Here is a 56,279-nt window from a genome sequence, read left to right on the forward strand (position 1 = left end):
TCGGATATCCCGGTCCAGTTCGGCTTCGGTCTCTGCCTCGTCCCGCTCGTAATGGGCCTTGAGATGATGGCGAACCAGCCGGCGCAGTTTGGTGCGTTTCTCTTCCAGTTCCTTAAAGGTGCCGGACCATTCTTTGGCAGCATTCGACGACATCTTGCACCCGTCGATGGCGAAGAGTTCGTTGCCCAGCAGGCCCTGTTCGTGGCAGACCAACAATACCTGCTCGAATAGTTCTTCGATCTCATCCGAGTGGCTGCTGACGAATTTAGCCAGGGTGGTGAAGTGTGGAACCGTGTCGCAGGACAGAGCTTTGAAGATGATGTTAGTCTCGCAGCACCACTGCATCTCGCGGCTGGAGGTGATGCCTTTGGAGTAGGCGAACAGGATGATCTTCAGGAGGATCGCCGGATCGTAGGCCAGCCGGCCAGTGTCTTCGTTGCGGTACTTGGGATGAAACACCGCCAGGTTCAGTTTGTGCTCGATCAGGTAGTGCACCGCGTGTTCAAAGGTGCCGGGCTGGAGCTGTTCCTGGTAGTTGATGGCGACCATGGTGTCCTGGTCGTAGTTGTAGTGCTTGAAGCGGGGCGTCTGACCACTCCTTGTCCGTTTGCCTGATCCTATCAAAACACAGGGTGATTTCGGGGTTTTTCTACAGCCTCAACGCCAATATTCAGCGGCGGCCTTTACGTAGCGAAGCGAAGAAAAGGCCGTCCGGTGGAGGCCCATCAGGGCCGGAACGAACTGGAATGACTGGTTAGTCGTTCTCTTCGGAACTGTCCTCAAGATTCAACAAGAGGTCTTCAGGTTTTCCGTCCCATTTGTCACAGAGTACGTCAGCGACGGTTTGTATCTCTGTACCCATTTCGAACCTTTCCTCCTGCCAGCGTGCGAATAAGCTCCCTGTGCCAGAATTCTCACTTCGATTTAGGTAGAAAGAATAAGTATCGAGAAATAACTGCTCGAGATATTTGGCTATCCGATTTTCGCATTCATAAAAGGAAATGTAGATCTGATGATGATCTGGAAATCTCTCTTTTGTATGGCATAGAAGCCGATTAAAGGCATGGCCTTTTCCAACATAGACGCATAAAAGTGAATATATGTTGTGGTCTTGGCAGCTTCCTACGTCAATCCATAGATGGTACACACCGACCTTACCTTTCAGCCCAATCAGATAATCATTCACAGTGAGACGATCATCGGATTCTTCGATGAAATCTAGCGAGATTGAAGTACAGAATTCACTATGGTTTATGATTTCATCAACACTTGGTGCCGAAACTAGCTCTTTTTCGGCGATATCATCGAACTTGTGATATTCCGTGTCCAAACAGGGAACTTCTTGAACCTCACACTGAAACATGCATCTTGCTCCCACTGAGCCAGTACGACTAACGCCTTGGGTAAGCCGCCGGGACGGTCGAGTAGGCCCTGGGAACCACCCCCAAAGCCTCTCACAGAACCGTACGTGAACCTCTCGATTCATACGGCTCTTGTTATCCAACCACTGCCCTTGATCCTGCCCAGTGCGCAAATAGATCCGGCCGTCGCCGACGCAGTCCATTCACTCTCCGGGCAGCCTGTAACAGACCTCTGAGTTTCCGATACTTCCCTAATGCCCACCGGCTCAACCTCAGATCGAAATGAAACAGCACATTCCGAATGTAACTGCGGCCAAACAGGCTATAGTACTGCATCCAGCCTCGGAGGCGGGACTGACAGAATCGAGCGAACTGCCCGAGTTCTTTCTGTCGCCACCATTTCCAGGGCCACTCGTTGATCTGCTTGCGGATCTCTTTCGCTGCACTCTGGCTGATGGCCGCCGTGAAGTAGACTTTCTTTTGTCCCAACCGGTTGCGGATCAGCCGCGGTCGGAAGGTGTAACCCAGAAAATCAAACGCGATCTCCGGGTAGTCCCGCCGGTTGTACTCGCTCTTACAATACACAATCTTTGTCTTGCGGGGATGGAGCGTCAAGCCACACGCTGTGAATCGTGCCTCAAGGACCGATTTCAGTGCTTGAGCTTCCCGTTCACTGGAACAATGGCATACGATATCGTCCGCATAGCGTTCGAACTGGATGCCACCCCAGCGCTTCTCCACCCAGCGATCAAAGACGTAGTGCAGGAACAGGTTTGCCAGTAAGGGACTGATCACACCGCCTTGCGGCGTGCCCCGATCGCGTTCCTCCACGGAACCATCCGCCAACTGAACCGGCGCGCTTAGCCAGCGCCGGATGTACAGCTTCTGCCAGTCCTCGGTCACATGACGATCCACGGCCTTCATTAATAGGTTGTGGTCGATGTTGTCGAAGAAGCCTTGAATGTCCATATCCAGCACCGGGCCTGAGTCTGTTTCAGCGCATGGTGCGCTGACTTTCCCGGGCGGTAGCCGTAAGAGTCGGGGTGGAAGTGTTGTTCCAGTTCCAGTTCCGGTTCAATCAGCAGCTTGACCACCATCTGCGCAATGCGGTCGGCAACCGTTGGGATGCCGAGACGACGGGTTGCCCCATCCGCCTTTTCGATCTCCACGCGCAAAACCGGTGGTGGATGATAGCTTCCTGAGGACAAACGGTTCCAAAGCTTGTAAAGGTTATTGCTGAGGTCACCATCAAAGTCTTCCAGACTCTGATGATCTACCCCGGCGCTACCTTTGTTGGCTCGAACCCGCTTGTAGGCCTGATAGACCAAGGCCTTCGGGATGGTAAATGGTTTTGCCTGACCCTGACGGCTCCTCCCGGAATTCGGTTGGCCATCTAGATCCGACGGGATAACTTGCCCCCTTCGCTCCACACCCATTACAGGTGTTTCCACACTACTACGGGCCAATCCGTCCCTGTGTCCTGCATCGGGACTCTCGCCTCGTGGGATCTCCACTTGTGCTTCTCCCTTAACATCAGGACGACAGGTTCTCATGTTCCATACTCAAGCCTGTACCCAGGTCATGCCGCCTCAAGACCGGCTGCCGCTGTGTCCGTTGTGCCAGCTCACGTCACAGCTCATCCCGGGGAGACGCTCGGTCCCCGGTTCTGACAACATCTGTCTACATTTCGACCCCTCATCGGCGGTTCACTTTCGTTCATCTCCTTGGGTACGTACCTGACCGCTCTTGACGGCCTTTTCCCATGTCGCTCACGACCCGCACTCTTAATGCAAGCCGCACAGGGCGGTTTGATCCCGGTGTCTGGTCACCGAGACCGAGGGGCCTTCCCTCATCTTGAGTACAGCAAGAAAGACTGAAGTCTTTCGTCATGACACACGAGCGCAGCGTAGTACCGGTCAGCTTCACCCACTGGTTAACTGGCCTTACCACCATAGTAAGACCTTAGCACCTGATGACGGTGCTTGAAGATGAACCGGTAAACCGGTGCCAAAACGTATGCCAATACGGGTAACCTGCTTTGGAACTCGACGGTATCGGTGACCCGGCATGATCTTTCGTTGCTGACGATTTCCCGGTGATGTTGCCACACCTTATTGGTGAACGAACTCGATGCTTCGTTAAAGCCACGTAGGCGATCAATTTCCCGAAAAAAGAACTTGTGACGATCGATGGGAAAGAGACCGAAAAGAAGTATCCAGCTTGAAAATAGCTCTTTACCCGTAGGCCATTCAAAAATTGGTTTGCTTGACCAATCTGCGGGAGCTGTCATGCGGATAATAGGGCTAAGTTCTCTATTCACTCCCCTCATGGTGAGCAGCTCGGAAACATCTTCCGGACTGATTTTAAGATTGCTCGATACTTCAAATTTCACTCGAATCTTCCATGACAGTTAACGCTGAGGTAACCGGCGCCGGAGCGCAGCGGAGGGAACCAAAAGCGGTACGCTTTTGGCGTCCGGTTGACCGCCTGGTTAATGGCCGTTCACCACCGTGGTTGAGCCTGGAAACCCAGACCGCATGCCCTCTCCCGGACAGCTTGCACCAACTCGACGGATGGTGAAAGGAACCAGAACGCAAAGGCTACCGGCCCGATTACCGTTTAAGACGGACGGCCCCACGACTGGGGCACGCCATGAATACCAACGCTACTGGCCATTGTGGCAACCAAACCAGACAGCGAAGATTCCGGGCTTGGCGATCACCAGAGTGAGCGGGCTTTACAACCAACGTCGGTGCCAAGACCTTTGCACCGCCCCAGCAAAAACTCATGAATGCCGGGCCAATAACGCCTCAATAACCGGCGCGCGGTAGCGCGTCCGGCGCCGAAGGCGCGAAGTTAATTGACTTGTTATGTGGCGAGTATCTCATACCCATACCTATTTTCTATTGGGGCTGCCACATGCTCCTTACCCGTTACATCTACTGCTAGAGCATTGCAGATTAGATACAACTCTTTACTGCTCAATTCGGGAGCCAAAAAAGTGAATGTAAGTGCTGGAACATAACTAGCTTCCACTCCCTGCGAGGCCAGCATTGAGTCAAAATGTTCATTTAACCCGAGAAGTGATTTTTTAAGAACAGCCTCATGCTTTAGCCCGGCCGGTTCAATTGTAGCGCTTCGAATATTGATGTTTATGCAGCTAACACCAGACTCCAAAGCTGCACGGTACAGCCATGTACTTTTGTAATCTCCCTCGATCCAGCCAAGCGTGCTCATATATGAGTCTGCAAGGTTATGGACAAAAGACTTTATGAGTTTGATTCGAGGCACAATATTCCTTTAGCCACATAACGCCCGCCATCACCGGTGGCAAAACCGGAGCGAAGCGGAGGTTTTGGCATCCGGTGCATGGCATGGTTAGCTTTTGTTGATTTCAAAGGAGCCTCCCGATACCGCTCTTACCAGCTCCGGCGGACCTCCGTTCGAATCCACCTTGAAAACCCAGACTTCTTGGAAATCTGGAGTCCGAATAAACCTCGCATGTAAGGACAGCAGAGTTTCAGCTTTTTTAATAATGCCCGGCAAATCATTGGCGAGATTTTGGATTTGCTTGTTTGGGCTCCAGGGATTGTGGGCGTGTAAATACTTACCCAAACGGTCGTAGACGTTCTCGAAGTTTTTCTTTGTTAGGTATCCATCCTGCCTTCTTCCGAAGTGCCATGAACCATCGGGTTGACGCTCAGCGGGCACAAGAGCGAGCGGATAGAAGTCCCTGTTGATTCGTGAAAGAGCGCTAAAAATCTTGCCGGCATGATAGTCCCTCGTAAAATCTGGCTGCTTCTTGGCCCCGGCCCGAAACGCTTTATACTGCTTCTTATCTGGTGCAATTGCCGAGTAGGCAATTAGCTCTAAAGCCTTCCTAACCTGCAAAATTGCTGCTTCAAGATCTGGTGCCGAATTACTTTTGGAAAAGCCATCATGAAACCTCTTTGCGGCAATAAGCCGAAAAGTCGCCTCGTGCAGTAGTTCTCTGTATAAGTTCTGACCTGACTCTTGGCTATCACTCATAAAGCTAACGACAAGCTTTGGGGCGGCTGGAGCGAAGCGTCAGCCGTCCCAGCCGCGATAGTGGCGACAACAGCGCCTTGTTATGCATTTTCGACCTCGATGAACCACTTGGGCTGCATGGCATCAAAATCCTGACGGATATTGGATGGCAGGTAACTAGCCGAATCCAGCACGAAAGATTGGCCTCCCGCGCGCTTGAACACAACCCAGTGCCAGAAGTCTTTGCCTTCTTCCTGATGATGCTTGATAGACAGCAATGCCAGATCGGGCAATGCCTCCCAGGATTCAAACGGGGTTTCGTCAGCGGAAGCCTTGACACCTGCGCTCGACAACATACGCCGAACATACTGCGTATCTGACCACAGCGATTTATCCGAAGCATGGATACCCATAGCATTGGCTGCGGCCTTCATCTCTGAGTATGTCTTACCCAGAATGTTGGCAACCGACGCGATTCCGCATCCGGTGGTTTCTTCCTGTACTACTGGTTCGAGCACTGATTTTTCCTTAATGCATAACGCCCGGCTCACGCGCCGGTTTGGAGCTGCGAAGCAGCGGAAAACCGGTCGCCGTGCAGCCGATTGTTAAAGCATTTTCGCAGCGTGGTAAGGAGCATGGCCTCTTTCTCCGGAGTGCCAACTCCTGCATCAGTTGGATACTGTGACCACTCTTCGGTCCTCGAGTATCCCCGGCGCAGGTAAAAATCCACGAGTTCTGTACGGGCGGCAATAACCACCAATACTCCAACCTGCGCATTAAATTTCTGAATCGCTAGTTCTTCCGCATGTGCCAGCAACAGCTTACCGATACCCGACGTTTGGAGCGAAGGATCAACCGCAAGCATTCCAATATGGGCTACCCGGTCCGTTACCTCAACCTGCACGCAGCCGACCAGGCCTCGCTCATTGCTACCTACTAAGACGGTGCCGGACTGGATAGCCGTGGTTACCTTCCCTTGGTCTATTCGATCTCCGCTGACCAAGGCTGATTCATGTGTCCAACCTTCAGACCCAGCTTCTGGACGATAAGCCCGATTTACCAGCTTCGTCACCGCTTCTGCATCGGTTAACTCAGCCTTCCTGATGTGAACTTGAGACATGCTCATCCTTTAGCTTTAACGCTTTGCTCACCGGAAAATTAGGAGCGCAGCGAGTAATTTTTCCGCGTGCAGCAACTTGTTAGGCCTGATCATTATTTCTCTGATCTGCCATCAATTTTAGGTTTTTTCTTATTAGAGCCATCGCATCTTTTGGGCTCTTGCCTGCATTATTCATATGATCTGGATCCGCACCATGATGGATCAAAAGTGAAGGAACCGAGTCATCACCTCTAGATTTTATTGTTGCTGTCCATAGCGGCCCATTACCATGTGCGTCCGTAAGGTTCGGGTTCGCGCCTGATCTTAGCAACACCTCCAAGACCTTAACATGGCCATTTTGAGATGCCGCATGGAGCGCACAAAATCCATTTCTGTCTTGTACATCAAGTTGCGCACCTTGATGGATCAACCACTGAAGGATTTCCAGGTTTCCTGAAAACGATGCGTAAATTAGAGGGGTTCTTCCTTCTCCATCGAGAATATCTACAGACACATCGGTGAGAAGCGAAATAGCCTCTTTATTTTTCATAGCTTCTATGGCGAATGATATGTCATCTGCTAGCGGATCATGTTTTCTGGGTCTTCCACCTTTAGCCATACCTCGATCCTCATTCTGCCTAACGCCAACGTTTAGCGGCGCCCATGTAGCGCAGCGAAATGGGCGTCCGGTGTAGGGCCGGCAGGCCCGGAACGTACTACAACGACTTGTTAACCATACTTGATGGCTAGCAAAATTGCCGACACTGCTGCCGCAGCTAAAAACGGGGCCATGAGTATGAGCAAAGAGACTCGATACTCCTTTAGTGACTGATAAGTCCAATAGGCAGCAACAAAAAAGGAAGCCACCCCTACCCCGTGGGCCCACTTACCCGAAAACTCAGCGAGTCCCGTGCGCCCAGGTAGCGTCACATTGTCGAAATAGAATGCCACCGTACCGGCAACCAGGAACACGAAACTGAACAAACCATTAATGAATGACCAGCGCCGACGATAATAGCTAGCATCCCTGATGACTGGATCAAACTTCCACAATGCACGGCTCTCCAGATTGCCAGTGTGGTTAACGCCCTTGTTTAGCGGCGCCCATGTAGCGCAGCGAAATGGGCGTCCGGTGTAGGGCCGCCAGGCCCGAAACGTACTACAACTATTTGTTAAAGGCTTTTCCGTCAGCTATCGCTTGTCACGGCAACGCCAAAGATATCGTCTGTAAGACGCTCACAACTGTCAGGAGCCCGCCAATGACGATCAATCTTCTGTGAGAGAGATCGATACCTTGAATCAGGATAAAGCTCCCAACCGCGCCGCTGAAAAAACCTCCGCTGAACTGGGAACCACCAATTGCGAATACAAACACCAAGTAAACCACTGCCAGAAAATACAGCAATACTCGTAACGGCTTGACCTCAAAACGCTTGTAGTAAGCCTGGTCTTCTGGGGAAAGATCTTCCTTGCTCACCGGAAACTCCCTTGAGCCTTTAACGCTGAGCTTAGCGGCGCCCTTGTAATGGAGGCGAAGCCGCAATGAAAAGGGCGTCCGGCGGCCATCGGCCGCGTACTAAAGCGACTGGTTATATGGCATTTGGCAACGGTCGCCGCGCATGCTTGAAGAAATAGTATGGCAGACCCACCCAAGTGAGAAATACGATACCAATAAACCAACCGGCTTTGCCCGAAATATCTCGCCGCTTGAGGTCACGAAGAAGCAGGACAACGCAGGCGAGCGTCGTGCCCACCGTAAACCAACCTAGATAGGCTATCGCGGCTTCGCCGACATACGGCTCGTTGCCGCTGAACTGGGGGATAAAGAAGAACTGATAAACCACCAGATAGCCCAACATGATGGCCATACCCAGCCAGATAATTCTTTGTTCGATGGTAGTCATGACATATAACGCCTGCATAAACGGCGCCCGACTAGGGCGTCCGGTGGAGGCCCATCGGGCCGGAACGAATTTAATGCACTGGTTATGTGATGGTTCACGTTGGCAGACCCTCGAACTTCGGTACCTCCGCCAACTGCTCATCCCAAACGGCTTTGCTGGATGAGAATATGTGCGCCGTTGGCAACATCGTTAATTGAGAATCCAAACACCCTGCGGGGACAACGACTAAACCCGCGACTGTTGAATTCGGCAATGCTGAACCACACAACTTACAAAAGCTCCGGCTATGACGGGTACCTGGAAGCGTAAAGGAAGCCACGGCATCTGCACCCGATTGCCAAACCAATTCAGCAGAATGCGAGAATAAATTTGCCGCATGGGCCGAACCCGTATCTTTTTGGCAATGCCGACAATGGCAGAGGTAGAAGCTATCGAATTCACCTTTGACCTGAAAGCTCACCGTGCCGCACAGACAAGAACCGAAATGATCAGTCATGAGAACCTCTTCCGTGCCCTAGAGGTGAAATGCACATAACGCCGCTCAGCACGCGCGGCTACGGAATAGAGGCGAAGCCGCAATGCAGTAGACGTCGCCGTGGCTGGCCTTGTTAGGGCCTTTGAATCGGGATAGCATAGCTGTATCGCCACTCGCGGAGGCACCATGACTACCGAAACATTAGACCACCTACGCTCCCAGATTTCGACTCTCTCCGAGTCGGAGCGTGCAGCGCTGGCTCGGGAGCTAATAATGAGCCTGGACGGCCCCCGTGACGACACAGTCGAGCAGGCTTGGAACGATGAAATTGTTCGCCGTGTGTCCAAGGTCAAAAGCGGAAAAGCCACACTGCTCAGCCGTGAAGAATTTCGATCAAAGATGAGAGCGAGGTTAGGCCAGTAACAGTGCGAACGGTAAGGATACTGGAAGATGCCTCGCAGGAAGCGATAGAGGCAGCAGCATGGTATGAATATGAGCAGCCTGGACTCGGGGCCGAGTTTTTTTGCTGCTGTTGATGCTGCCATCGACGTTATTGAAGAAAACTTCATCCCCTTATCACCTCTCCCCGAAGAAGCCGGCGATACCGGTGCAAGACGCCTGATTCTGGAACGCTTCCCATACGATATAGTCGCCATTGAACTGCCAGAAGAAGCTGTAGTCATTGCCGTTGCTCACCACTCCCGAAAACCTGGCTATTGGCGGAAACGCAGTAAGCCCTAACGCTGAAATAAGCGGCGGCCCGACAGGGGCGTCCGGTGGAGGCCGCAGGCCGGAACGAACTTAATTGACTGGTTATGTGAGCCCGAAGCTAAGCACATGCGCTACTCCCCGACGTGGTCTACCGTTGCAAAGGCTGCGGCTTTGCCGTTTGCAAATGCCAACATGTACGACTCTGACCAAGAGGTGACTGATACGCCAGATGTATCCACCAGATTCCAGGTTACAGAGGCAACCACGCATTCAGAACCAAGTCGATTTACAGCAAGGTTTGAGTAGCAACATTCGCGGCAGCCTTGTGAGTGATACTCATCCAGGTAGGACTGAAAATACTCTGCCAACTGGGGCCGTGAATCGAAAACATTGCAAACATCGCCCGGACCTTTAGCCATATAAGGAAGGCTAAACTTGGTGGCCACACGATCGCCATCAAAGCTCAAAAAGGCCGTGACAAAATCCTCAAAAAACTCCTTTACGGCGGCTTCCTGCTCTTCATCCATGTAGACCTATCTCCTTGGTATGCCTGAAATTCACCACATAACGCAGAGCGCACCGGTGACCTTGACGCAGCGAAGCGGAGACAAGGGCATCCGTGTGACGCGTATTGTTAAATCCTTTACTGAAGCCGCGCCTCATTGAGGCTCACCGACAACGCGTACTCGAACAACTGGATGCCCTGAACTCCGGAGCAGGCCAGCAACAGATCTTCTGATATATGTCGAGCAACGATAATGCCTCGGACCGACTGTCCGGGCTCAGTCTGGTTCTTCCGTATCCAGGCCATATAGCGGAGAAGCTGACCGACGACCCTGTCATAGCCTTTGGATACTTTAAGCTCTATGACGACGTAATTGCCATCCGAGTCTGTGGCCAGAATATCAATAAATCTTCCACCTACGGGAAACTCAAGGCCGTTGATCCCTTCGTCCTCGAACAGGGTAAGCCCCGATTCTATGAGATGAAGGTTTCTTGAAAGATAATTCTGCAAGTCCTTTTCATACGCAAATTCTGGGCTTCCTTCCTCTGCCAGCTCATGTACTTCTTCCTTTACCGTCTGCTCGACATCATCCCCAGGATAAATCGGCGCCGGATCGTTGCGGGACTGGTATAAACGAAAATGCTTTGGGTCAACCTGAAAAAACAGGTCGTCTTCTCCGGGCTTAGCTCCGTAATGTACTCGGCTCTTGGAGTTGACCGACATTCTGAGCAGGTGTGCAGCTATTGTCCCATCCTTGATCTTTGGATATCTCTCCTTGAACCAGGAGCGAACTTGCTCTCGGGAAATTATCGTATCCGGCTTTAGCGCAACATCACGTACCATGTCATGCATCAGAGTGCGGACGGGCTTGTCATAAAGCGTTGCCATACTACCTCTCAGAATTTAACGCCAGCCAGCATGCGCGGCTACGAAATGGAGGCGAAGCCGCAATGTAGTAGACGTCGCCGTGCCTGGCCTTGTTATAAATCAGTGACTTTGGTGCTCATGAGAGCACTGTTTTCAGAGAACCCAAACTGCTCGTATAGCCCTTGTGCATCTCGAGTTTGCAACACCAACTGGGTTCCTTTTATGGCCGGATGCTCTAGCAAACATTCCATAATCCACTTACCCAGACCGGCGCCGCGAAATTCGGGTTCAACCACAATATCCGCCACCCAGGTGAACGTAGTGCTATCGGTGACGGCTCGTCCAAACCCAATCTGTTTAGAGCCATGGTAAAGACTGAAACAGATTGAACCAGCAACCATACGATCAACTATTTCTCTGGTACGGCGATCACCCCAATAGGTTGCGGCGAGCAATCGGTGAACAACCTCCAGTTGTACCTTGGATCTGTCGTCAGTGACTAGGTACTCGTTCTTGCGCCATTCCATCAATGGCTACTCCCTGATTTATAACGCCGCGCTCTGCGGCAAATTTGGAGTGCAGCGGAAAATTTGTCCGACAGCAGCGCCTTGTTAAGTGTTGCGATACCACGCATCAGTATTGAACTCTTCTGGTATTCTTTGTTCGGACGGATCGTCGAACCCCAATGCCTCCAACTTGTCGAACCAAGCATCCCGCTTCGAGTCGGGCAGCCTCAATCCACACCAAGGACAGAAACTTATTTGCAGAGATGAACTACCGCCATCATGAATGATTAGCCCGTACTCATCGAACTTAGGGATATAGCTAACCAGCACATCGGGGCACTCGTATACATCCTTGTGCCGATCGCAGTTCAATACGATCGCACGTTCCATTTCTTGGCAACAATGAACAGTCATAGTGGACACTTAACGCGAAGGTAACCGGCGCCGGAGCGCAGCGGAGGGAACCAAAAGCTGTAAGCTTTTGGCGTCCGGTTGACCGCCTGGTTAGTGGCCGGTCACCACCAAGGTGTCCCTTGGCACCCAGCGCTGCATGCCCTCTCCCGAACAGCTTGCACCAACCAGACGGATGGCGAAAGGAGCCAGAACGCAAACCGCACCAACCCGATTACTGTTTGAACTGGACGGCCCCGCGACTGGGGCACGCCATGAATAACCATGCTGCGGGTGACTTTGGCAACCAACCCCGACAGCAACCTGTCCGGCCTTGGCCATCACCAACACAGGCGGCTTTGCAGCCAAGTCCGATGCCAAGGCCCTTGCACTGAGCCCGCCAAAAATGAAGACGGCCTGGGCCATTAACGCCAGCCAGCATGCGCGGCTGCGGAATGGAGGCGAAGCCGCAATGCAGTAGACGTCGCGTGCCTGGCCTTGTTAATTGCCAATGGTCACCCCCGCATCCAGAACCCAGCAGCGATCATTGTGCGTGTAGCCAAGCTGACCATAGTACGAATTGGCTGCCGGTGCTGCGATGAGTATCAATTTGCAGAGCGGCCCCAGTTGCTTCTGGGTCAGTGACTGTAATCGTTTGCCTATTCCTGATCTTTGATAGTTCTGATGAACTGCCAAATCTGACAGGTAGCAGGCATAGTGAAAATCCGTGACGCTGCGAGCGATGCCGACCAACAAGTCATCATCCCACGCGCTTACGACGAGATTGGAGTTGGAAATCATCCCTTCCATACAGTCTCGATCGTGAATTGGCCGACGCTCCCCAAGGGTAGAGCTCTCCAACAAACCGATGAACTGGTCCGTGGTGATAGGGTGATTCACCTGAAAGCTGATAGCCATACCTCTCCTTGGCAATTAACGCAGAGCTTTGCGGCAATTTTGGAGCCGCGAAGCGGTGGAAGAATTGTCCGGCAACAGCGTATTGTTATGCATAGGCCCTCAACGGAAATAGACAAACCCAGAAGACCAAAAATACTCCCTGACAATGAACGATCAAATGAGATCTTGAATCCAATCCGTAATCTGGCAGGAAAAAGCTGTCAGATAATGAAACCGCCCCTTTCTCCTCTTGTTTATAAAAATACTCTGAGATCTCTCTGATCTTTCGTATCGGGCCTAATGCATGGAATGTAAGAATGCTCGTAAGGATATTGCCCATCAGCCCTAAAATTCCGATATAGATTAGGCTCCTCTCCCAAAGTGCACCAAGGGCGGCCAGAAGCAGCGCTTGAACGACAAAGAACAATTTAATCCTTTCGTCCGCTCTCTCAATATGCTTGAAAGCAATACTCGATAAACGATCTAGCTCGCTGACATGATTCATAATTTTTTCAATGCATAACGCCTGCGGTAACCGGCGCCGGAGCGCAGCGGAGGGAACCAAAAGCGGTACGCTTTTGGCGTCCGGTTGACCGCCTGGTTAATGGCCGTTCACCACCGTGGTTGAGCCTGGAAACCCAGACCGCATGCCCTCTCCCGGACAGCTTGCACCAACTCGACGAATGACGAAAGAAACCAGAACGCAAAGGCTACCGGCCCGATTACCGTTTAAGACGGACGGCCCCACGACTGGGGCACACCATGAATACCAACACCGCTGACCATTGTGGCAACCAAACCAGACAGCGAATTTTCCGGCCTTGGCGATCACCAGAGTGAGCGGGCTTGCAACCAATCCCGGTGCCAAGGCCTTTGCACCCCACCTGCTAAAAACTCACGAATGCCGGGCCAATAACGCCAATATTCAGCGGCGACCTTTTTGCAGCGCAGCGGAGAAAAGGGCGTCCGGTGGAGGCCCTTCAGGGCCGGAACGAACTGGAATGACTGGTTAGAAACTTTTTGCACGGTCTCTACCTTTCCGATTTGTACACGATCCAGTTCCGATAGGACTCTGGCTTGATTTCCTCAGTTTCCACTGGCTTAACGGGAACCCGGGATAACCACTGCTCTGAGTCAATTTGCTCGAACGTTTCGGACCTAACCTTGTACACATATCCCACCTGATCCCAATCCACCTCGGTATCCTTTAGCACGATACGAGGTGGACGCTCCGAGGTTTCAACAGAGAAAACTGCCCCGTCACCGAGAGGGCGATATGAAATTGCAAAAGGGATTGCCAACTCGCGCTCTGAAACAGCATAAACGCCGTGCTCATTATCCGCCATGCCATATCCAACGCCCTGCGTCGGATTGAGCAGATCTAGCTTTTTTCGAGTACCGTGATACAGATATTCGGGCTTACTCATCGCTCGACTCGTTTCTAACGCGAAGATAAGCGGCGGCCCGACAGGGACGTCCGGTGGAGGCCAACGGCCGGAACGAACTTAATCGACTTGTTAAAACCTGCCATCAGGAACCACCGGGCTTAGCCAGCCGCACCGCAACGTTGCTGTGTTGCGATCCAGTTTGGGTCTCATGCTGTGAGCCGAAAAGATTGACCCACTGACCCTGAACCAACAGCAACTCGCCGTTGCCAGCACTGTTCCCATTACTCGTAGTGTGATTGCCCGCATAGTTGAATTGAAATTGGTCGGGCGAGCCTGCAACTGGCTTGAGTTCGTAACCTATGGCCAACTCGCTTGAAGAAGCAAAGCCATTATCCTTGCTCGACACACTAACCTTTAAGAGACTGGACTCCCTGAGAAAACTTGGCAGCAGGTTGGAGGGTGCGCCATCGGTTTTGGTGGCCAAGCACTCACAGTACCGAACCTCCAATACCAGCGGTTTTTTAGCGAGATAGTCGTCAGGAGCCGAGTTCTCGGCAAGGGCAATACTGGGGATCAAAGATAGAAAAAGCAGAGTAATTTGCGATGCGATCCGTTGCATGTGACCTCCTGTGTTTTCGTTTTAACGCCGCTAAGCACGCGCGGTTACGGAATGGAGGCGCAGCCGCAATGCAGTAACCGTCGCCGTGACTTGCCTGGTTATGTGCTACCCGAAGAAACAGCCATTCTCGTCGGCATTTACGATAGCAAAAAATTCCTCGATGGAGCGTGACTCAGGTTCTGGAGTGTACGAATGCCACTTTAAATCGCTACGCATCCAGTAGATTTTCCAGCGTTGAGATTGTTTGACGTAGGTAGCTTTGGCCACCGGCGACTCAATGATCGTGGCCGGCTCGCGGAAATGGGGGCGAATCTCGACAATCTGCACGCTTTGGCCAGAAACTCGAACGTCTATATCTAACTTGGGTCGGATCTCGACTGGCGGCCTCCGGTCTTCCAGAAATTCAGAAGCGGCCCGCTCAATTTTCTTTGCTTCGAACTCACTGAATGCCATATGGATTCTCTGTGGGAGCGCCCACATAACGCAGAGCGCACCGGCGACCTTGACGCAGCGAAGCGGAGACAAGGGCGTCCGAGTGCCGCGTTTGGTTAAATTGCTATCGTTCGCCCTCAAGGCCATGCCACACCCGAAGAATAATGATGGCACTGGCATGAACTGAATATCGAACGACGTATTTTCCGAAAACCATATCTCGAACAGATTCAGGCACCGGTGCCATTTCAACTGGTGTGCCCATTTTGGGAAAGTCTGGAAGCAATTCGATTTTGCTAACCAGTTCGGTGGCAATCCTGGCTGCCGCCGACGGGTTGTGCACCGCAATGAACTCCCTGAGGCGTTTCAAATCATCAATGGCTTCGTCCGTGTAAACCAGCTTCACTTACCCGACCTCGGCGCATCCTGCTCGTTTTCGGTTCCCCAGCTATTAAGCCAACTGTGAACCTCGCTGGCATCAACAACCTTGCCTTGGGCAGCAGACTCCATTGCCTCTAACGTTTGTTTCCACCGCTCTTGCTCAAGCTGCTGCTTTTCTATGTATTCCGACAATGCCTGGTTGATCACCCAGCCTTTGCTACGGTGCAGCCTGCTGGCGATTGCTTCCAGATGCTGTTCAACTTCTGCTTGGAGGCGAACTGTGGTGACGCTCATGACTATGACCCTCGAACTTGGTGACTACAACGTATTACAGCATAGTCTATGAGGGTGCAGCAAAAATTTAACGCTGAAATAAGCGGCGGCCCGACAGGGGCGTCCGGTGGAGGCCGCAGGCCGGAACGAACTTAATTGACTTGTTAAATGTCGTCACGCCATTCTCTGTGCTTGCGCACACCTTCGTACTCAAGCCATGGTGCGTCATGTGAAACCCAAATATGAGCCTCTGGCCTCAATTCAGGGTCAACGTCCAAAGTGGCTACCCGAACGATTACATGTGCCTGCGCCCGCCTCTCTGCCACCAAATGAGATCCACAGCATTTGCAAAAATGACGCAACTTCCCTGGCGAGGACTCGAACGTTGAAATGGAACTTGCACCCTTGAGCCAGCGGAAATTCTCGCGCTTTACGCCAGCCGTAGAGGCAAAAGGAGCAGCGTGGGATTTACGACAAGTTTGGCAGTGGCAATGCACAATGGGCATATCCACAGAGTCTATTTCGTAACTTATCTCACCACACAAACAGCTTCCCTTCAGCCCCATGAGGGGATCTCCTTCTGTACATTTAACGCTGAGGTAACCGGCGCCGGTCGAGTAGGCCCTGGGAACCACCCCCAAAGCCTCTCACAGAACCGTACGTGAACCTCTCGATTCATACGGCTCTTGTTATCCAACCACTGCCCTTGATCCTGCCCAGTGCGCAAATAGATCCGGCCGTCGCCGACGCAGTCCATTCACTCTCCGGGCAGCCTGTAACAGACCTCTGAGTTTCCGATACTTCCCTAATGCCCACCGGCTCAACCTCAGATCGAAATGAAACAGCACATTCCGAATGTAACTGCGGCCAAACAGGCTATAGTACTGCATCCAGCCTCGGAGGCGGGACTGACAGAATCGAGCGAACTGCCCGAGTTCTTTCTGTCGCCACCATTTCCAGGGCCACTCGTTGATCTGCTTGCGGATCTCTTTCGCTGCACTCTGGCTGATGGCCGCCGTGAAGTAGACTTTCTTTTGTCCCAACCGGTTGCGGATCAGCCGCGGTCGGAAGGTGTAACCCAGAAAATCAAACGCGATCTCCGGGTAGTCCCGCCGGTTGTACTCGCTCTTACAATACACAATCTTTGTCTTGCGGGGATGGAGCGTCAAGCCACACGCTGTGAATCGTGCCTCAAGGACCGATTTCAGTGCTTGAGCTTCCCGTTCACTGGAACAATGGCATACGATATCGTCCGCATAGCGTTCGAACTGGATGCCACCCCAGCGCTTCTCCACCCAGCGATCAAAGACGTAGTGCAGGAACAGGTTTGCCAGTAAGGGACTGATCACACCGCCTTGCGGCGTGCCCCGATCGCGTTCCTCCACGGAACCATCCGCCAACTGAACCGGCGCGCTTAGCCAGCGCCGGATGTACAGCTTCTGCCAGTCCTCGGTCACATGACGATCCACGGCCTTCATTAATAGGTTGTGGTCGATGTTGTCGAAGAAGCCTTGAATGTCCATATCCAGCACCCAGGCTTTCTTCCAGCACCGGGCCTGAGTCTGTTTCAGCGCATCGTGCGCTGACTTTCCCGGGCGGTAGCCGTAAGAGTCCGGGTGGAAGTGTTGTTCCAGTTCCAGTTCCGGTTCAATCAGCAGCTTGACCACCATCTGCGCAATGCGGTCGGCAACCGTTGGGATGCCGAGACGACGGGTTGCCCCATCCGCCTTTTCGATCTCCACGCGCAAAACCGGTGGTGGATGATAGCTTCCTGAGGACAAACGGTTCCAAAGCTTGTAAAGGTTATTGCTGAGGTCACCATCAAAGTCTTCCAGACTCTGATGATCTACCCCGGCGCTACCTTTGTTGGCTCGAACCCGCTTGTAGGCCTGATAGACCAAGGCCTTCGGGATGGTAAATGGTTTTGCCTGACCCTGACGGCTCCTCCCGGAATTCGGTTGGCCATCTAGATCCGACGGGATAACTTGCCCCCTTCGCTCCACACCCATTACAGGTGTTTCCACACTACTACGGGCCAATCCGTCCCTGTGTCCTGCATCGGGACTCTCGCCTCGTGGGATCTCCACTTGTGCTTCTCCCTTAACATCAGGACGACAGGTTCTCATGTTCCATACTCAAGCCTGTACCCAGGTCATGCCGCCTCAAGACCGGCTGCCGCTGTGTCCGTTGTGCCAGCTCACGTCACAGCTCATCCCGGGGAGACGCTCGGTCCCCGGTTCTGACAACATCTGTCTACATTTCGACCCCTCATCGGCGGTTCACTTTCGTTCATCTCCTTGGGTACGTACCTGACCGCTCTTGACGGCCTTTTCCCATGTCGCTCACGACCCGCACTCTTAATGCAAGCCGCACAGGGCGGTTTGATCCCGGTGTCTGGTCACCGAGACCGAGGGGCCTTCCCTCATCTTGAGTACAGCAAGAAAGACTGAAGTCTTTCGTCATGACACACGAGCGCAGCGAAGGGAACCAAAAGCGGTACGCTTTTGGCGTCCGGTTGACCGCCTGGTTAATGGCCGTTCACCGCCGTGGTTGAGCCTGACACCCAGGCCGCATGCCCTCCCCCGGAAAACTTGCACCAACTCGACGGATGGCGAAAGGAACCAGAACGCAAAGGCTACCGGCCCGATTACCGTTTAAGACGGACGGCCCCACGACTGGGGCACACCATGAATACCAAACACCGCTGGCCATTGTGGCAACCAAACCAGACAGCGAACTTTCCGGCCTTGGCGATCACCAGAGTGAGCGGGCTTGCAACCAATCCCGGTGCCAAGGCCTTTGCACCCCACCTGCTAAAAACTCACGAATGCCGGGCCAATAACGCCAGCAATAAACGGCGCCCTGACAAGGGCGTCCGGTGGAGGCCGTAGGCCGGAACGAATTTAATTGCCTTGTTAAATGCTCATGGATGCTCATTGGCCTACCTGATACTTCTTTCTCAGGCTTTGCCATTGTGACCTATCCAGTTTCTCGAAATCCTGACTCATGCTCCGCACAAAACCGCCTTGACTATCAAAAATACAAACGTATTTGACGAACAGTCCGAATGAAGAGAACTCTGAACTGATGTACCAAACATCGATTCCCTTTTTGTCCGGTTGGTCCCGAAATTCGAAAACCTTGGTATAAGCAGCCAGCTCCAAGTCACCATTTCCGACAGCTTGAATATTAGCCTGCAAATTCCGATCGCAAGTACGAGCATATTCAATGACTTCTCGACTAGCGAATTCATCAGCGTTCGAGCAGGCTGCGAAAAATATTACGAGTACAAGTGTGCAGCTCTTGGTGAAAATATTTGATGGTCGCACGAGATCAATCCTTAATTTAACGCGAAGCTTAGCGGCGCCCTTGTAATGGAGGCGAAGCCGCAATGTAAAGGGCGTCCGGCGGCCATCGGCCGCGTACTACAGCGACTGGTTAGTGGCAGGTAATGACACTGCCGGCTCCCTGGCACTGACCTTGACGGCCTACTCCGTAACCCGGCACCGACATGAGCCGATGCACTCTGTTTGAAACACCGCCAATGATGCGGTGAATGAACCTGAACTCAAAGGTAGCAGATCCAGACCCAATTTTCGGCGGACGACCCCACACGGTGAACACCGAATTTCCCGCCAAAACTCTTGCTTACTGATGCAACCAAACCGAACGCGGATTCGGACGGCCTTGGTGCTCACCAGAATATGCGGGTTTGGCAACCAAGCACGGCACCAAGGCCACTGGCACACCGCAGCCAAAAAGGACCGAAGCCACAGCCACTAACGCTGAAATAAGCGGCGGCCCGACAGGGACGTCCGGTGGAGGCCGCAGGCCGGAACGAACTTAATTGACTGGTTAACTGGCGCTGCCACCGTAGAAAGACCTTAGCACCTGATGACGGTGCTTGAAGATGAACCGGTAAACAGGCCCCAGAACGTATGCCAGCAGGGGCAACCTACACTGGAACTCGACCGTATCGGTGACTCGGCATGATGCCTCGCTTCTATCGATCTCCCGCCGATGGTGCCACAGCTTATTGGTTAAAGAGCTCGACGCCTCCGCAAAACCCCGTTGGCGATCAATGGATTGAAAGAAGAACGTGTGCCGATCGATGGGAAGGATACCGAAAAGGAGTATCGAGCTAGAAAAGAGCACCTTACCCGTAGGCCATTCAAAGATTGGCTTGCTTGACCACTCTGAGGGAGCCGTCATACGGATGATGGGACTCAGCTCCCTATTCACGCCCTTCATGGTGAGGAGCCCATCGACATCTTCGGGACTGATTTTGAGATTGCTCGATACTTCAAATTTCACTGAGGTCTTCCGTGACAGTTAACGCCGAAGCACAGCGGCGGCCTTGGAGTGGCTACGAAGGAGCCACGTAAAGGGCGTCCGGCGGCCACCGGCCGCGTACTGCTGCGACTTGTTAACTGGATTTACCGGGGCGAAACACCGCCGCCGGAGACAATTTTGGTTTTTTCTAGCTGCCGACCTGACTTTCTACGCTCAGCCTCAGCGGCCTTTTGCTTGCTGATTGTTGCTTTGACATGTTCTGGTAGCGAATCCCAGTCCGTTTTGCTGTGGGATGCCTTCTTTTGATCTGCGCTTACCCTATAGGTCTGTCGTGTTTTTGCTATGGCCTTGGCCTCGCGAAGAGCTGCTTTCGGATGAGTACCCGGGCGCATTGCAAGAATCTCTTCAGCAATTTTCAGAATCCGTTCTTTGTACGTCAGATTAGCCATGGGCAAGACCTATACAGTTAACGCCAATGTTCAGCGGCCGGTTTGGAGGCGCAAGCGCGCCGGAAAACCGGTCCGGTGGAGGCCCGCCAGGGCCGGAACGAACTGCAACTACTGGTTATGTGACTCAGACAAACTCAGATGATATATCTTCAAGCGCAACATTGTCGGGCCACTCTTTACCTTCGTAGAAGCATCTGAACAGTTTGCTGGCAGTGAGGAACCCGAAGCAGTGCTTTTCCTTTCTCACAATTCCATCATTTGTCATTGGGATGAAGACCTCTTTATCTGACCCCGAAGGGTCATAAAAGGCATAGTGCCTAAATGCACCTCCCGCATTGAATTCCCTGAACTCAACTGTGCAGCATTGCTTAGAGCCAGCGCACTGAATGTAGCCTTTATCGCTTTCAAGAATGTAGAACGAATTGCCCTCAGGATTTAAATAATTGAACGCCTGAGGAAAAGTGTATTCTGGTGGCAGAGGGATTCTGTCCTTCGATTCGCAGCTAAACTTCCAGTTCATGACCGACTTCCCTCACACACATAACGCCAGCCAGCATGCGCGGCTGCGGAATGGAGGCGAAGCCGCAATGCAGTAGGCGTCGCGTGCCTGGCCTTGTTATACCTGACCCAAGACACAATCGATCTCCGTTTCTACGAGCCAGTCCAGATTGATGAAGCGGCTTACTTCAACAAACGTACACGCGGGCCTTATTGCAGAAAATAGCTCACCATGTGCTTTGGCGGCTTCCTCCCAACGAGAAATGTCAGTGAGCATGATGCGAGTTCTGATTATATCTGTCGGTTTTCCTCCAGCCTCTTCAATAGCCCGAATAGACAGTTCCAGGCAATACTTGGTCTGCCCATAAACATCCCCAACGCAGGTAGTTTCACCATTCTCTATGGGTGCCGTGCCGGAGACAGAAATCATGTTTCCAACTCTGCATGCTCTGGAAAACCCAATCGGTTCTTCCAACGGAGACCCTGAACTTACCAGCTTTCTCATATGCTCCTCCTTGAGGTATAACGCAGAGCTTTGCGGCAATTTTGGAGCCGCGCAGCGGTGGAAAAATTGTCCGGCAACAGCGACTTGTTATAAATTTGCTCGATTTTCGCTCCTGATTTTCTTCACCATTCTTTGCATCCGCCAAGGAGCGAGTAACACGTGTAGGTAGCCGAGAAAACAGATTAGAAACCCCAAACCAAAAGTTAAAGACAAGCCTCCAAACGTAAAGGTGCCAAAGTTTTTCAACCCCCTATCAAAATGAACCTCATTGAATCCTGCCTTGATGAACATGTAGCTAATGATCGCACAAGCTATGGTGCCAATGAGACAGAATGCACCTTTAAGGTGAAGCTTTAGCCGAGCTTTTACCATTTATCAGGTTTACCTCAATTTATAACGCCAGCGCACAACGGCGCCCTTGGAATGGAGGCGCAGCCGCAATGTAAAGGGCGTCCGGCGGCCGCAGGCCGCGAATTGATGCGCCTTGTTAGGCACAGTTACTTTCCTGCAAGCCAAGACCTTATACTCGATACTTGTTTTCGCGCCTCGGCCGCCTCGCTTTCTAACTTAGCAGCCCTCGCATTCTCTGCCTCTATAGTTCTAATGCTAAAAAATACATCAAGGGCTGCACCAACTGCCACAAGAGCACCGCCGATATACATCATGTTCGTTGACATAACATCACTAAACTCGAATCCGCGAAAAGTGACCCCTTCCGCGAACTCAGCGGTTATAGCTACAATCAAAAGCAAATACCCCAGCCACGAAGCCCTTTTTGCCGGGGATTTTTCCGCAAACCTCTCAGAGGCGGCGCTCAGGCTTTCGGCTCCTCGCTGAATCCCATCAATGGCCTTTTCGAGGCGAGCTGCTGCAGTATCGACCTGTTCGTGTAATGAATCCTCTGTTTCAATCTTCATTGGAGCTTCTCCTTGCTTACTGTTTTTTTGCCTAACGCTGAGGTAACCGGCGCCGGAGCGCCAGCGGAGGGAACCAAAAGCGGTACGCTTTTGGCGTCCGGTTGACCGACTGGTTAGAGCCTGATGATCTCAACGTCATTGCTGCCACCGCCCTCGACAACCCACATGCTAGCCATGTTCTGAACATTCTCCAGTGACTCATCCGCGTGGCTGGTCGTTGTTATATGATGCTCTCCGATACGATCAGGATCGGTTACAAACACGTCCATTGCTGACTCCCACTGCTCACAATGCGTTCCCCATGCGCAAAACAGCTCTATGCGCCGATTGAATAGTTCTTCCAACAGCGGCTCGTACTGCTCAGAGTATGGGCTGTTGGTGGCTAGAATAACCTTTCTCGGCTTCATGGTTCGTGAGCTCTAACGCGAGCAGCATGCGCACCCTTGGAATGGAGCCGAAGGCGCAATGGAAAGGGTGTCGCCGTGCCTGCTTTTGTTAACTCATTGTCTCGCCGCTTGCCTAAGCTCCACGGCATCTGAAAATTTTGACTTGAAAGCATTCGCAAGCTTCGAGTTCAAGCCTATTAAAATGGTTGCGCTGCTGTCCCAACAGGCGATTTCGAAATTCGCTCCTTCAAGCTGAGGCCTTGGGTCGGAACCATCCCAGTAATCAGGGTTACCCTCAACATAGGGGACCTCGTGCACCTCGGTCCTGATTCCTCTGGGAAATGCGCTAAACACTGCCCAGATGAACTGAATATTACCCCCTACGATATGAGATTCCAGTTCTTCACCCGAATGCCAACCCTCTTCAAATGGGTAACCGTTGGTCTCTACATCGCTCACGTACCAATCATAATCAGAACACTTGATGCCCAGCGCTTCTAGGACTTCACGCATGTTTGTGAAGAATGTTACTTGGCTCGTTTTTTCTAGGATTAAGTTCATAGGTGATCTACGAGTTAACGCTGAGGTAACCGGCGCCGTAGCGCAGCGGAGGGAACCAAAAGCGGTACGCTTTTGGCGTCCGGTTGACCGACTGGTTAAGGGCCGGTTACCCGTTGTTTTGTTTTGGCAGTCAATACCGAATGCCGGCTCCCGATACCTTGTACCAACTTGACCCATTGCGCCAGGAACCGGAGCACTGAGTGGGCGGGCTTGGTCCGAGGTTAAACCGGATGGCCCCGCGACCTCTACACCAGATTACCGGCCAAAACCGTTGCCCGACTGAGGGCTGTTTTCCGCCTGCGGGCAACCACTGAAACCGAAGCCAAACACCATACCCAAGAACACGACAGCCAGGCCTTTAACGCTTTTGTTCAGCGGCGACCTTTTTGCAGCGAAGCGGAGAAAAGGGCGTCCGGTGGAGGGCCGTCAGGCCCGGAACGAACTGGAACTATTGGTTAGGCCCATGCTCAGCAGTAAGCACAAAGCCACCAACCTTCCCCGCGAGTCTTGGCAGCAATCTACCTAGCCAAGCCTCGTGATCATCCGGATGCTCTTTCTTTACTTCTGTAAACCAAGGCCGCTGTGTGTCGCCGAATTTTTCGATTACTTCTTTGCTGAGGCGTGCTTCCAGTTGGTGAGCACAATTATTCCGGATGTCGTTCAGTTTCCGGATGCCTGCCACAGTTTTTTCGTCAAGAATCTCGAATGACTCGACTAGCAGCAATTTTTGATTAAATGTCAGTCGAGCCTTCGTGAGAAGCTTTTCCGGCTGAGGAAGCCGAGCACGAATAATCCGCTCAAGCCCTTGTTCTATGAACAAATGCGTTCGCAAAAGGGCTGACAGTGGATCTCGAACATCGGCCAGGGATTTTTGAAATTTTTCCTTCTCGACTTTTGCAATTTCCTGAACGTCCAAAGGGGCTTCCTTCTATGCCTAACGCCACGATTCAGCGGCGACCTTTTTGTAGCGAAGCGGAGAAAAGGGCGTCCGGTGGAGGGCCGCCAGGCCCGGAACGAACTGGAATGATTGGTTATGTGCTCTCTCTGGCCAGCACGCTGTATGGTTCATAGCCTAGGTTAAACCAACGTTCCTCGAACTCAATTTGCCGCGACTCAAAAGACTCTAAATGGATATCAGACTCATGGCAAAGAACGAACTCAAAGTTTTTGCAGCGAAAGAAGAGGTCGCCTTTGCCCAATGTGAAAGTCCCTCTTTCTTCAGCCTCCGACAGGAATGACGACAATTCCTCCGTGTTTATCGGTTGGTACTGCCACATGTCATCAATCGAAAGGTTACAGTCCCAGCCAAAAGCCACATGAAGTTCCCGAATACCCTCTCTTGTGAGAAAAGCAGCAAGATAGCCAATTTCTTGCTGCAACTGTGGCTCGCTCAAAGGGCTGGTTCTGACCTCCATGGCTATAGTCCTTTTGCCACATAACGCTAAGGTAACCGGCGCCGGAGCGCCAGCGGAGGGGACCAAAAGCGGTACGCTTTTGGCGTCCGGTTGACCGACTGGTTAAATCTCAGCTTCGGTTTCAGCGCCATTATCTGGTGCAGTATCAGGCTCGTTGATGTCGTCATACATTTTAAGCGAGTCATGCCTAGCTTTTAGGCCGAGCACCATGAATACAACAACAAATGCCAGTACCCATCCCTGAAATGGTTCTCCGCTCCACGCGACCGAAATTAGATATGCAATCGGTGCTAGAAACAACATTTCGGCCATTTTCATCGTAGATTCAGCGAATTTTCGCTGAGCTTCCTTCGATTTGTAGTACTTATGGCCCTTACCATGAAACGCTTCTAGAAACTCCCCGAACATTTGCCCTCCTTGCTAAATTTAACGCCGAGCACAGCGGCGACCTTGGAGTGGCGACGAAGGCGCCACGTAAAGGGCGTCCGGCGGCCACCGGCCGCGTACTGATGCGAATTGTTAGATGCCGGTTACCCGGCACTTTATTGCGGCACCCAAGGCTGAATGCCCACTCCCGATACTTTGCACCAGCCAAACCCATGGCGCCAGGAACCAGAACACCGAATGGGCGGATGATGTCCGGAATTTAAGCCGGATTACCCCGCAACCTCAGCACCGAACTGGCCGCCAAAACCGATGCCAGACCGGCGGCTGTGTTCTGCCTGGAAACAACTGCGAAGCTGCGGCCAAACACCAAGCCCAAAAGCGACGAAGCCAGGCATATAACGCCAGCGCACAACGGCGCCCTTGGAATGGAGGCGCAGCCGCAATGTAAAGGGCGTCCGGCGGCCACCGGCCGCGTATTGATGCGCCTTGTTATAGCTTGGGTTTGAGGGCATGGTCCACAGCCTCTTTTAACCAACATATACCGAAAGCTAACACACCACACACAGCGATTGCTTGGGCGTAGATCATCAACGCATCGGAAAAACCGTGAAACTGGATGAAGCCAGCGACTCCAGATTTTCCGATTACCTCTCCGGATTCGCTGTACTCCCTTACCGGACCGACAGTGACAAACAGAAAATAGGTCCAAGGCAAGGCCAGACCGACAATAAGGCTTGTGAGGAGTTTCGATTTCAAGCTACCAAGTTTCCCTTTGGTTTGTGGCTATAACAGTGAATTATACGAACACATTCGTATATCCCGCGTTCGTATAACTCCATCCAGAACGCGCCCAAAACATCATACTTTTCCCAACAAAAACAGAAAGTTAACAGAAAGCGCCACGGCTACCGCCGGAGTTATACGCCCTTTTTCGAGCCACCCCCTGCTCCTATCCCGGGGCGTATAACTCCGCCCCTCAAAATCCTACTTTTCAACCATATCAGAAGGTTACATATATTTCCCATGCAATTTTCCGGAGTTTTGCGAACGCGTTCGTATAACTCCGGCTGTCATGCTTGTGTTCGCTGCAAGGCCCTGCCCAAGGATTGAAAGTAAGCAAGAAACGCCCGATTGATGCTCTCCCGCTGTGGCCCCTGTGGATAAAGCCCCAACTGGGCCTCTTCGCTTTCTTTGGTGCCTTTCACCAGGAAGGCATTTTTAACGGGGGCGTCCTGAACGAAGGCTTCGAAAGCTCGGGCGCAAAGTTCTTCGGGCCGGCTGTAGTAATGCACGCCGGCGGCTTTGTCGGCCTTGGCTGATTGCCGGAAAAGATCGCTGGGCTGCTCACCTGCGCTGTCCAGCAGGATGGTGCGGTAGCAGGCTTGCAGTCGGTCGTTCAGGGGGTGGGCGATGGCATCTTCACGGGTTAGCCAGAGTGTGGAGCCAAACCCCGCGTTGGAAGTGTTTGGGAACAATTTGTCCGCTATGTAGTGGTCGAAAGCATGAAACCATTCATGGGCAATACTGCCAGGGCCGGCATTCTTGGCCAGGGCGAAGCTGCGGGTGGCGGGGGTGTAATGGGCGGATACGCCGGGCCTGCCACCTATGCCGTACTGCAGGGCCAGGCTGCCGCGCAGGGAGATCAGGCTTTCGGTGCCGCCGAGGATGGTCATCAAGTCGCATAGGGCGTCGTAAAACAGTGCGGCGCTGCGCTGCTTTTCCGGTTCGGTTACCCAGCGGCCGATCTCCACGGTTCGAAACTGGAAGCGGCGGCGTACATCAAGAAAGGTAACAGGCGCCCCGGCACGATGGTCGGGGCCCGTTCGATAAAACTGTCTGGGCATGGTCAGATTTTACGAGTACGCGGCCCGCTTGTCTCAGTGCGCCGTTAACCGGCGGGGGCGGTTACCCGGTTTACACATTGCCCGGTCGATTCCAGCTCGGTCAGATTTCCCAGGGTGGTGCGCGCAATGCTCTCCAGGGCGTTGCGGGTGAAGAAGGCCTGGTGGCCGGTGATCACTACATTGGGGAAGGTCAGCAAGCGCGCAAACACATCGTCTTTCAGCACGATGTTGGACAGGTCTTCGAAAAACAGGTCACCTTCTTCCTCATACACATCGAGGCCCAGGTAGCCAATCTGTCCGGATTTAAGGCCCTCGATGATCGCGGCGGTATCGACCATGGCGCCCCGGCTGGTGTTGATCAGCATCACGCCCTGTTTCATCTTGGCCACGGTATCCGCGTTGATCAGGTGATGGGTGTCGGGGGTTAACGGGCAATGCAGGCTGACAATATCGGCCTGGCTGAAGAGGTCGTCCAGCGCCACATATTCTCCACCCAGTTGTTGAGCTTTCGGGTTGGTATGAAGGTCGTAACACAGCACCCGGCAGCCGAAGCCACGCATAATGCGCACTACCTCCAGGCCTATCTGGCCGGTACCCACCACGCCAACGGTTCGCCCGCGCAGGTCGAAGCCCAGCAAACCATCCAGCGCAAAGTTACCATCGCGGATGCGGTGGTACGCCCGGTGAATCTGCCGGTTAAGAGTCAGAATCAGGGCGACGGTGTGTTCGGCCACGGCATAGGGTGAGTACGCAGGTACTCGCACCACGCTGATCCCCAGGCGCTCGGCGGCTTTCAGGTCTACGTTGTTGAAACCGGCACAGCGCAGGGCGACCGCGCGGGTGCCGCCTTCGGCCAACTGCCCTAGTACGGCGCCGTCCACCTGGTCGTTCACGAACACACACACCGCATCAAAGCCTTTGGCGAGTGCCGCGGTGGTTGTATTCAACCGGGGTTCCAGAAACACCAGTTCATGCTCTTGGCTGTCCCGGCTGGCCTGCCCAAGGAATTGCTCGTCGTAGGGTTTGGTGCTGAAAACAGCCACTTTCATGGGCTTGGCCTCTTCCGTGGAGAGCGCCCAAAACCGGGCGCCGTGCGCAACGTCACTGTGCTGCCATTACACTCCCGCCGGTGCCGTAGATCAACCTCTGTTATCTTTGGCACCGGCGGTTTTAGCGTGTTACCACTCCAACTGCGCCCCAGTCTGGTATTCAATCACACGGGTTTCAAAGAAGTTCTTCTCTTTGCGCATGGTGGCTTGCTCGTCCAGCCAGGGCGAGACGTTCTTGGCGCCTGGGAAAGGTTCTTCCAGGCCTACGGTTCTGGCGCGGCGGTTGGCCACGAAGCGGAATTGTTCGGTGTGGTATTCCGCAGAATAGCCGAGGATGGGGTCACGCAGGATGTAGTTGGCGTAGGCCATTTCGGCGGCTTCGGATTCGTCCCACATGTCGCGCACGGCTTTTGGGTCGAAGGTGATGTTTTCTTCTTCCAGAATCTGGTTGACCACTTTCAGGCCGAAGGAGAAGTGCATGGCTTCGTCCCGCAGGATGTACTGCAGTTGCTCCCCGGTGCCGCGCATCAGGCCCCGGCGTTGCAAGGCGAAGATGGGGCTGAAGCCGTTGTAGAACCAGCAGCCCTCAAACACGGCGGCGAAGAACAGGTAAGACATGATGAATTCCTGCAGGTCATCCGGGTTGCGCAGGTTCATGTCGGAACGCATGGCGGCGTCCAGCCGTCGGTTGGCAACCTGGATCTTGCCGTTGATTTCCGGCACCACGCGGTAGCGGTTGTAGATTTCGCTCTGGTCCAGGTTGAGGGTTTCGATGCAGTGCTGGTAGGTCCAGGTGTGCAGGGCTTCTTCGTACACCTGGCGGGCTTGGTAGATTTGCAGTTCCGGCGCGCTCATTTTCTCCATCACGGCCAGGCCGATGTTGCGCATGGCTAGGATGTCGGAGGTGGTGAGGTAGGCCAGTACGTTCTCGTACACGTGCTTTTCCGCCGGGCTCAGGCGGTGGTGGTAGTCGTGGACGTCCTGGGCCATGTTGACGTCCAGCGGGGTCCAGTGGTTTTTGTTGGCGTTCATGAAGTATTCCCAGGCCCAGGGGTACTTGAACGGCGCCAACTGGTTGATGTCGGTTTCGCCGTTGATGACGCGTTTGTCGTCTACGTTGACCGGCGCCGGGCCGGCGGTGGCAGCCGGCTTGTGTTCGGTTTTTGGTTCGTCGTCCCAATCTAGCATGTCTTTTACCTCGGAGTTCTTGGTCGCTTAGCCTGCTTTGCTTGGTGGTGGAACCGGTCTGGTCTGGCTTCCCAAAAACCGCCCGTGAACCCATCCCTGGGGGGCTTGGCTGTAGCCATCCATGGCTACAGACATTTTTGGGAAGCCAGACCAGCCCGGTTCTTCAGGCTGTGGAGTAATCGCTGCTTATTCGGCAAAGCCTATAGTTACTGACAGGCTTCGCAGTCTGGCTCGTCGATGCTGCACACTTGCGGCTGGGGTGCAGCCACCGGGGCGCTTTTTTCGGCGCCGGTAGCACCCAGGGAACGCAGGTAGTAGGTGGTTTTCAAACCGCGTTCCCAGGCCAACTGGTACAGAGCATCCAGTTTCTTGCCGCTGGGTTCAGCCATGTACAGGTTCAGGCTCTGGGCCTGGTCCAACCATTTCTGGCGTCTTGCCGCGGCCTCTACCAGCCATCTTGGGTCGATTTCGAAGGCGGTGGCGTAGCGGGCTTTCAGTACCGGTGGGATGCGGTCGATCTGCTGGACGCTGCCGTCGAAGTATTTGAGGTCGTTGACCATCACGTTGTCCCACAGGCCTTCGGCTTTAAGGTCGCGCACCAGGGAGGGATTGACCACGGTGAATTCGCCAGAGAGGTTCGATTTCACGAACAGGTTCTGGTACGCCGGTTCGATGGACTGAGACACACCGACGATGTTGGAGATGGTGGCGGTGGGGGCGATGGCCATGACGTTGCTGTTGCGCATGCCGTGTTTGGCAATCAGCTCGCGCACCGGTGTCCAGTCCAGGCGGCTGTTGGTGTTGAGCGACAGGTCCCCTTCCCGACGGTTCTCCTTTAACAGGTTGATGGAATCGATGGGTAGGATGCCTTGCTGCCAGAGGGAGCCTTCGTAGGTTTCATAGGCACCCCGTTCGCCGGCCAGGGTGGCGGAGGCGCGGATGGCGAAGTAGCTGAGTTGTTCCATGGCCACATCAGCAAACTCGACGGCTTCCGGGCTGGTGTAGGGCAGGCCCAGTTGGTAGAGGGCGTCCTGAAAGCCCATCAGGCCCAGGCCCACGGGGCGGTGTTTGAGGTTGGAGTTCTTCGCCTGGGGTACGGCGTAGAAGTTGATATCGATGACGTTATCGAGCATGCGAACGGCGGTGGTCACGGTGCGTTCCAGGCGCTGTACGTCCAGCTCGCCGTTGGCAATGTGGGCGGCCAGGTTGACCGAGCCCAGGTTGCATACGGCGATTTCGTCGGCGCTGGTGTTCAGGGTGATTTCGGTGCACAGGTTGGAGCTGTGCACGACGCCCTGGTGCTGCTGCGGCGAGCGCAGGTTGCAGGGGTCTTTGAAGGTGATCCATGGGTGGCCGGTTTCAAACAGCACGGTGAGCATTTTGCGCCACAGTTGTTTGGCAGGGATTTTCTTGAACAGTTTGATCTTGCCCTGCTCCGCCAGCGCTTCGTAATGCTCGTAGCGTTCCCGGAAGGCGTTGCCGTAAAGATCGTGCAGGTCTGGGGCATCGCTGGGGGAGAACAGGGTCCAGTCCCGGTCTTCACGCATGCGTTCGATCAGCAAATCCGGCACCCAGTTGGCGGTGTTCATATCGTGGGTGCGGCGGCGTTCGTCACCGGTGTTTTTGCGCAGCTCCAGGAATTCCTCGATGTCCAGGTGCCAGCTTTCCAGGTAGGCACACACTGCGCCCTTGCGCTTGCCGCCCTGGTTGACCGCCACGGCGGTGTCGTTGACCACTTTCAAAAACGGCACCACGCCCTGGCTCTGGCCGTTGGTACCTTTGATGTGGGAGCCCAGTGCACGTACTGGCGTCCAGTCGTTGCCCAGGCCGCCGGCCCATTTGGAGAGCAGCGCGTTATCCTTGATGGCGCCGTAGATACCTTCCAGGTCGTCCTGCACGGTGGTCAGGTAGCAGGAGGACAACTGGGAATGGCGGGTGCCGCTGTTGAACAGGGTGGGCGTGCTGGCCATGTAATCAAAGCTGGACAGCAGGTTATAGAATTCGATGGCGCGGGCGTTGGGGTCGTCTTCCCGCAGGGCCAGGCCCATGGCGACACGCATGAAGAACACCTGGGGCAGTTCCAGGCGGGCTTTGTTCCAGTGCAGGAAGTAGCGGTCGTACAGGGTTTGCAGGCCCAGGAAACCGAACTGGTGGTCACGCTCGGGGATGATGGCCGCACCCAGGCGTTCCAAGTCAAAGGCGGCCAGGGCTTCGTCCAGCAATTCGTAGCGGATACCGGCGTGGATGAACGCGCTCAGGGCCTGTGGATAAACCTCTGCCAGCGGCTGGTTGCGGGGCAGGTCCAGGGCCTCAGCCGCTTCCAGGCGAAGCTGTTCCAGCAACAGGCGGGCGGTGACGGCGCTGTAGTCCGGCTCTTGCTCGATACGGCCACGGGCCGTCATGATCAGGGCGGAGAGCACTTCGGTTTCCTCAATGCCGTCGTACAGGTTGCGCAGGGCTTCGTCGACCAGGGATTCGCCATCAATGCCCTCCAGGCCGGTGGCAGCCTGTTCTACCTGCAGTTTCATCAGGCCCAGGTCCAGAGGCGCCACGCTGCCGTCGGCTTTTTTCACGGTCAGGTGCGGGTGCGCTTCCATGGGTTCTTCGATGGCGCGCTTGCGGGCGTGCTCTTCCCGGTAGAGCACGTAAGCCCTGGCCACCTTTTGCTCTTCGGCCCGCATCAGGGCCAGTTCCACTTGGTCCTGAATGTCTTCAATATGCACTTTACCGCCGGCTTTCAGGCGCCGGCTGATGGCCTGCACCACCTGTTCGGTGACCCGATGCACGGCGTCGTTGATGCGGGCAGAGCCGGCGGCTTTATCGCCTTCCACGGCCAGGAACGCTTTGGTCACCGCCACACTGATTTTGGCAGGATTGAATCCAACCAGGGTGCCGTTGCGTTTAATAACTTGAAGGGATTGGGTATCGGTAGCCGGGGCTTCGGCCAGAGCGGTGGCAGACATCGTGTTCTCCTGAAGTCGCGTCAGATTCCATTTAGCCTTCGCGAATGCAGGAGCATACCGTGCCTTGTTTCAGGGCAGGGACAACCGATCTGCTCACCTTGAGTCGCGAAGGTGCAGTGCTGTTTCCCTGGCAGGTCTTCGGACTCAGGGGCGTGAACCTGTTGGTTCGGCCTTGCGTGGCGACTTCCCGGCGCTTACCAGTGTCTTGATGCCACGCTCGTTCCCCAATACCGCTGCGCGTCAGTTCCGGATTCTCACCGGATTCCCGACTACCTTTATGCCTGAAGTGATCAGAGAATGATCACAACATATGGTAGTCAACCAAGGATTTGGTCACTATATACGGACTAATAGCCACTGACAAGGCACTTTATCGCAGGCCCACTGTCTGCCATTGCAGTGGCCCGGAAACAAAAGGATAAGTCTATGAAGCGTTCATCACTGGCAGGCACTGCATGGGTGTTGGCTCTGCTATTGGCCAGCCCGTTACTGATGGCGCAGGAGTCTTTACTGCAACCCTTCTCCACCATGAGTTCATTATCCGATGGTTGGGAACCTCTGGAATTTCCCAGAATCGACCGGCACACGCGCTATGAGCTGGTCACGGACGACGGTGTTCAGGTGGTCAAGGCGACCGCTGATAACAGCGCCTCCGGCCTGATTGCCCGATTGTCGTTAGAACCCGGCGAATCGCTGATTCTGCGTTGGCAATGGAAGGTGTCCAATGTGTTCGACCAGGGCGATGCCCGGAAAAAGTCCGGCGACGACTACCCGGCGCGAATCTACGTGGCCTTTGAATTCCAGCCCGACAAGGCAGGATTCTTTGAACGGGCCAAGCGCAAAACCGTGGAGGTGATGTTTGGCGAGTCCCTGCCGGGTAATGCCCTGAACTACATCTGGGCCAACCGGTTGCCGGAGCAATCCATTGTCGCCAATGCCTTCACCGACCAGACCATGATGGTGGCGGTCAATTCCGGCCCGGAGCAAACCGGTGAGTGGGTCACGGTGGAACGGGATATTGTGGCAGATTACCGGGAAGCGTTCGGGGAGAATCCCCCGCGCATTGTTGGCGTGGCCATCATGTCGGATGCGGATAATACCGGTGAACGGGCAACAGCGTGGTATCGGGATCTGGTGCTTGAGAGGCCGTGAATTGTGGATCGAAAAAAGGCCCCGTATCGGGGCCAAACACGTGAAACGTCGAATCGGCTGTCAGTGGCTGATCATCCACGGGCGCATCGAGGGAAACATTTTCTTACCGTCCGCGGTATAGAACAGCATGGATTTGCCCGGCTTCGGTGAGCCGCAACCACAACTTCGGCTGTGTTCCTTGTCGTGTGCCCTGCGATCGGCAGTCGAGAACACTGGCTCGTGTTTTGAGCGCTCGTTCCGGTCCTGAGCCGATCGTTTGGCCGGGTCCATGGCGGCAATCTCCGGAGGCAGCACTATGACACGGGGTGACAGCGCCTGGCAGGTCGGGCACTCCGCCGGCTTGGCGCAGTCTTCCATGGTGGCCAGCTGGTGGAACAACCCGTGTTCCCGACATTTGTAGTCATACACAGGCATGGTGCTTACTCCTTGTCTTTCGAAAGGGGCACGTCCATACCGCCACTGACTTTCTTCTGTGGGCCATCAGCTGACGGGTTGATGTCGAAATCAAAGATGCCGGTTGGCAGCCAGAGCGTTGCACAGGCATTGGGAATATCCACCACGCCGCTGATATGCCCCTCCACCGGCGCACACCCAAGGATCGCGTAAGCCTGTGCCCTGCTGTAGCCGAACTTGGTCATGTATTCGATGGCATTCAGGCAGGCCTGGCGATAGGCCACATGCACGTCCAGATAGTGCTGGCCGCCCTCTTCATCCACCGAGATGCCTTCAAAGATCACATAATCGTCGTAGCGGGGCTTGATGGGGCTGGGCTTGAACACCGGGTTCTTGATGCCGTATTTACGCACGCCGTCTTTGATCAGGTTCACCCGCAAGTGAATCCAGCCAGCCATTTCGATGGCCCCACAGAACGTAATTTCACCATCACCCTGGCTGAAGTGCAGATCGCCTACAGACAGTCCTGCGCCATCTACGTAGACCGGAAAATACACTTTGGAGCCACGGGAAAGATCCTTGATGTCGCAGTTGCCGCCATGCTCCCTGGGTGGCACGGTTCGCGCGGCCTCAGCGCCAGCCGCCTTGGCTGCGTCCCCTCTCATCTGGCCCATGTGGGCCGTTTCACCGTTAGGCAGAGTAGCCAACTCCGGCACACGGTCAGGGTCCGTTGCTACCAGGCCCGCTTCCCGCTTGTTCCATGTATCCAGAAGTTCCTTGGAAGGCAGGCAACCAATCAGTCCGGGGTGGATCAACCCGGCAAACTCCACGTTAGGAATATGCCGGGACTTGGTGAACATACCGTTGAAGTCCCAGATCGATTTCTGGGCTTCGGGAAAATGTTCCGTCAGAAAGCCACCGCCGTTCTGCTTGGAGAAGAAACCGTTGAAGCCCCACTGGCTCTCCTCAAACGTACCTATGTCCAGAATGTCGACTTCCAGCAGGTCACCCGGCTCTGCGCCTTCGACGCCAATGGGGCCGGACAGGAAATGCACCTGGCTGAGGTCGACATCACGCACGTCGTCGGCACTGTCGTTGTTCTTGATCTGGCCGCCGGTCCAGTCGTAACACTCCACGATAAAATCGTCACCGGGTTTGACGGTGGCCACCAACGGAATATCCGGGTGCCAGCGGTTGTGGACTTTGTCGTTCTCGTAGGCCGATTTATTCAGATCGATCTTGATGATGGTTTCAGCCATAGCGGGCGCTCCTGTACATTGGCTTGTCTGTTTGAATAACGCCTCTACTATCGGCTGCACGGCATTTCGGGGGTATTCGCCAAATACCCCCGGCGCCTACGTCATTCGACGTATTGGCGAACGCTGACCGCGTGTTTAATCACATCGGCTTCAAAGCGCTGGCTCTCCGGATGGGCCAGCAACGCCCGCGCAACCGCCGGCTCCAGGCGCTGGCGAAATGCCCGTAACATCTCCCGTGCGCCATAACGGCTGTCGTAGCCTCGGCAGAGCTCCCGGCGCAGATTCTCGGACAGAGTCAGTTCTGCTTTTTTGCGGGCCAGGCGCTTGTTCAGCCCCGCCAACTCGATATCCAGCAGCGCGTCCAGCCAGTTGTCGGTGAGGGTGTTGTAGTTCAGGATCTGGTCAATCCGGTTGAGAAACTCCGGATCAAAATGGCGCCGAAGCGCGGCATCCCGAATGGTTTCGCCAGAGCCGGGTGACAGCCCCAGCCACCGGCGCCAGCCTCGCTGATAGCGGTGATGGTGAGCCTCCGCATCCAATGCGCCGGCGTTACTGGTCATGAAGATCAGGGTATTGCGGAAGTCGATTTCTCGATTGCCGGAGGGGAATACCAACCGTCCAGTATCCAGCACGTTCAACAGGGTACGGACTACTTCCTTGCTGGCCTTTTCAATCTCGTCGAACAACACGATGCCGGGCTTGCTGAATGAGCCCTGAACCTTGTCCAGATCGAACAGGCTATGGCCTTCCTTGCTGCCCACGTAACCTGGCGGTGCGCCGGTGAGCGCCGCCGAATAATGTTCCTGTGCCAGGGTATTCATATCGATGCGGCACAGGCCATCGCGGTGGCCATGAATGGCCTCGGCAATCAGCCTGACGGTTTCGGTTTTGCCCACACCGGTCGGGCCAAGAAACAGATGTACCGCCAGCGGACGGTTTTCTTCTCCGATGTCGGCTTTTACCCGCACCAGCATCGACTCCATCGCCGTGAGCGCCTCATCCTGACCCACAATGTTTGCTCGCAAACGGGCCATCACAGCCTCAGGCTCGAAGCGAAACCGGGAAGCACGAACCGGGCCTGAGGCGGCCCGGTTCTTGTGATTGGTCTCCCGGTTGGCTTCCAGCCGTTCATTGATAAACGGCATCTGTGCCTCCCGGGCTTAAGCCCCTGCGGATTTTTCCTTGCCGTCAAACGGCAGCTCGCCCACCGGGCACTCAGCCGTGCCCACGGTTTTGCGGGTCATGGCTTCGACATTCTCCTGCGCCTTCTGCGCATCCATCACCCAGGTGCGGTAAAACTCAAACGGACAATCGGCAATGCCCTTGTCTCCGTCACCAGAGGCATGCACACCGGTGTAGCCCCGGTGCAGAAGCTTGAACAAGTGGTTCTGGGACTGGTCGTTGGCCCGGGCATCACGAATCTGGCTGACCGAGAGCTGGGCGTACTGCACCCCCATATCCTCCTCACCGCACTCACCCAGGGTGCGGCCATCAAAGCCGATGATAGCGGAGTGCCCGAAGTAGGAGTAAACGCCATCAAAACCACTGGCGTTGGCCACTGCCACATAGCAGTTATTGGCCCAGGCCATGCTCTTGGCCATCATGATCTGCTGCTCCTTGGCCGGGTACATATAGCCCTGGCAGCGCACAATCAGCTCCGCACCCTTCATGGCACAATCCCGCCAGATCTCCGGATAGTTGCCATCGTCACAGATGATCAGACTGATCTTCATCCCCTTGGGGCCCTCAGTCACATAGGTGGTGTCGCCGGGATACCAGCCCTCAATCGGACACCAGGGAATGCACTTGCGGTACTTCTGAACAATCTCGCCTTCATTGTTGATCAACACCAGCGTGTTGTAAGGCGCTTTTTTCGGGTGATCTTCATGGCGCTCGCCGGTTAACGAAAACACTCCCCAGGTATTGGCCTCGCGACAAGCCGCAGAAAAAATGGCGGTCTCATCACCCGGGATGGTAGCGGCGGTCTCCATCATCTCGTCGTTGTCGTACATGATCCCCATAGTGCTGTACTCCGGAAACACCACCAGATCCATACCCGGCAGCCCCACCTTCATACCTTTGATCATGTCCGCAATCTTACGCGCGTTGTCCAGCACCTCGGCCTTGCTGTGCAGCCGAGGCATCTTGTAGTTCACCACCGCCACACCGACGGTATCGTTACTGCTGGAAATATCACCATGTCTCATTCTGCTTGCTCCTCACCGCATAGCGGTTGTCACCCATGTCCGGGCCGATGGGGCGGGGGCAGCCTTCCGAAACCGTATGCGCCAGGGATGGCGCATCCGAGCCTACATGGACGTATTCACGGCGTGTTTCGGAAGGCTGCCCCCGCCTCAGCGGCTTGCACCAAACCCCAGAATTAAACAGCCAGATAACTGGCAATCTTGTCCTGATCCGCCTCCTCCCGAAGCTCCTCGTGAACAATCTCCCCCTTCTCGATCACCAGAATCCGGTCCGCCGCATCCATCACAAAACTCAACACCTGCTCCGACACCACAATCGACAACCCCCGCTCATCGCGAATACGGCGAAGGGTCTTGGCAATGTCCTTGATGATGTTGGGCTGAATACCCTCAGTCGGTTCATCCAGCAGCAACACCTTGGGCCGGGTAGCCAGCGCCCGGGCGATCGCCAGCTGTTGCTGCTGTCCACCAGACAGGTTGCCGCCCCGGCGATGCAGCATTTCCTTCAGCACCGGAAACAGCTCATAAAGGTCCTCAGGAATCTTCTTCTCCCCGACCGCAGCCAGGCCGGTCTCAATGTTCTCCTTCACGGTCAGGGTCGGAAAAATCATCCGGCCCTGGGGCACAAAGCCGATCCCTGCCCTCACCCGCTGGAAACTCTTAAGGTTGGAAAGATCCGCACCATCCAGCAGGAGCTGCCCACCTCTGGTCGGCGTCATACCCACCAGGGACTTCATCAACGTGGTCTTGCCCATACCATTGCGGCCAACCACGGCAACGATCTCATTCCTACCAATCTCAAGGTCCAGGTTCTCGATGATGTTGCTCTGGCCATAGGCCACCGAATGTTGTTTGACGCTCAGCATGATCAATGCCCCAGGTAGACTTCGATGACTTTCGGGTCCGATTTCACGTGTTCGATGGACCCCTCTGACAACACCTTGCCCTGGTGCATCACTGTTACCCGGTCAGCAATGTCACCCACGAACTGCATGTCGTGTTCGATCACCAGCACCGTGTGTTCACGGGTAATCACTTTCAGTAACTCGGCAGTTTTCTTGCGCTCCACCACCGACATGCCCGCTACGGGTTCATCCAACATGATCAGCTTCGGCTTCTGAATCAGCAGCATGCCGATTTCAAGCCACTGCTTCTGACCATGACTAAGCAAAGACGCCGGCTGCTCAAGCATGTCTTCAAGAAAAATGGTCCGGGCAACCGATTCAATTTCCTCCACCACCGCAAGGTCCCGCTTGAACGCCAGGGCGCCCATCACCGAGTGGCCCTGGGGGTAAGACACTTCGAGATTCTCGAACACGGTGAGGTCTTCAAACACCGAGGGGGTCTGGAATTTACGCCCAACCCCAGAATGCACAATCTGGTGCTCTTTCATCTTTGTCAGCTCCCGCCCCTGGAAGCGAATGGAGCCTGACGTGGCCCGGGTTTTCCCGCAGATCAGGTCCAGCACCGTGGTTTTACCCGCACCATTGGGGCCGATGATCACCCGGATTTCGTTTGGGTCCAGGTAGAAGGACAGGTCGTCTACCGCTTTAAAGCCGTCGAACGATACGGTCAGTCCCTCTACCGCCAACAAAAAGTCCTTACTTTTGCTTTTGGCTGCTTTCATCAGGATTTCTCCGGGCTGTACTGGTCAATGAGCGGGTCGTATTCCTTGCCCCGTTCCCCAGGGGTTTGGGCCGGCGCTGTTGCCTTGGCTTTCTGGCTACCATCGGTCTTTGGCTTGCGTCTGAACAAACGCTCCTCCAGAGGCATCACGTAAGTCTGGTACAGGCCTGCAAGACCATTGGGGAAGGCCAGAACAACGCCAATAAACAGCGCACCCATGGCAAAGGGCCACAGTTCTGGAAAGGATTCGGAAAACCCACTCTTGGCGGCGTTGACCAGTAGCGCACCGTAGACGGCTCCAAGGATGGAAAGACGGCCACCCAGGGCACAGAAGATCACCATCTCGATCGAAGCCACGATGCCGATGAACGAGGGCGACATGAAGCCGACACTCAAGGTAAACAGCGCGCCGCCGATGCCCGCAAAAGCCGCAGCCAGGCAAAACACGAAGATTTTGAAGGCGGCCACGTCGTAGCCGGAAAATCTGACGCGATTTTCCTGGGTATTCATCGCCACCAGGATGCGCCCGAGTTTGCGCTTCTGGATCAGGCGGGCAGCGAACAGGCAGACGAACAACAGCGCAACCGTTACGAAGTAGAGGGCCGTTTTCGCTTCATCGGTACGGATGTCCCAACCCATCAGGGTCCTAAGGTCGGTGATGCCGTTGATGCCGCCGGTGTATCCCTGCTGACCAATGATCAGGATGGTCAGGATGGCGGCGATGGCCTGGGTGATGATAGCAAAGTAGACGCCACCCACACGCCGGGTGAACATGGCAACGCCGATAATGAGAGCCAGCAGAACCGGAACCCCGATCACGGCAATCAGGGTGAAGGCGAAGCTGTTGAACGGCTCCCAGAACCAGGGCAAAGCGGTGATCTGGTTCCAGTCCATGAAGTCTGGGATGCCGGGCGTTGACTGTATGGCCGTCGCTTCCGGCGTTGAGGCCTCAAGCTTGAGGTACATCGCCATGCAGTAGCCGCCAAGCCCGAAAAAAACGCCCTGTCCCAGGCTGAGAATGCCTGCTTTACCCCAACACATCACCAAGCCAATGGCCACAAAGGCGTAGGTCAGGTACTTGCCGACCATATTCAATCGGAAGGCATCGAGCATGACCGGCAAAACAACCACCAGTAACAGCGCCAACGCCAGATAGTACAGCCCCTCTCGGGAGGCAAACCATTTCACAACGGGTGAGTCTTTCATGACGGTCTCCTAGCGACGAATCTTCAGGGCCATAAGTCCTTCCGGGCGCAGCATGAGAATGCCGACAACCACGAGAAGCGTGAGTACCTTGGCCATCGAACCACTCAGGAAGAACTCGAGGGTGGACTGGGCCTGAGAGATGCCAAACGCAGACACAATGGTGCCAATCAGGCTCTGTGCACCGCCAAAGACCACCACCAGGAAGGTGTCCACGATGTAGGCCTGGCCGGACGATGGGCCAGTCGAGCCGATCATGGTGAAGGCCGCGCCGGCAATACCCGCAATCCCGCAGCCCAGGGCAAACGTGGCCCTGTCGACACCGGCACTGTTGATGCCCACGGCTTCGGCCATGGGCCGGTTCTGGACCACGGCCCTTACCTTTTTGCCCCAACCGGATCGGTACATCAGGAAGTAAACGGCTATGGCGATGGACAGCGCGATGATCATCACAAACAGCCCGTTAATGGGCAGATCCACCATGTCGGTGACCTGGATTGATCCCATCATCCAATCCGGCAGGGTGACCCCTACTTCCCGGGCTCCGAAAATCGTGCGGTAGGCTTGCTGGAGAATCAGGCTCAGGCCCCAGGTCGCCAACAACGTATCCAGCGGCCGCCTGTACAGATGCCTGACCATGGCCCATTCGACAAAGGCCCCCAGCGCCGCGCACACCAGAAAGGCAAAGAGCATGGCGACGAAGAAATAGCCCCCGAACAAACCGGGCAGATAACTCTGAAAAGCACTGGAGGTCAGGTAGGTGGTATAGGCACCGAGGATCATGAATTCCCCGTGAGCCATATTGATCACCCCCATCTGACCAAAAATGATCGCCAGGCCGAGTGCCATCAGCACAAACACTGAAAACAGGGACAGCCCGGCAAACCCCTGCATGGCAAATATCGACATCAATTCACTGGTGGTGTAGCCATCAAACATGACCCTTACTCCCTAGAGATAACGCACCCAACCGTTTGGAAAACCGGCGGCCGGCGCCCCTTGGCACCGGCCAGCCGTGCTTACTGGTAACCTTCCGGGAAAGGATCTGGCTCCATCAGGTCTTCTGTTTCGTAGACCACTTTGTACTGGCCATTGCGCTGGGCGTTGCCAATACGGGTCTTGGACCAGAGGTGATGGTTTTCGTGGATGCGGACATAACCTTCCGGGGCTTTGGTGAACTCAATGCCCGGTGAGGCTTCACGCACTTTGTCGACATCGAAAGAGCCGGCCTTCTCGACAGCCATCTTCCACAGCCAGGGGCCAAGGTAGGCAGCCTGGGTAACATCACCGATGACCATGTCATCACCCCAGGCTTCTTTGAACGCGGCCACAAATTCCTGGTTGTTGGGGTTATCCAGGCTCTGGAAGTACTTCATGGAGGCATAGATGCCCTCCACGTTTTCACCACCGATGCCCCGGATTTCGTCTTCAGTGACAGAGATGGTCAGCAACAGCGGGCTTTCCTTGGTGAAATCAATACCAGCGGCTTTCATCTGTTTGTAGAAGGCAACGTTGGAGCCGCCCACAACCGACGCAAAAATAACATCGGGCTTACGCAACTTGATCTTGTTGATGACCGAGTTGAACTGGGTATGGCCCAGCGGGTAATACTCCTCGCCGACTACCTTCAATCCCAGCTTGTCGATGTGTTTGCGAGCGATCTTGTTGGAGGTGCGGGGCCAGATGTAGTCCGAACCCAGCAGGTAGAAGGTTTTGGCGCCCTTCTCTTCAACCGCCCAATCGATACTGGCCAGGATTTGCTGAGTGGCTTCCTGCCCGGTGTAGATCACGTTCGGTGATTGCTCCAGGCCCTCGTAGAACGTGGGGTAGTACAGCATGCCATTGAACTGTTCGATTACCGGCAGGATGGCTTTCCGGGAAGCGGAGGTCCAGGCACCAAAAATGGCCGCGACATTGTCCTGGCGCAGCAGCTTGCGGGATTTCTCCGCGAAGGTGGGCCAGTCACTGGCGCCGTCTTCCTGCACGAACTCGATCTGCCGGCCCAGCACACCGCCGGAGGCGTTGATCTGTTCAATGGCCAGTTTCTCGGCCTGTACTGAACCGATTTCACTGATCGCCATGGTGCCGGTGATGGAGTGCAGTATGCCAACCTTGACGGTGTCGTCTGTCACCGCAAGCCCAGTGGTATTCACCTCGGAGGTGGGGGGTGTGGCCGCCTGTGCCGATGTGGCCAGCATCATGGATGCTGCCAGCGTCATGAGCTTCTTGCGAAGCCCGGTTCCCTTGCCGAATGACCGCCCGTTGGCGGTTGAATCTGTCGTGCCCATGGTTATTCCTCGCAGTGTTGGTATGCCGGTACCGCACTTCAACGAACGAAGCACAGCGCCCACGACAAACATTCTGCTCAGGCACTGACACAGAGCCCATTCGGCAATCACCCCAGCGGCCTACGTCATTTGACGCATTCCTGTCACGGGCTCAGCAGGCTAAAACGCGAAGACGAAAGCAATAATGTCAGGCGCGATTCCTTATCCGCACCATCACATGGCATGGATCTTGTTCCAGCTGTCAAAGACGGTGCTGCCAACCCGGTAGTTGCACCAAAAAGTCGCGCTCTGTACCAGAAGGCAAGGCACTATGGCCGCAAGACAGAATATTTTTCGGGTCCGGCGTCGTTACAACCAGTGGGTTGCCAACCAGACCCTGGAGGATTACGCGCTTCGCTTCACCGCCAAGAGCGCCCGCCGTTGGTCGGCTGCCAGGGTCAGTCATACCGCCCTGGGTGCCATATCCTTTCTGGCCATGGAAGCGATCGGCGGTGCCATTACCCTGCACTACGGCTTCGACAATGCCGTAGCGGCTATTCTGGCGGTCAGCCTGGTGATCTTTCTGACCGCCATACCTATCAGCTACTACGCGGCGCGATATGGCGTCGACATAGATCTGCTCACCCGTGGCGCCGGTTTCGGCTACATTGGCTCCACCATTACCTCGTTGATCTACGCCAGCTTCACCTTCATCTTTTTTGCCATCGAAGCGGCCATTATGGCCATGGCCCTGGAAATGCTATTCGGCATTCCTCTGGTGCTGGGCTACCTGATCTGTTCGGTGGTGATCATTCCTTTGGTTACCCATGGCATAACCACCATCAGCCGGTTCCAGGTCTGGACTCAGCCCGCCTTTATCGTGCTGCAACTGTTGCCCTTTGTTTTCATCATTTATGCCGATGCGTCATCGGTCAGTGACTGGACCCAGTTTGGCGGTGTCGGTGTATCGGAAGGTCAGGGTTTCAATGTGCTCATGTTTGGCGCTGCCGCCGCCGTGGTTTTCTCGCTGATTGCCCAGATTGGCGAGCAGGTTGATTACCTGCGTTTTATTCCCGAGCCCCAGACGCCAAAGGATAAACGCCGCTGGTGGATAGCGGTGATGGCCGGTGGTCCTGGCTGGATTGTGATCGGGATGATAAAAATCCTGGCAGGCTCTTTTTTGGCCGTGTTGGCACTGAATCAGGGCATTCCCGCCAGCGAAGCCGCCGATCCTACCCACATGTACCTGGTCGCGTTCAGTTACGTGACCCATTCCCCGGAAATCTCCCTGGCGTTCGCGGGTATCTTCGTCATTCTGTGTCAGATCAAGATCAACGTAACCAACGCCTACGCCGGCTCCATTGCCTGGTCGAATTTCTTCTCCCGGCTCACCCACAGCCACCCCGGCCGCGTGGTCTGGCTCGTGTTCAATGTGGCTATCGCGCTGCTGGTGATGGAACTGGGGGTGTACCGGGCACTGGAAGAGACGCTGGGGTTCTATGGCATCGTCGCCATTGCCTGGGTAGGTGCTCTGGTGGCCGATCTGGTGATCAACAAACCGCTTGGGCTAAGCCCCGCCCACATCGAGTTCAAACGGGCACACCTTTACGACATCAATCCGGTGGGTGTCGGGGCGATGATCACCGCCTCCCTGGTAGGTGTTGTCTGCCACTCTGGCGCGATTGGCCTTTATGCCCAGGCACTGTCGCATTTCATCGCCCTGGCGGTCGCCCTGGTCATGGCCCCGGTTATTGCCTGGCGAACCGGCGGCCGTTTCTACACTGCGCGCCCGTTCACACCGATCGCTACCGATCACCAGCTGGTGCAGTGCAGCATCTGCGAGCACGCCTTTGAGCCGGAAGACGTGACCCACTGCCCCGCTTATGCGGGCACCATCTGTTCCCTGTGTTGCTCACTCGACGCTCGATGCGACGATGTCTGCAAACCCGGTGGGGGCTATAAGGAACAGCTTCAGCTGTTCCTGGGCAAATTCGTTCCCGATTACCTGCTGGTTCGCCTGCGATCACGCCTCGGTCATTTTCTGAGTTTGTTGCTATTGATCAACGGCTTGTCGGGCCTGCTGCTATCTCTGATCTATTTCAAGACCCCAGTCGCGACGAGCGCGGAAGGCATCCTGCTGTCGGTAACGCTCTGGAAGGTCTTTTTCATTCTGGTCATAGTGACGGGTGTGATTTGTTGGCTGTTCGTTCTGGCCCACGAAAGCCGGGTGGTCGCAGAGGAGGAATCCCGGCGCCAAACCCGATTGCTGACCGAAGAAATTGTCGCGCACGAGAGAACCGATCAGGCTCTGCAGCAGGCCAAGGAACAGGCCGATGCGGCCAACCTGGCGAAAAGCCGTTACCTCACGGGCATCAGCCATGAGTTGCGCTCTCCACTCAATGCCATTCTGGGCTATGCCCAACTGATGGCGAACGACGACGACATCCCCGCCCACCGCAAGGAGGCACTGGGTGTGATTCATCGTAACGGCGAACACCTTGCCGATCTGATCGAGGGTCTGCTGGATATCTCCAAAATCGAGGCGGGCCGCCTGGACTTGCACCGAGACCAGGTGCGGATTGAAGTTCTGATGGAGCAGTTGGTCACGATGTTCCGTTTGCAGGCCGAGGAAAAAGGACTGGCCTTTGAATACCATTGCCCGTTGCCACTTCCCGAGCGGGTAACCGCCGATGAGAAACGTCTCCGACAGATCCTGATCAATCTGCTGTCGAATGCCATCAAATACACGGATCACGGCCGGGTGTGCCTGACACTCCGCTATCGGAGCCAGGTGGCAGAATTCACCGTGCAGGATACCGGTGAAGGCATTGCCGAAGCCGACATCGAACGGATCTTCCGTCCGTTCGAACGGGTTCGTTCCGCGGGGCAGAGCCGGATAGGAACAGGGCTGGGGCTGACCATTACCCGATTGCTGACCGAAATCATGGGGGGAGACATATCGGTTACCAGCACCCCCGGAAAAGGCAGCACCTTCAAGGTCAGCCTGATGCTATCCAGCCTGCATGAGGTTACCCCCCGCTCCATAACCGCACCTGCCCGGCGGATCTACGGCTACCACGGCACCCGGCGTAAAGTGCTCATCGTGGATGATGATCTGTCGCACCGCCAGGTCATTCGAGCCATGCTGTCGCCTCTTGGGTTTGACGTTGGCGACATGGGGAATTCTCTGCTGGTCTCACAACAGGTCAGCAGCGACCGGCCGGATCTGATCCTGCTTGATGTATCCATGCCTGGGCTTAACGGTTGGGAGATCCTTCAACAACTCAGAGATGCCCAACACCACATGCCAGTCATCATGATCTCCGCCGACGCCAACGAAGGCCAGCACTCACCGGGTTCGCCCCACCTGCATGATGGCTACATCATCAAGCCAGTTCGCCTGAATCTGCTGCTGGATACTATCGGCGAAGTGCTAAACATAGCATGGCGCTTCAAACCCAGCCCGGACCCGCTCGCTGCACTTGAGCCTCCGGCGCAAGCTGAACTGACGTTACCAGGATTCGAGGAATGCCAGGTTCTGATGTCGCTGGCCCGAATCGGTCACCGCAAGGGGCTGCTTGAGGCTTTGAGCGAGCTTAAACACAGCGGCAAAGCTGACAACAACTTCACAACCGAACTGACAAAACTCACCAACGAATTTCAGTTTGAGAAAATTTTTGCGTTACTTGAGGTACCCGAACATGAGTCTGCCTGAACAGAAAAAAACCGTGGTCATGGTCGTGGATGATGCCGTCGATTCGATCCGGATGATCAGTGACGCCCTGGAGGAAGCAGGCATGACGGTTCTTGTAGCGTTGGAAGGTGGGCAGGCACTTACTATCAGTCAGAACATCGTGCCAGACATCGTTCTTATGGACGCCCTGATGCCCCACATGGACGGCTTTGAGACCTGTCGCAGGCTGAAGGAAAATCCGGCGTTCGCCGACATTCCGATCGTGTTCATGACCGGTCTCAGCGATACCGAACACGTAGTGATGGGGCTTGGTTCCGGCGGCGTCGACTACATTACCAAACCCATCAATACCACCGAATTGCTGGCCCGTATGCAAGTGCATCTGGCGAACGCACGCATGACACGAAGTGCTCGCTCAGCACTGGACCGGGCCGGCCAGAATCTGTTTTCCGTCAATGCCAGCGGTGAATTGCTCTGGGGAACGCCACAGGTTTACCGAATACTGCCGGGTAACGAAGACCCGGAACAGGAGTCCCTGCGAAAACAGATTGAAGTCTGGCTTACTCGCCAACCGGAACCGGGGCATGCCCTCCCCATCCGGCTTGCAGATACTCCGCGTTCCATCGAGTTCCTGGCGCTGATTGATGAGAGAGAATACCTGTTGAGGATTAAAACACCTCAGAACCCGCACAGTTCGGCGACGGCACTACGAGAGGCCTTTGAACTCACACTCAGAGAATCCGATGTGCTGTTGTGGATTGCCAACGGCAAAACCAATCGGGAAATCGGTCAGATTCTGGACATGAGCCCACGCACGGTGAACAAACACCTGGAACAGGTTTTTCGGAAAATGGGCGTGGAAAACCGGACGGCCGCAGCTGCAAACGCAATACGGGTGCTGGCCATCAGCTAGTGTCCCGTCTAGATCACTCAACGATACTCGTCAGGAAACCCCGGCAATACAAAGGTTTTCTCGAACCGGCGCACCGGCGGTACTTCACCACGCTCAGCCAACCGCAGATAGGCATCATCAAACGCCTCTCGAAGAATGGCGGCCCGGGAGCTGGCCAGCGAGAACATCCAGGCGCTGTTGCGGCTTCGTACTTCCGATTCCCGGATGATGGCATCTGAGGGGTGGGTCAGCATTTCTCTCACCGGCGGCCGGTAATCGAGCAGGTAATCACCCCGCTTTCGTTTCAGCATGTCCACCGCCGAACGATGGTTAGGCGCCTCGGTGATGCGAATGTCTGGCTGGTCTTCTAACCAGTACCTAAGGCCTCCATAGGTGTAGCCACCGATCAATATCACCATGCTGCCATGCAACTGGTCCATGTGTTCAAGCGGTTCTGTGTCTTGGCGATACCAGGCACTCAACTCCACGGGAATCGGGCTGATCCAGCTTTCCAGAACCGCCTCTTTCAATACTGGCGTGGCAGATAGTCCCAACCAGAGGTCAACGGTGCCGTCTTTCAGGTAGAGGTAGGTACGTGCCACAGGCAGATAGATGAATTCCAGCTCGTAGCCGGCCTCAGCGGCAACCTTCCTGGTAATCTCCACAAACTCACCCGCTGGTTCACCCTCAGCTGTGCGGTAGGTGATGGGCGGAAACTCCACATAGGCAACTCGCACGGCCTTCATGCTATACGGATCCTGGTCGTCAGCATGAACCAGAGCGGTATAGAAAAGTCCGACCAGAACAACAAAAAGCCCCGTCAGCGCCCAGGCGCCACGAGGCAGATCAGTGGAGTAACGTTGGCAACTGCGCATGTATACCGCTTATCGTTATCTGTTTCTTTAGAGAGTAACAGATACACCAATCACTGTAGCGGCGAACGTCAAAAAATGTTGATTCAGAACGAATGGGTCACCATGTACAGCCCCACACCACCCATTACCAGGGTGTACGGAAACGCCATGATCACCATTTTCCCATACGACAGCCGCACCAGTGGCGCGATGGCGGAAGTCAGCAGGAACAGAAACGCCGCCTGACCGTTAGGAGTGGCCACGCTGGGCAGATTGGTGCCGGTGTTGATGGACACCGCCAGGGTCTGGAAGTGCTCATAGCTGATGGCGCCGGCATCCAGCGCCTGCTTGACCTCGCTGATGTACACCGTCGCCACAAACACGTTATCACTGATCATCGACAACAGGCCGTTGGCAATAAAGAACATGCCCGGCTGCTGGTGCTCCGGCAGGCTGAGTACGTAATCGATGATCGGTTTGAACAGATGCTGCTCATGAATCACCGCCACCACGGCGAAGAACACCACCAGCAGAGAGGTGAACGGCAGGGATTCCTGGAAGGCTTTGCCAATCTGGTGTTCGTCTGTGACGCCGGTAAACGAGGTAATCAGGATAATCACCAGCAGGCCAATCAGGCCAACTTCAGCAATGTGAAACGCCAGGCCGATCACCAGGATGGCGGCAGCGATGGCCTGAATCCACAGGGATGCCTGGTCGGCTTTGGTGCGGCGGGCACGCTCGTTCTTGGCGAACTCTTCCAGCACCTGGCGAACCGGCTTGGGCAGTCGGCCGCCGTAGCCGAACCAGCGTAGTTTCTCCAGCGCCCAGCAGGTCGCCAGGCCGGCGAACAGCACCGGGATACTCACCGGCGCCATGTGCAGGAAAAAGCCCACGAAATCCCAACCGACCACTTTCGCGATCAGCAGGTTCTGGGGTTCACCCACCATGGTGGCGACCCCACCAAGAGCGGTACCGATGGCCCCGTGCATCAACAGGCTGCGCAGAAACGCCCGGAAGTTTTCCAGGTCTTCCCGGTGCAGCTCGATCACTTCTTCATCGCTGCCGGCGTTGTGATCTTTCTGTTGATAACCTTTGCCAGAAGCCACTTTGTGGTAAACCGAGAAAAAGCCCACCGCCACGCTGATAATCACGGCGGTCACCGTTAACGCATCCAGAAACGCTGAGAGCAGCGCGGCCGCACTGCAGAATAACAACGACAAAGCCGACTTGGAGCGAACCCCCACCAAAATCTGGGTGAAGGTCACCAGCAGCAGGTCTTTCATGAAGTAGATGCCCGCCACCATGAACATCAGCAGCAGAATCACCGGGAAGTTCACCAGAACCTCGTGATACACGGCGTCTGCCGTGGTCAGCCCGATCAGCAACGCCTCCACCGCCAGCAAACCGCCCGGCAACAGCGGATAACACTTCAGCGCCATGGCCAGGGTGAAGATGAACTCACCAATCAGCAACCAGCCAGTCACACTCGGCCCGAACACGTACATCACGATGGGATTGGCAATCAGAAACAACAGAATTACCTGTTTGTACCAGACAGGCGCTTTGCCAAGAAAATTATGGGTAAAGCCAGACAGGACGGTGTTGGGCATTGCGATGGTCTTCTGAGAAAGCGGGTTATTGGAATAGTGCGCCGGAGGATCAGAATCTTCCTTGATATTTGCGTACCGGGGTATGGTCCAAAGGTACAAACGTAAGACCGCTTTTGGTCTTAATAATAAAAAGGAGAGAGTATACGCTCGGGCTTCACAATAATTTTCGTAATACTACTTAATTATCCCTGGACGGGCGACGGCATTTTAACCGATTTTCGGTCGGATAAGGTGGTTTCATGAAAATTTAACCCATCATCCCCGGCAACCGACCATAAACGTGAATGATATTGGTTTGCATTAAGATTATTTAAGGAATAATATTCGGCGAATTTCGGTGATGTTTCACCCCATTCTTGTTACTTACAGCCGTTACAAAGGTGCCTTATGCCCGCCGTTTTCCTGACCAAGCCGTTGACGCAAGCCATACGACTGACCCTGGCCGTTGGTATGGCAACCACCTCGGCCCCGCTTCTGGCACAGGATGCCGAACCCGCCAGCCTGGAGGCCCTGGTGGTCTCGGCCACAGCACTCAAGGTGGAGACACCGCTGGTGGAAACCCCACGACCAGCGTCGGTAGTGGAGGAAGAGGAACTCAGGGAGCGTAATGTTCAGTCCCTTGATGAGGCCTTCCAGTACCGCGCCGGTGTGGTGTCGGGTCACTACGGTGATGACAACGACACCGACTGGCTGAAAATCCGCGGCTTTGACCAGGCCACGTACCAGGACGGCCTGCGAATCTATCGCGAGGGCTTCTACCAGTGGCTGCCTGAAACCTACGGCCTGGAGCGGGTCGAACTGCTGAAGGGACCGGCCTCCATCCTTTACGGTGAAGCACCTCCGGGCGGTGTGATCAACGCCATCAGCAAGCGCCCAACCGATAACACGCAGGGCGAGGTGCTGGTGCAGGCAGGTACCGACAAGCACCGCCAGCTTGGTGTTGACACCTCCGGCCCGGTCGCCGGAACCGATAACGTCCGCTACCGGTTGGTGGGCCTTTATCGCGACGGCGAAGGCGACCTGGACTTCACCGAAAACGAACGCTACTACATCGCGCCCAGTCTGGCCTGGGACATCACCGAAGACACCAGCTTGACCGTTCTGGCCAGCTTTCAGAAAGACGACGCCATCCCGACCAACCCGTTCAAGCTGGCCTACGGCACCGTGCAGGACACACCGTTTGGCAAGGTGGATCCCTCCACCAATTACAGTGAACCTGGTTACGACACCAACGAACGCACCCAGACCTCTCTGGGCTATGCCCTCAGCCACCAGATCAACGATACCTGGCGGTTCGAACAGGATTTCCGCTACAGCGAGCTGGATCTGCTGTTGCGCAGCAGCTACATCTTTTTCCAGACAGGTCCGCGGGAAGGCCAGCGTTACCTCACCTATCGTGACGGCAAGATCGACAGCTGGACGGTGGATAACCGTGTGGTCGGCAACTGGTACACCGATCGTACCGAGCATACGTTCCTGGCAGGTGTCGATTACCAGGATCTGAATAACAAGGGACAACAGAATGGTGCGGGTGGGTTCTCAATATTCGGCGGCCCCATTGACCTTTTCAATCCGCAGTACGGTAACTTCACACCAGTCACGGCCGCCGACCTGATCGTTACCGAGATCGACAAGCGGCAGACCGGCTACTACCTCCAGCACCAGCTGCGTCTGGATGACCGCTGGGTATTCCTGGCCGGCGCACGCTATGACCAAGCGAAGGTGGACAACATCAACCGCGATGCCAATACCCGCCAGAAGGCAGACGATGACCAGCTGTCGCTTTCCGGCGGTGTGATGTACCTGGCCGAAAACGGCGTCAGTCCCTATATATCCTATACCGAATCCTTCCAACCCATTGCCGGTACCGACGGCAACGGCGACCTGTATGAGCCGCGCACCGGCGAGCAGATTGAGCTGGGCGTGAAAATTGCCCCCCGCAATCTGGACGGTTACGTGACCGCAGCGGTGTACCGCATTGAAGAGAAGAACTCCCTGGGCACCAGCCAGGGTGGCTTCCAGATCCAGGACCGCGAGCGTACCACTGAAGGCTTCGAGCTGGAGAGCGTCAGCTACCTCACCGAGCAGCTCGAGCTGACCGCCGCCTACACCTACAACAGCGCCAAGGTTCGCGATCAGGCCACGGCCGGTAGCGAACGCCAGGCCCCCTTGATTCCACGCCACCAGGCCTCAGCGTGGCTGGACTACAGCTTCACCGACCTGGCCCCGGGCCTGAAGGTCGGCGCCGGCGCCCGGTTTGTGGGCGAAACCAAAGACGGCAACACGGAAGTGCCCTCCTACACCGTGTTCGACCTGATGGCCCAGTATGCCTTCGCGCCCCAGTGGCAAGCCCAGTTGAACGTCAGCAACCTGGCCGACCGTGAATACGTGGCCAGCTGTGACTACTGGTGCTATTACGGCGCCGAGAGAAGCGTAGTAGCCAGCCTCAGCTATCGCTGGTAACCAGCACTGCCCGGCGGGGACCTGTGATGACGATTTCAAGCCGGTATGGCCAGCTTGGCAGGATCGAGCAGGTTCTCAGACACATTCACCTGAACCTGGACAAGCCTCTGGCCGTGGCCAGCCTTGCCAGGATAGGCGGTTGGTCCCGCTGGCAGTTCAACCGCGTGTTCTCGGAACAGACCGGACAGTCCGTAGGTCGATACGTCCGGGAGCTGCGGCTGAGCCTGGCGGCGGAAATGCTGCTTTTCACCGAACAGCGGATTATCGATATCGGCCTGGCCTGCGGTTTCAGTTCTGACATCAGCTTTACCCGCAGCTTCAAACAGCATTTTGGCTGCCCGCCGGCTCAATATCGCCGGCGCGGCCTGCCCTGCCTGCTCACCACGCCACTGTGCCTTGACCCGGCTAAGCTTCCAGACGCCGCGTGGAGGGCACGGGTGCCCGCCATACGGCTGGATTCGAAACCGGCGTTTAGCGTATCAGGCCGCTCCGACAGGATCCGGGGGCTGTTCTCATCCAACCCTGATTTCGGCACCAAGGTTCCCGCCCTCTGGGCATCACTCATAGAGAGTGAGAGGCTGCCGGCTGAACAGCCAAGGTTCGGTGTTCTCGATCTCTCCCGGGGGCCGGAGTCCGAATTCCGCTATCTGGCTGGCGTTCAGACAGAGATCCAAGACGCCGACACCGAGAACGAGACCCTTAAAGTACCCGCCCAGAACTACGTGGTGATCTCCTTCCAGGGACCAATCCAGTCCCTCTCGGAAATCCTGAAGTGGTTCTTCACGGCCTGGCTTCCGCACGCAGGTTGCAATGCCGTCTACGGTTACGACCTGGAAGTGTACCCGCCTGACTTTGACGCCAACGCGCCCGAGGTGGCCATGGAATACTGGATTCCGGTCACCCTCAACGAGCCATTCATTGCCCGGCATGCACCAATCGGTTAAGTCCTGTTCAGCCAGATAAATATAATGGGAATGATTCGCACTTAATCGTTCCCACGTTAAACAGGACCCGACATGCCCTCACACGTGATCAAACCGTCATTACTTGCTATTGCCGTTAGTCTCTCTGGCAGCCCGTTGGCCGTCGCTCAAACCGATGAACCGATGGAGCTGGACACCATGACGGTTTACGGCGAAACCTACAGGAACACTGCCACCAAGACGGCACTGGCGCCGAGCGACACTCCCCAGAGTATCTCAGTACTGGATCAACAGGCCCTGGAAATGCGCGATGCCGATTCCGTGGCCACTGCCCTGCGCTATGCACCGGGCGTGAACACCGAACTTCGCGGAGGCGCCGTCGGCCGGCTGGACCTGTTCAGCATCCGCGGCTTCATCAATTACCAGAACTATTACGATGGCCTGCAGCTGCTGTACAACGACTGGAATCTGCAGCCCCAGATTGATCTGAAAGCCGTGGAGCAGGTTGAGGTGTTTCGTGGCCCCACCTCCACTCTGTATGGGTCCATGCCGCCCGGTGGTATGGTGAATCTGATCGGCAAACAGCCGTCCTCAGAGCACTTCAACAAAATTGAGGTTGCCAGCGGTTCCCGCAATCTGGCCGAGGCGTCCATTGAAAGCCGCGGTCAACTGGGCGATTCCAACCTGTCCTACAGCCTTGTTGGCCTGACCCGCACCCGGGATGGCCAGGCCGCAACCTCAGAGGAAGAGCGCCACATGATCGCGCCTTCCGTGGATTGGCAGGTCAGTGACAACACCCTGGTGAACTTCAACCTCTACTACCAGAAAGATCCGGCTATGGGCATTTACACCACCCTGCCCGCTTCCGGCCTGTTCTTGCCCAACCCGAATGGAGACCTCCCGCAGGATACCTTCTCCGGCGACGCCAACTGGAACGAGTTTGATAAAGAGGTGTTGCTGGTCGGCTACAAGGTCAACCACAACATCAATGACAACTGGAACTTCCTGCAGAACTTCCGATATACCGATGCCGAGGCATTCCAGACCAATACCTACACCTACCGATTCCCCAACGACCCGTTCAGCCAGGACGGACGCACCCTGCAACGCCAGGCCTACCTGACCGACGAGGCAACCACCGGGTTTACGGTGGACAACCAATTCTCGGGGCGCTTCCAGACCGGCCGGGCCCGGCACAACATTCTGGTTGGAGTGGACTACGTGAGTCTCGATTCCGACGTTATCTATGAAGACACTGCCGCACCGGCCATCGATCTGTTCGATCCGGACTACTATCAGATATCCAGAAGCACCATGAACATCGAGAATACGGCTCTGTCCTCGGACTTCAACATCCGCAAGAAGCAACTTGGCGTGTACCTGCAGGACCAGATTGAGCTGGGCCGCTTCGTGGTGATCGGCGGCGTGCGCTGGGACGACTTCACCGGGGAAGAGTCCGGCCGCAAATACGGCGCGCCTGTGAACAGCAAACTGGACCAGGACAACGTCTCTACACGTGCCGGCGTGATGTATCGCGGCGCCAACGGTCTCTCGCCCTACCTCAACTACGCCGAGAGTTTCGAGCCGCAAAGCGGTAGTGATCGCAACGGCAACGAATTCGACCCTTCCAAGGGGGACCAGTGGGAGCTGGGGGTAAAATACCAGTCCCAGGATCAACGCACTTCACTCAACCTGGCGTTCTACCAGATCACCAAGGACAACGTGCCCACCCGCGACCCCAATGGCGGACCTCTGGACCAGGTCCAGGCGGGGGAAGTGCGCTCCCAGGGCATCGAGCTGGAGGCTCAGGCCCAGCCCATCGACAGTCTGCTGGTGACCGCCAGCTACACGCTGCAGAGTGTGGAGGTGACCAAGGACAACACCGGCCTGAAAGGCCAGACGCCCGTGTGGGTGCCCGACCAGTTGCTGTCGGTCTGGGCGGACTATGGCTTCTATAACGGCCCACTGGATGGCCTGGTGGCAGGCATTGGCGCCCGCTACATCGGCGAGGCGGAATACAACGCAGCGACGAACGAGGGGAACGTGCCGGACGCCACACTGGTCGATATCGCACTGCGCTACAACCTGGGACGCGTCTCTCACAGCCTCCGCGGTGCCGAACTGGGCCTGTCCGTGAACAACCTTACCGACGAGCGCTACTACAGCTGCTTTGACGCCAACAACTGCTGGTTTGGTGAGGAGCGCACGGTGGAAGCTTCCGTTTCCTACACGTTCTGAGTCTCGGTGCCCAGCCGTCCAGGCGGTCGGGGCTACTCGACCGTCACGCTCTTCGCCAGGTTTCTCGGCTGATCCACGTCGGTGCCCTTGAGTACCGCCACGTGATAGGAGAGCAACTGTAGTGGCACGGTGTAGACGATGGGCGCGGTGATTTCGTGCACCGAGGGAATCTGCATCACGTGCAGGCCCTCTTCCGGCTTCACGTCTGCAGCCTTGTCGGCGAACACAAACAGTTCGCCACCGCGGGCCCGCACTTCTTCCAGGTTGGATTTCAGCTTTTCCACCAGGTCGTTGTTGGGGGCCACGGTCACCACGGGCATTTCGCTGTCTACCAGAGCCAGGGGGCCGTGCTTCAACTCGCCAGCCGGATAGGCTTCGGCGTGGATGTAGGAAATTTCCTTGAGCTTGAGAGCTCCTTCCATGGCGACCGGGTACTGGGAACCCCGGCCCAGGAACAGGCTGTGGTTCTTGTCCATGAAGGCTTTGGACATCTCCTCGATTTCGCCATCCAGGGCCAGCACATCGTTGACCTGGCCCGGCAACAGGTGAATGGCCTTCACGATGTCGGCTTCCCGCTCGGCATTCAGGCCGTTGTGGCGGGCCAGGGCCAGGGTGAAGATCAGCAGGGCGGTCAGCTGGGTGGTGAACGCCTTGGTGGAGGCCACACCGATTTCAGGGCCGGCCTGGGTCATGATCACCAGGTCGGATTCCCGCACCAGCGAACTGCCCGGTACGTTGCAGATCGCCAATGCCGCGCGAAAACCTGCTTTCTTGGCCTGGCGCAAAGCCGCCAGTGTATCGGCGGTTTCGCCGGACTGGGAAATGCACAGGAACAGGGTATCCGGCTGGATCACATGCTTGCGGTAGCGGAACTCGGAGGCTACTTCCACGGAACAGGGCACACCGGCCAGGTCTTCAATCCAGTAACGGGCCACCATGCCGGCGTGGTAGGAGGTACCACAGGCGATGATCTGCACGTGGCGCACGTTCTCCAGGAGGTTTTCGGCATCGGTACCCAGGGCTTGTTCCAGCACCCGGGTAGCGGTAATCCGGCCTTCCATGGTGGCCTTGATCACTTTTGGCTGCTCGTAGATTTCCTTGAGCATGTAATGGCGGTACTCGCCCTTGTCGGCGGAATCGGCACCGTGCTCGAAACGGCTTATGGCGCGCTCAACCGCCTGGCCCTCGCGATCGTGGATCTCGATCTTGTCCTTGCGGATATCAGCGATG

Annotated in this window: 62 protein-coding genes and 1 riboswitch (2 of these 63 only partly in view); of the genes, 8 read left to right on the plus strand and 54 right to left on the minus strand. The window is 55.4% G+C overall.

The window, feature by feature from the left end; translation table 11 throughout:
* The 14 genes from ACNSOI_RS19360 to ACNSOI_RS19425 form a co-directional block, all read right to left on the minus strand.
* A protein-coding gene (locus ACNSOI_RS19360; RefSeq protein ID WP_420195736.1) for an IS1182 family transposase crosses the window boundary here: on the minus strand, positions 1 to 621 show its beginning. The gene continues 984 nt to the left of window position 1, outside the view; only the first 621 of its 1,605 coding nucleotides appear in the window; the start codon lies at positions 619 to 621; the stop codon falls past the left edge of the window.
* 133 nt (positions 622 to 754) lie between these two features.
* On the minus strand, positions 755 to 1,363 hold the full coding sequence (locus tag ACNSOI_RS19365; RefSeq protein ID WP_420194821.1) for a hypothetical protein: 609 nt from the start codon (positions 1,361 to 1,363) through the stop codon (positions 755 to 757).
* 133 nt (positions 1,364 to 1,496) lie between these two features.
* Positions 1,497 to 2,330, minus strand: a complete 834-nt coding sequence (locus ACNSOI_RS19370; protein WP_420194822.1) for a reverse transcriptase domain-containing protein — start codon at positions 2,328 to 2,330, stop codon at positions 1,497 to 1,499.
* Positions 2,285 to 2,812 (minus strand): hypothetical protein, encoded by a 528-nt coding sequence (locus tag ACNSOI_RS19375; protein WP_420194823.1) that lies wholly within the window; start codon positions 2,810 to 2,812, stop codon positions 2,285 to 2,287. The genes ACNSOI_RS19370 and ACNSOI_RS19375 overlap by 46 nt, the downstream gene beginning before the upstream one ends.
* A gap of 482 nt (positions 2,813 to 3,294) precedes the next feature.
* The gene (locus ACNSOI_RS19380; RefSeq protein ID WP_290621517.1) at positions 3,295 to 3,753 is read right to left on the minus strand and encodes a hypothetical protein; all 459 of its coding nucleotides are present in this window, start codon (positions 3,751 to 3,753) and stop codon (positions 3,295 to 3,297) included.
* 476 nt (positions 3,754 to 4,229) lie between these two features.
* Positions 4,230 to 4,598 carry a hypothetical protein gene (locus tag ACNSOI_RS19385; RefSeq protein WP_152438178.1) on the minus strand — a complete coding sequence of 123 codons (369 nt, stop codon included), beginning with the start codon at positions 4,596 to 4,598 and terminating at the stop codon, positions 4,230 to 4,232.
* A gap of 141 nt (positions 4,599 to 4,739) precedes the next feature.
* Positions 4,740 to 5,390: a hypothetical protein gene (locus tag ACNSOI_RS19390; protein ID WP_420194824.1), complete on the minus strand. Its 651-nt coding sequence runs from the start codon at positions 5,388 to 5,390 to the stop codon at positions 4,740 to 4,742.
* Positions 5,391 to 5,470: 80 nt separating this feature from the next.
* Complete coding sequence (locus tag ACNSOI_RS19395) at positions 5,471 to 5,887, minus strand: hypothetical protein (RefSeq protein WP_420194825.1); 417 nt, start codon at positions 5,885 to 5,887, stop codon at positions 5,471 to 5,473.
* 29 nt (positions 5,888 to 5,916) lie between these two features.
* Positions 5,917 to 6,489 (minus strand): GNAT family N-acetyltransferase, encoded by a 573-nt coding sequence (locus ACNSOI_RS19400; protein WP_420194826.1) that lies wholly within the window; start codon positions 6,487 to 6,489, stop codon positions 5,917 to 5,919.
* Between the two features lie 79 nt (positions 6,490 to 6,568).
* On the minus strand, positions 6,569 to 7,087 hold the full coding sequence (locus ACNSOI_RS19405) for an ankyrin repeat domain-containing protein (protein ID WP_152439511.1): 519 nt from the start codon (positions 7,085 to 7,087) through the stop codon (positions 6,569 to 6,571).
* Between the two features lie 110 nt (positions 7,088 to 7,197).
* Positions 7,198 to 7,521, minus strand: coding sequence for a hypothetical protein (locus ACNSOI_RS19410; protein ID WP_199453764.1), 324 nt, complete (start codon positions 7,519 to 7,521; stop codon positions 7,198 to 7,200).
* A 148-nt stretch (positions 7,522 to 7,669) separates the two neighbouring features.
* Positions 7,670 to 7,945 carry a hypothetical protein gene (locus ACNSOI_RS19415; protein WP_138436718.1) on the minus strand — a complete coding sequence of 92 codons (276 nt, stop codon included), beginning with the start codon at positions 7,943 to 7,945 and terminating at the stop codon, positions 7,670 to 7,672.
* Positions 7,946 to 8,057: 112 nt separating this feature from the next.
* Positions 8,058 to 8,372 (minus strand): PLDc N-terminal domain-containing protein, encoded by a 315-nt coding sequence (locus ACNSOI_RS19420; protein ID WP_420194827.1) that lies wholly within the window; start codon positions 8,370 to 8,372, stop codon positions 8,058 to 8,060.
* A 94-nt stretch (positions 8,373 to 8,466) separates the two neighbouring features.
* Positions 8,467 to 8,868, minus strand: a complete 402-nt coding sequence (locus tag ACNSOI_RS19425) for a GFA family protein (RefSeq protein ID WP_152438374.1) — start codon at positions 8,866 to 8,868, stop codon at positions 8,467 to 8,469.
* Positions 8,869 to 9,033: 165 nt separating this feature from the next.
* On the opposite strand from ACNSOI_RS19425, the gene ACNSOI_RS19430 reads away from it, so the two are divergent.
* Both ACNSOI_RS19430 and ACNSOI_RS19435 read left to right on the plus strand, forming a co-directional pair.
* Positions 9,034 to 9,270, plus strand: coding sequence for an addiction module protein (locus ACNSOI_RS19430; RefSeq protein ID WP_022990379.1), 237 nt, complete (start codon positions 9,034 to 9,036; stop codon positions 9,268 to 9,270).
* Between the two features lie 63 nt (positions 9,271 to 9,333).
* The gene (locus ACNSOI_RS19435; protein ID WP_420194828.1) at positions 9,334 to 9,588 is read left to right on the plus strand and encodes a hypothetical protein; all 255 of its coding nucleotides are present in this window, start codon (positions 9,334 to 9,336) and stop codon (positions 9,586 to 9,588) included.
* A 101-nt stretch (positions 9,589 to 9,689) separates the two neighbouring features.
* Here the strand turns inward: ACNSOI_RS19435 and ACNSOI_RS19440 are convergent, their stop codons facing one another.
* The 28 genes from ACNSOI_RS19440 to ACNSOI_RS19575 form a co-directional block, all read right to left on the minus strand.
* Positions 9,690 to 10,085 (minus strand): hypothetical protein, encoded by a 396-nt coding sequence (locus ACNSOI_RS19440; RefSeq protein ID WP_152439506.1) that lies wholly within the window; start codon positions 10,083 to 10,085, stop codon positions 9,690 to 9,692.
* A gap of 116 nt (positions 10,086 to 10,201) precedes the next feature.
* Positions 10,202 to 10,951 (minus strand): endonuclease NucS domain-containing protein, encoded by a 750-nt coding sequence (locus ACNSOI_RS19445; RefSeq protein WP_152439507.1) that lies wholly within the window; start codon positions 10,949 to 10,951, stop codon positions 10,202 to 10,204.
* Between the two features lie 92 nt (positions 10,952 to 11,043).
* The gene (locus tag ACNSOI_RS19450) at positions 11,044 to 11,457 is read right to left on the minus strand and encodes a GNAT family N-acetyltransferase (protein WP_152439508.1); all 414 of its coding nucleotides are present in this window, start codon (positions 11,455 to 11,457) and stop codon (positions 11,044 to 11,046) included.
* Positions 11,458 to 11,541: 84 nt separating this feature from the next.
* The gene (locus ACNSOI_RS19455; protein WP_152439509.1) at positions 11,542 to 11,850 is read right to left on the minus strand and encodes a DUF6980 family protein; all 309 of its coding nucleotides are present in this window, start codon (positions 11,848 to 11,850) and stop codon (positions 11,542 to 11,544) included.
* 477 nt (positions 11,851 to 12,327) lie between these two features.
* Entirely contained in the window at positions 12,328 to 12,744 is a 417-nt protein-coding gene (locus ACNSOI_RS19460) for a GNAT family N-acetyltransferase (protein WP_022992962.1), read from the minus strand.
* A gap of 85 nt (positions 12,745 to 12,829) precedes the next feature.
* A complete protein-coding gene (locus ACNSOI_RS19465; protein WP_420194829.1) occupies positions 12,830 to 13,228 on the minus strand; it encodes a hypothetical protein in 399 nt (132 codons plus the stop codon).
* 526 nt (positions 13,229 to 13,754) lie between these two features.
* Positions 13,755 to 14,150, minus strand: a complete 396-nt coding sequence (locus ACNSOI_RS19470) for a hypothetical protein (protein WP_023012172.1) — start codon at positions 14,148 to 14,150, stop codon at positions 13,755 to 13,757.
* 103 nt (positions 14,151 to 14,253) lie between these two features.
* Complete coding sequence (locus tag ACNSOI_RS19475; RefSeq protein WP_420194830.1) at positions 14,254 to 14,730, minus strand: hypothetical protein; 477 nt, start codon at positions 14,728 to 14,730, stop codon at positions 14,254 to 14,256.
* 105 nt (positions 14,731 to 14,835) lie between these two features.
* The gene (locus tag ACNSOI_RS19480) at positions 14,836 to 15,183 is read right to left on the minus strand and encodes a DUF3024 domain-containing protein (protein ID WP_420194831.1); all 348 of its coding nucleotides are present in this window, start codon (positions 15,181 to 15,183) and stop codon (positions 14,836 to 14,838) included.
* A gap of 103 nt (positions 15,184 to 15,286) precedes the next feature.
* Positions 15,287 to 15,568: a type II toxin-antitoxin system RelE/ParE family toxin gene (locus ACNSOI_RS19485; protein WP_420194832.1), complete on the minus strand. Its 282-nt coding sequence runs from the start codon at positions 15,566 to 15,568 to the stop codon at positions 15,287 to 15,289.
* The gene (locus ACNSOI_RS19490) at positions 15,565 to 15,837 is read right to left on the minus strand and encodes a CopG family ribbon-helix-helix protein (protein ID WP_054640921.1); all 273 of its coding nucleotides are present in this window, start codon (positions 15,835 to 15,837) and stop codon (positions 15,565 to 15,567) included. Before ACNSOI_RS19490 ends, ACNSOI_RS19485 begins: the two co-directional genes overlap by 4 nt.
* 143 nt (positions 15,838 to 15,980) lie before the next feature.
* A complete protein-coding gene (locus ACNSOI_RS19495) occupies positions 15,981 to 16,382 on the minus strand; it encodes a GFA family protein (RefSeq protein WP_144820872.1) in 402 nt (133 codons plus the stop codon).
* A 123-nt stretch (positions 16,383 to 16,505) separates the two neighbouring features.
* Entirely contained in the window at positions 16,506 to 17,840 is a 1,335-nt protein-coding gene (gene ltrA / locus ACNSOI_RS19500; protein ID WP_420194833.1) for a group II intron reverse transcriptase/maturase, read from the minus strand.
* Between the two features lie 909 nt (positions 17,841 to 18,749).
* Complete coding sequence (locus tag ACNSOI_RS19505; protein WP_420194834.1) at positions 18,750 to 19,145, minus strand: hypothetical protein; 396 nt, start codon at positions 19,143 to 19,145, stop codon at positions 18,750 to 18,752.
* Positions 19,146 to 20,252: 1,107 nt separating this feature from the next.
* Positions 20,253 to 20,558 (minus strand): hypothetical protein, encoded by a 306-nt coding sequence (locus ACNSOI_RS19510; RefSeq protein ID WP_420194835.1) that lies wholly within the window; start codon positions 20,556 to 20,558, stop codon positions 20,253 to 20,255.
* A 124-nt stretch (positions 20,559 to 20,682) separates the two neighbouring features.
* Complete coding sequence (locus ACNSOI_RS19515; protein ID WP_420194836.1) at positions 20,683 to 21,078, minus strand: hypothetical protein; 396 nt, start codon at positions 21,076 to 21,078, stop codon at positions 20,683 to 20,685.
* A gap of 96 nt (positions 21,079 to 21,174) precedes the next feature.
* On the minus strand, positions 21,175 to 21,561 hold the full coding sequence (locus tag ACNSOI_RS19520; protein WP_146801514.1) for a RidA family protein: 387 nt from the start codon (positions 21,559 to 21,561) through the stop codon (positions 21,175 to 21,177).
* A 497-nt stretch (positions 21,562 to 22,058) separates the two neighbouring features.
* A complete protein-coding gene (locus tag ACNSOI_RS19525; protein WP_152438367.1) occupies positions 22,059 to 22,478 on the minus strand; it encodes a hypothetical protein in 420 nt (139 codons plus the stop codon).
* 113 nt (positions 22,479 to 22,591) lie between these two features.
* The gene (locus tag ACNSOI_RS19530) at positions 22,592 to 22,885 is read right to left on the minus strand and encodes a DUF7684 family protein (protein ID WP_420194837.1); all 294 of its coding nucleotides are present in this window, start codon (positions 22,883 to 22,885) and stop codon (positions 22,592 to 22,594) included.
* Positions 22,886 to 22,978: 93 nt separating this feature from the next.
* Positions 22,979 to 23,425, minus strand: coding sequence for a hypothetical protein (locus ACNSOI_RS19535; protein WP_152438368.1), 447 nt, complete (start codon positions 23,423 to 23,425; stop codon positions 22,979 to 22,981).
* 448 nt (positions 23,426 to 23,873) lie between these two features.
* On the minus strand, positions 23,874 to 24,341 hold the full coding sequence (locus ACNSOI_RS19540; protein WP_152438373.1) for a hypothetical protein: 468 nt from the start codon (positions 24,339 to 24,341) through the stop codon (positions 23,874 to 23,876).
* A 115-nt stretch (positions 24,342 to 24,456) separates the two neighbouring features.
* Positions 24,457 to 24,840: a hypothetical protein gene (locus ACNSOI_RS19545; RefSeq protein WP_420194838.1), complete on the minus strand. Its 384-nt coding sequence runs from the start codon at positions 24,838 to 24,840 to the stop codon at positions 24,457 to 24,459.
* Between the two features lie 102 nt (positions 24,841 to 24,942).
* Complete coding sequence (locus tag ACNSOI_RS19550; protein WP_420194839.1) at positions 24,943 to 25,248, minus strand: hypothetical protein; 306 nt, start codon at positions 25,246 to 25,248, stop codon at positions 24,943 to 24,945.
* A gap of 468 nt (positions 25,249 to 25,716) precedes the next feature.
* Positions 25,717 to 25,983, minus strand: a complete 267-nt coding sequence (locus tag ACNSOI_RS19555) for a hypothetical protein (RefSeq protein WP_199453748.1) — start codon at positions 25,981 to 25,983, stop codon at positions 25,717 to 25,719.
* A 314-nt stretch (positions 25,984 to 26,297) separates the two neighbouring features.
* A complete protein-coding gene (locus tag ACNSOI_RS19560; protein ID WP_420194840.1) occupies positions 26,298 to 27,071 on the minus strand; it encodes a CLCA_X family protein in 774 nt (257 codons plus the stop codon).
* 44 nt (positions 27,072 to 27,115) lie between these two features.
* Positions 27,116 to 28,120: a 2-hydroxyacid dehydrogenase gene (locus ACNSOI_RS19565; protein WP_420194841.1), complete on the minus strand. Its 1,005-nt coding sequence runs from the start codon at positions 28,118 to 28,120 to the stop codon at positions 27,116 to 27,118.
* 129 nt (positions 28,121 to 28,249) lie between these two features.
* Positions 28,250 to 29,308 (minus strand): ribonucleotide-diphosphate reductase subunit beta, encoded by a 1,059-nt coding sequence (locus tag ACNSOI_RS19570; RefSeq protein WP_420194842.1) that lies wholly within the window; start codon positions 29,306 to 29,308, stop codon positions 28,250 to 28,252.
* A gap of 206 nt (positions 29,309 to 29,514) precedes the next feature.
* Positions 29,515 to 32,271, minus strand: coding sequence for a ribonucleoside-diphosphate reductase subunit alpha (locus ACNSOI_RS19575; RefSeq protein ID WP_420194843.1), 2,757 nt, complete (start codon positions 32,269 to 32,271; stop codon positions 29,515 to 29,517).
* Between the two features lie 111 nt (positions 32,272 to 32,382).
* Positions 32,383 to 32,581: riboswitch (cobalamin riboswitch) on the minus strand.
* Positions 32,582 to 32,763: 182 nt separating this feature from the next.
* On the opposite strand from ACNSOI_RS19575, the gene ACNSOI_RS19580 reads away from it, so the two are divergent.
* Entirely contained in the window at positions 32,764 to 33,423 is a 660-nt protein-coding gene (locus ACNSOI_RS19580; protein WP_420195737.1) for a DUF3047 domain-containing protein, read from the plus strand.
* A 60-nt stretch (positions 33,424 to 33,483) separates the two neighbouring features.
* Here the strand turns inward: ACNSOI_RS19580 and ACNSOI_RS19585 are convergent, their stop codons facing one another.
* The 9 genes from ACNSOI_RS19585 to urtA all read right to left on the minus strand — a co-directional run bounded on the left by ACNSOI_RS19585 (position 33,484) and on the right by urtA (position 42,396).
* Complete coding sequence (locus ACNSOI_RS19585; protein ID WP_061333208.1) at positions 33,484 to 33,837, minus strand: FmdB family zinc ribbon protein; 354 nt, start codon at positions 33,835 to 33,837, stop codon at positions 33,484 to 33,486.
* A 5-nt stretch (positions 33,838 to 33,842) separates the two neighbouring features.
* Entirely contained in the window at positions 33,843 to 35,075 is a 1,233-nt protein-coding gene (gene fmdA / locus ACNSOI_RS19590; protein ID WP_061333207.1) for a formamidase, read from the minus strand.
* Positions 35,076 to 35,176: 101 nt separating this feature from the next.
* On the minus strand, positions 35,177 to 36,220 hold the full coding sequence (locus ACNSOI_RS19595; protein ID WP_420194844.1) for an AAA family ATPase: 1,044 nt from the start codon (positions 36,218 to 36,220) through the stop codon (positions 35,177 to 35,179).
* A 15-nt stretch (positions 36,221 to 36,235) separates the two neighbouring features.
* Positions 36,236 to 37,282, minus strand: a complete 1,047-nt coding sequence (locus ACNSOI_RS19600; RefSeq protein ID WP_342631470.1) for an aliphatic amidase — start codon at positions 37,280 to 37,282, stop codon at positions 36,236 to 36,238.
* A 173-nt stretch (positions 37,283 to 37,455) separates the two neighbouring features.
* On the minus strand, positions 37,456 to 38,145 hold the full coding sequence (gene urtE / locus ACNSOI_RS19605) for an urea ABC transporter ATP-binding subunit UrtE (protein ID WP_061333204.1): 690 nt from the start codon (positions 38,143 to 38,145) through the stop codon (positions 37,456 to 37,458).
* A gap of 2 nt (positions 38,146 to 38,147) precedes the next feature.
* Positions 38,148 to 38,906 carry an urea ABC transporter ATP-binding protein UrtD gene (urtD, locus tag ACNSOI_RS19610; protein ID WP_061333203.1) on the minus strand — a complete coding sequence of 253 codons (759 nt, stop codon included), beginning with the start codon at positions 38,904 to 38,906 and terminating at the stop codon, positions 38,148 to 38,150.
* On the minus strand, positions 38,906 to 40,111 hold the full coding sequence (urtC, locus tag ACNSOI_RS19615; RefSeq protein WP_106694617.1) for an urea ABC transporter permease subunit UrtC: 1,206 nt from the start codon (positions 40,109 to 40,111) through the stop codon (positions 38,906 to 38,908). Before urtC ends, urtD begins: the two co-directional genes overlap by 1 nt.
* A gap of 9 nt (positions 40,112 to 40,120) precedes the next feature.
* On the minus strand, positions 40,121 to 41,047 hold the full coding sequence (gene urtB, locus ACNSOI_RS19620; RefSeq protein WP_061333201.1) for an urea ABC transporter permease subunit UrtB: 927 nt from the start codon (positions 41,045 to 41,047) through the stop codon (positions 40,121 to 40,123).
* Positions 41,048 to 41,127: 80 nt separating this feature from the next.
* Entirely contained in the window at positions 41,128 to 42,396 is a 1,269-nt protein-coding gene (urtA, locus tag ACNSOI_RS19625) for an urea ABC transporter substrate-binding protein (RefSeq protein WP_106694616.1), read from the minus strand.
* Between the two features lie 310 nt (positions 42,397 to 42,706).
* Here urtA and ACNSOI_RS19630 point away from each other — a divergent pair, with 310 nt between their 5' ends.
* A complete protein-coding gene (locus ACNSOI_RS19630; RefSeq protein ID WP_420194845.1) occupies positions 42,707 to 46,090 on the plus strand; it encodes an ATP-binding protein in 3,384 nt (1,127 codons plus the stop codon).
* The gene (locus ACNSOI_RS19635) at positions 46,077 to 46,982 is read left to right on the plus strand and encodes a response regulator (protein ID WP_061333198.1); all 906 of its coding nucleotides are present in this window, start codon (positions 46,077 to 46,079) and stop codon (positions 46,980 to 46,982) included. The genes ACNSOI_RS19630 and ACNSOI_RS19635 overlap by 14 nt, the downstream gene beginning before the upstream one ends.
* Positions 46,983 to 46,999: 17 nt before the next feature.
* On the opposite strand, the gene ACNSOI_RS19640 is transcribed toward ACNSOI_RS19635, so the two are convergent.
* On the minus strand, positions 47,000 to 47,836 hold the full coding sequence (locus ACNSOI_RS19640) for a substrate-binding periplasmic protein (RefSeq protein ID WP_420194846.1): 837 nt from the start codon (positions 47,834 to 47,836) through the stop codon (positions 47,000 to 47,002).
* Positions 47,837 to 47,919: 83 nt separating this feature from the next.
* The gene (gene nhaB, locus ACNSOI_RS19645; RefSeq protein ID WP_420194847.1) at positions 47,920 to 49,425 is read right to left on the minus strand and encodes a sodium/proton antiporter NhaB; all 1,506 of its coding nucleotides are present in this window, start codon (positions 49,423 to 49,425) and stop codon (positions 47,920 to 47,922) included.
* Between the two features lie 387 nt (positions 49,426 to 49,812).
* Here nhaB and ACNSOI_RS19650 point away from each other — a divergent pair, with 387 nt between their 5' ends.
* The 3 genes from ACNSOI_RS19650 to ACNSOI_RS19660 all read left to right on the plus strand — a co-directional run bounded on the left by ACNSOI_RS19650 (position 49,813) and on the right by ACNSOI_RS19660 (position 55,049).
* Positions 49,813 to 51,888 carry a TonB-dependent siderophore receptor gene (locus tag ACNSOI_RS19650; RefSeq protein WP_138437422.1) on the plus strand — a complete coding sequence of 692 codons (2,076 nt, stop codon included), beginning with the start codon at positions 49,813 to 49,815 and terminating at the stop codon, positions 51,886 to 51,888.
* A 26-nt stretch (positions 51,889 to 51,914) separates the two neighbouring features.
* Positions 51,915 to 52,832, plus strand: coding sequence for a helix-turn-helix domain-containing protein (locus tag ACNSOI_RS19655; protein ID WP_420194848.1), 918 nt, complete (start codon positions 51,915 to 51,917; stop codon positions 52,830 to 52,832).
* Between the two features lie 72 nt (positions 52,833 to 52,904).
* A complete protein-coding gene (locus tag ACNSOI_RS19660) occupies positions 52,905 to 55,049 on the plus strand; it encodes a TonB-dependent siderophore receptor (protein WP_420194849.1) in 2,145 nt (714 codons plus the stop codon).
* A gap of 32 nt (positions 55,050 to 55,081) precedes the next feature.
* Here the strand turns inward: ACNSOI_RS19660 and glmS are convergent, their stop codons facing one another.
* Positions 55,082 to 56,279, minus strand: partial view of a glutamine--fructose-6-phosphate transaminase (isomerizing) gene (gene glmS / locus ACNSOI_RS19665; RefSeq protein WP_286252712.1) — the 3' portion only. Its footprint extends 635 nt past the window's final position; 1,198 of the gene's 1,833 nt are visible here — the last part of the coding sequence; its start codon lies beyond the right edge, outside the window — the gene reads right to left on this strand; the stop codon is at positions 55,082 to 55,084.

It is taken from the genome of Marinobacter sp. GH_1, assembly GCF_048595985.1.
GTDB classification, from domain to species: Bacteria; Pseudomonadota; Gammaproteobacteria; order Pseudomonadales; family Oleiphilaceae; genus Marinobacter; species Marinobacter shengliensis.

Coding starts and splice junctions, on each gene's coding strand:
- ACNSOI_RS19440 (WP_152439506.1), bottom strand. CDS start 10,085: ATGGATGAAGAGCAGGAAGCCGCCGTAAAGGAGTTTTTTGAGGATTTT.
- ACNSOI_RS19600 (WP_342631470.1), bottom strand. CDS start 37,282: ATGAGACATGGTGATATTTCCAGCAGTAACGATACCGTCGGTGTGGCG.
- ACNSOI_RS19630 (WP_420194845.1), top strand. CDS start 42,707: ATGGCCGCAAGACAGAATATTTTTCGGGTCCGGCGTCGTTACAACCAG.
- ACNSOI_RS19470 (WP_023012172.1), bottom strand. CDS start 14,150: ATGAGTAAGCCCGAATATCTGTATCACGGTACTCGAAAAAAGCTAGAT.
- ACNSOI_RS19425 (WP_152438374.1), bottom strand. CDS start 8,868: ATGACTGATCATTTCGGTTCTTGTCTGTGCGGCACGGTGAGCTTTCAG.
- ACNSOI_RS19450 (WP_152439508.1), bottom strand. CDS start 11,457: ATGGAATGGCGCAAGAACGAGTACCTAGTCACTGACGACAGATCCAAG.
- ACNSOI_RS19570 (WP_420194842.1), bottom strand. CDS start 29,308: ATGCTAGATTGGGACGACGAACCAAAAACCGAACACAAGCCGGCTGCC.
- nhaB (WP_420194847.1), bottom strand. CDS start 49,425: ATGCCCAACACCGTCCTGTCTGGCTTTACCCATAATTTTCTTGGCAAA.
- ACNSOI_RS19525 (WP_152438367.1), bottom strand. CDS start 22,478: ATGAAGATTGAAACAGAGGATTCATTACACGAACAGGTCGATACTGCA.
- ACNSOI_RS19385 (WP_152438178.1), bottom strand. CDS start 4,598: ATGAGCACGCTTGGCTGGATCGAGGGAGATTACAAAAGTACATGGCTG.
- ACNSOI_RS19405 (WP_152439511.1), bottom strand. CDS start 7,087: ATGGCTAAAGGTGGAAGACCCAGAAAACATGATCCGCTAGCAGATGAC.
- ACNSOI_RS19480 (WP_420194831.1), bottom strand. CDS start 15,183: ATGGCATTCAGTGAGTTCGAAGCAAAGAAAATTGAGCGGGCCGCTTCT.
- ACNSOI_RS19465 (WP_420194829.1), bottom strand. CDS start 13,228: ATGAATCATGTCAGCGAGCTAGATCGTTTATCGAGTATTGCTTTCAAG.
- ACNSOI_RS19495 (WP_144820872.1), bottom strand. CDS start 16,382: ATGGGGCTGAAGGGAAGCTGTTTGTGTGGTGAGATAAGTTACGAAATA.
- urtE (WP_061333204.1), bottom strand. CDS start 38,145: ATGCTGAGCGTCAAACAACATTCGGTGGCCTATGGCCAGAGCAACATC.
- urtC (WP_106694617.1), bottom strand. CDS start 40,111: ATGAAAGACTCACCCGTTGTGAAATGGTTTGCCTCCCGAGAGGGGCTG.
- ACNSOI_RS19460 (WP_022992962.1), bottom strand. CDS start 12,744: ATGGCTATCAGCTTTCAGGTGAATCACCCTATCACCACGGACCAGTTC.
- ACNSOI_RS19550 (WP_420194839.1), bottom strand. CDS start 25,248: ATGTTCGGGGAGTTTCTAGAAGCGTTTCATGGTAAGGGCCATAAGTAC.
- ACNSOI_RS19585 (WP_061333208.1), bottom strand. CDS start 33,837: ATGCCTGTGTATGACTACAAATGTCGGGAACACGGGTTGTTCCACCAG.
- ACNSOI_RS19400 (WP_420194826.1), bottom strand. CDS start 6,489: ATGTCTCAAGTTCACATCAGGAAGGCTGAGTTAACCGATGCAGAAGCG.
- ACNSOI_RS19650 (WP_138437422.1), top strand. CDS start 49,813: ATGCCCGCCGTTTTCCTGACCAAGCCGTTGACGCAAGCCATACGACTG.
- ACNSOI_RS19365 (WP_420194821.1), bottom strand. CDS start 1,363: ATGTTTCAGTGTGAGGTTCAAGAAGTTCCCTGTTTGGACACGGAATAT.
- ACNSOI_RS19455 (WP_152439509.1), bottom strand. CDS start 11,850: ATGACTGTTCATTGTTGCCAAGAAATGGAACGTGCGATCGTATTGAAC.
- ACNSOI_RS19445 (WP_152439507.1), bottom strand. CDS start 10,951: ATGGCAACGCTTTATGACAAGCCCGTCCGCACTCTGATGCATGACATG.
- ACNSOI_RS19510 (WP_420194835.1), bottom strand. CDS start 20,558: ATGGCTAATCTGACGTACAAAGAACGGATTCTGAAAATTGCTGAAGAG.
- ACNSOI_RS19580 (WP_420195737.1), top strand. CDS start 32,764: ATGGCGCAGGAGTCTTTACTGCAACCCTTCTCCACCATGAGTTCATTA.
- ACNSOI_RS19520 (WP_146801514.1), bottom strand. CDS start 21,561: ATGAGAAAGCTGGTAAGTTCAGGGTCTCCGTTGGAAGAACCGATTGGG.
- ACNSOI_RS19640 (WP_420194846.1), bottom strand. CDS start 47,836: ATGCGCAGTTGCCAACGTTACTCCACTGATCTGCCTCGTGGCGCCTGG.
- ACNSOI_RS19545 (WP_420194838.1), bottom strand. CDS start 24,840: ATGGAGGTCAGAACCAGCCCTTTGAGCGAGCCACAGTTGCAGCAAGAA.
- fmdA (WP_061333207.1), bottom strand. CDS start 35,075: ATGGCTGAAACCATCATCAAGATCGATCTGAATAAATCGGCCTACGAG.
- ACNSOI_RS19515 (WP_420194836.1), bottom strand. CDS start 21,078: ATGAACTGGAAGTTTAGCTGCGAATCGAAGGACAGAATCCCTCTGCCA.
- ACNSOI_RS19430 (WP_022990379.1), top strand. CDS start 9,034: ATGACTACCGAAACATTAGACCACCTACGCTCCCAGATTTCGACTCTC.
- urtD (WP_061333203.1), bottom strand. CDS start 38,906: ATGAAAGCAGCCAAAAGCAAAAGTAAGGACTTTTTGTTGGCGGTAGAG.
- ACNSOI_RS19655 (WP_420194848.1), top strand. CDS start 51,915: ATGACGATTTCAAGCCGGTATGGCCAGCTTGGCAGGATCGAGCAGGTT.
- ACNSOI_RS19475 (WP_420194830.1), bottom strand. CDS start 14,730: ATGCAACGGATCGCATCGCAAATTACTCTGCTTTTTCTATCTTTGATC.
- ACNSOI_RS19530 (WP_420194837.1), bottom strand. CDS start 22,885: ATGAAGCCGAGAAAGGTTATTCTAGCCACCAACAGCCCATACTCTGAG.
- ACNSOI_RS19560 (WP_420194840.1), bottom strand. CDS start 27,071: ATGCCCAGACAGTTTTATCGAACGGGCCCCGACCATCGTGCCGGGGCG.
- ACNSOI_RS19660 (WP_420194849.1), top strand. CDS start 52,905: ATGCCCTCACACGTGATCAAACCGTCATTACTTGCTATTGCCGTTAGT.
- ACNSOI_RS19635 (WP_061333198.1), top strand. CDS start 46,077: ATGAGTCTGCCTGAACAGAAAAAAACCGTGGTCATGGTCGTGGATGAT.
- urtB (WP_061333201.1), bottom strand. CDS start 41,047: ATGTTTGATGGCTACACCACCAGTGAATTGATGTCGATATTTGCCATG.
- ACNSOI_RS19575 (WP_420194843.1), bottom strand. CDS start 32,271: ATGTCTGCCACCGCTCTGGCCGAAGCCCCGGCTACCGATACCCAATCC.
- ACNSOI_RS19595 (WP_420194844.1), bottom strand. CDS start 36,220: ATGCCGTTTATCAATGAACGGCTGGAAGCCAACCGGGAGACCAATCAC.
- urtA (WP_106694616.1), bottom strand. CDS start 42,396: ATGGGCACGACAGATTCAACCGCCAACGGGCGGTCATTCGGCAAGGGA.
- ACNSOI_RS19370 (WP_420194822.1), bottom strand. CDS start 2,330: ATGGACATTCAAGGCTTCTTCGACAACATCGACCACAACCTATTAATG.
- ACNSOI_RS19435 (WP_420194828.1), top strand. CDS start 9,334: ATGAATATGAGCAGCCTGGACTCGGGGCCGAGTTTTTTTGCTGCTGTT.
- ACNSOI_RS19565 (WP_420194841.1), bottom strand. CDS start 28,120: ATGAAAGTGGCTGTTTTCAGCACCAAACCCTACGACGAGCAATTCCTT.
- ACNSOI_RS19535 (WP_152438368.1), bottom strand. CDS start 23,425: ATGAACTTAATCCTAGAAAAAACGAGCCAAGTAACATTCTTCACAAAC.
- ACNSOI_RS19490 (WP_054640921.1), bottom strand. CDS start 15,837: ATGAGCGTCACCACAGTTCGCCTCCAAGCAGAAGTTGAACAGCATCTG.
- ACNSOI_RS19390 (WP_420194824.1), bottom strand. CDS start 5,390: ATGAGTGATAGCCAAGAGTCAGGTCAGAACTTATACAGAGAACTACTG.
- ACNSOI_RS19420 (WP_420194827.1), bottom strand. CDS start 8,372: ATGACTACCATCGAACAAAGAATTATCTGGCTGGGTATGGCCATCATG.